The sequence below is a fragment of the Paraburkholderia sp. CNPSo 3281 genome, from assembly GCF_024206515.1.
GTDB lineage: Bacteria > Pseudomonadota > Gammaproteobacteria > Burkholderiales > Burkholderiaceae > Paraburkholderia > Paraburkholderia nodosa.
Genome location: NZ_JAMBPS010000056.1, coordinates 1 through 49,455 on the forward strand (window position 1 = coordinate 1; position 49,455 = coordinate 49,455).

General features: G+C 66.1%; 45 protein-coding genes and 1 pseudogene. 26 read left to right on the plus strand and 20 right to left on the minus strand.

What is annotated here, in order from left to right; all coding sequences use genetic code 11:
- Both M3I56_RS33535 and M3I56_RS33540 read right to left on the minus strand, forming a co-directional pair.
- Nucleotides 1-198: pseudogene (locus M3I56_RS33535) on the minus strand (IS256 family transposase); the annotation flags it as partial.
- Between the two features lie 83 nt (nucleotides 199-281).
- Nucleotides 282-1,391: a GlxA family transcriptional regulator gene (locus M3I56_RS33540; RefSeq protein ID WP_254357653.1), complete on the minus strand. Its 1,110-nt coding sequence runs from the start codon at nucleotides 1,389-1,391 to the stop codon at nucleotides 282-284.
- 236 nt (nucleotides 1,392-1,627) lie between these two features.
- Between M3I56_RS33540 and M3I56_RS33545 the strand changes: the two genes are divergently transcribed.
- Nucleotides 1,628-1,888, plus strand: a complete 261-nt coding sequence (locus tag M3I56_RS33545) for a hypothetical protein (protein WP_254357654.1) — start codon at nucleotides 1,628-1,630, stop codon at nucleotides 1,886-1,888.
- A gap of 16 nt (nucleotides 1,889-1,904) precedes the next feature.
- On the opposite strand, the gene purU is transcribed toward M3I56_RS33545, so the two are convergent.
- Nucleotides 1,905-2,786 carry a formyltetrahydrofolate deformylase gene (purU, locus tag M3I56_RS33550; RefSeq protein ID WP_028208541.1) on the minus strand — a complete coding sequence of 294 codons (882 nt, stop codon included), beginning with the start codon at nucleotides 2,784-2,786 and terminating at the stop codon, nucleotides 1,905-1,907.
- Nucleotides 2,787-3,080: 294 nt separating this feature from the next.
- On the opposite strand from purU, the gene M3I56_RS33555 reads away from it, so the two are divergent.
- Entirely contained in the window at nucleotides 3,081-3,599 is a 519-nt protein-coding gene (locus tag M3I56_RS33555; RefSeq protein WP_254357655.1) for a hypothetical protein, read from the plus strand.
- 10 nt (nucleotides 3,600-3,609) lie between these two features.
- Here M3I56_RS33555 and M3I56_RS33560 read toward each other — a convergent pair whose 3' ends face one another.
- Complete coding sequence (locus tag M3I56_RS33560; RefSeq protein ID WP_254357656.1) at nucleotides 3,610-4,209, minus strand: LysE family translocator; 600 nt, start codon at nucleotides 4,207-4,209, stop codon at nucleotides 3,610-3,612.
- A gap of 642 nt (nucleotides 4,210-4,851) precedes the next feature.
- Between M3I56_RS33560 and M3I56_RS33565 the strand changes: the two genes are divergently transcribed.
- From M3I56_RS33565 to M3I56_RS33650, 18 genes are all read left to right on the plus strand, one after another.
- Nucleotides 4,852-5,553, plus strand: coding sequence for a beta-ketoacyl synthase chain length factor (locus tag M3I56_RS33565; RefSeq protein WP_254357657.1), 702 nt, complete (start codon nucleotides 4,852-4,854; stop codon nucleotides 5,551-5,553).
- Nucleotides 5,537-6,331 carry a 1-acyl-sn-glycerol-3-phosphate acyltransferase gene (locus M3I56_RS33570; RefSeq protein ID WP_254357658.1) on the plus strand — a complete coding sequence of 265 codons (795 nt, stop codon included), beginning with the start codon at nucleotides 5,537-5,539 and terminating at the stop codon, nucleotides 6,329-6,331. The genes M3I56_RS33565 and M3I56_RS33570 overlap by 17 nt, the downstream gene beginning before the upstream one ends.
- A complete protein-coding gene (locus M3I56_RS33575; protein WP_254357659.1) occupies nucleotides 6,306-6,605 on the plus strand; it encodes a phosphopantetheine-binding protein in 300 nt (99 codons plus the stop codon). The genes M3I56_RS33570 and M3I56_RS33575 overlap by 26 nt, the downstream gene beginning before the upstream one ends.
- Before the next feature lie 3 nt (nucleotides 6,606-6,608).
- On the plus strand, nucleotides 6,609-6,860 hold the full coding sequence (locus tag M3I56_RS33580; protein ID WP_028208535.1) for an acyl carrier protein: 252 nt from the start codon (nucleotides 6,609-6,611) through the stop codon (nucleotides 6,858-6,860).
- 65 nt (nucleotides 6,861-6,925) lie between these two features.
- Nucleotides 6,926-7,525 carry a hypothetical protein gene (locus tag M3I56_RS33585; RefSeq protein WP_254357660.1) on the plus strand — a complete coding sequence of 200 codons (600 nt, stop codon included), beginning with the start codon at nucleotides 6,926-6,928 and terminating at the stop codon, nucleotides 7,523-7,525.
- Nucleotides 7,522-9,237, plus strand: a complete 1,716-nt coding sequence (locus M3I56_RS33590; RefSeq protein WP_254357661.1) for an AMP-binding protein — start codon at nucleotides 7,522-7,524, stop codon at nucleotides 9,235-9,237. Before M3I56_RS33585 ends, M3I56_RS33590 begins: the two co-directional genes overlap by 4 nt.
- The gene (locus M3I56_RS33595; protein WP_254357662.1) at nucleotides 9,234-10,943 is read left to right on the plus strand and encodes a glycosyltransferase; all 1,710 of its coding nucleotides are present in this window, start codon (nucleotides 9,234-9,236) and stop codon (nucleotides 10,941-10,943) included. Before M3I56_RS33590 ends, M3I56_RS33595 begins: the two co-directional genes overlap by 4 nt.
- Nucleotides 10,930-12,507: a histidine ammonia-lyase gene (gene hutH / locus M3I56_RS33600; RefSeq protein WP_254357663.1), complete on the plus strand. Its 1,578-nt coding sequence runs from the start codon at nucleotides 10,930-10,932 to the stop codon at nucleotides 12,505-12,507. The genes M3I56_RS33595 and hutH overlap by 14 nt, the downstream gene beginning before the upstream one ends.
- Complete coding sequence (locus tag M3I56_RS33605) at nucleotides 12,504-12,944, plus strand: thioesterase family protein (protein WP_254357664.1); 441 nt, start codon at nucleotides 12,504-12,506, stop codon at nucleotides 12,942-12,944. The genes hutH and M3I56_RS33605 overlap by 4 nt, the downstream gene beginning before the upstream one ends.
- A complete protein-coding gene (locus tag M3I56_RS33610; protein ID WP_028208529.1) occupies nucleotides 12,932-13,615 on the plus strand; it encodes an outer membrane lipoprotein carrier protein LolA in 684 nt (227 codons plus the stop codon). Before M3I56_RS33605 ends, M3I56_RS33610 begins: the two co-directional genes overlap by 13 nt.
- Entirely contained in the window at nucleotides 13,615-16,026 is a 2,412-nt protein-coding gene (locus tag M3I56_RS33615; protein ID WP_254357665.1) for an MMPL family transporter, read from the plus strand. The genes M3I56_RS33610 and M3I56_RS33615 overlap by 1 nt, the downstream gene beginning before the upstream one ends.
- On the plus strand, nucleotides 16,026-17,204 hold the full coding sequence (locus M3I56_RS33620) for a beta-ketoacyl-[acyl-carrier-protein] synthase family protein (RefSeq protein ID WP_254357666.1): 1,179 nt from the start codon (nucleotides 16,026-16,028) through the stop codon (nucleotides 17,202-17,204). The genes M3I56_RS33615 and M3I56_RS33620 overlap by 1 nt, the downstream gene beginning before the upstream one ends.
- An 8-nt stretch (nucleotides 17,205-17,212) precedes the next feature.
- Nucleotides 17,213-17,698 carry a hotdog family protein gene (locus M3I56_RS33625; protein WP_254357667.1) on the plus strand — a complete coding sequence of 162 codons (486 nt, stop codon included), beginning with the start codon at nucleotides 17,213-17,215 and terminating at the stop codon, nucleotides 17,696-17,698.
- Nucleotides 17,695-18,420 carry a 3-ketoacyl-ACP reductase FabG2 gene (locus tag M3I56_RS33630; protein WP_069267963.1) on the plus strand — a complete coding sequence of 242 codons (726 nt, stop codon included), beginning with the start codon at nucleotides 17,695-17,697 and terminating at the stop codon, nucleotides 18,418-18,420. Before M3I56_RS33625 ends, M3I56_RS33630 begins: the two co-directional genes overlap by 4 nt.
- On the plus strand, nucleotides 18,420-19,646 hold the full coding sequence (locus M3I56_RS33635; RefSeq protein WP_254357668.1) for a beta-ketoacyl-ACP synthase: 1,227 nt from the start codon (nucleotides 18,420-18,422) through the stop codon (nucleotides 19,644-19,646). The genes M3I56_RS33630 and M3I56_RS33635 overlap by 1 nt, the downstream gene beginning before the upstream one ends.
- 2 nt (nucleotides 19,647-19,648) lie before the next feature.
- Nucleotides 19,649-20,893 (plus strand): beta-ketoacyl synthase N-terminal-like domain-containing protein, encoded by a 1,245-nt coding sequence (locus M3I56_RS33640; protein ID WP_254357669.1) that lies wholly within the window; start codon nucleotides 19,649-19,651, stop codon nucleotides 20,891-20,893.
- A 35-nt stretch (nucleotides 20,894-20,928) separates the two neighbouring features.
- Nucleotides 20,929-21,384, plus strand: coding sequence for a signal peptidase (locus tag M3I56_RS33645; protein WP_254357670.1), 456 nt, complete (start codon nucleotides 20,929-20,931; stop codon nucleotides 21,382-21,384).
- A 17-nt stretch (nucleotides 21,385-21,401) separates the two neighbouring features.
- The gene (locus M3I56_RS33650) at nucleotides 21,402-21,842 is read left to right on the plus strand and encodes a YbjQ family protein (RefSeq protein ID WP_254357671.1); all 441 of its coding nucleotides are present in this window, start codon (nucleotides 21,402-21,404) and stop codon (nucleotides 21,840-21,842) included.
- Between the two features lie 41 nt (nucleotides 21,843-21,883).
- Here the strand turns inward: M3I56_RS33650 and M3I56_RS33655 are convergent, their stop codons facing one another.
- Entirely contained in the window at nucleotides 21,884-22,621 is a 738-nt protein-coding gene (locus M3I56_RS33655) for a class I SAM-dependent methyltransferase (RefSeq protein ID WP_254357672.1), read from the minus strand.
- A 191-nt stretch (nucleotides 22,622-22,812) separates the two neighbouring features.
- Between M3I56_RS33655 and M3I56_RS33660 the strand changes: the two genes are divergently transcribed.
- On the plus strand, nucleotides 22,813-24,084 hold the full coding sequence (locus M3I56_RS33660; protein WP_254357673.1) for an NAD(P)/FAD-dependent oxidoreductase: 1,272 nt from the start codon (nucleotides 22,813-22,815) through the stop codon (nucleotides 24,082-24,084).
- Nucleotides 24,085-24,154: 70 nt separating this feature from the next.
- On the opposite strand, the gene M3I56_RS33665 is transcribed toward M3I56_RS33660, so the two are convergent.
- The 15 genes from M3I56_RS33665 to tssB all read right to left on the minus strand — a co-directional run bounded on the left by M3I56_RS33665 (nucleotide 24,155) and on the right by tssB (nucleotide 40,528).
- Nucleotides 24,155-24,574: an ester cyclase gene (locus M3I56_RS33665; RefSeq protein WP_254357674.1), complete on the minus strand. Its 420-nt coding sequence runs from the start codon at nucleotides 24,572-24,574 to the stop codon at nucleotides 24,155-24,157.
- A 140-nt stretch (nucleotides 24,575-24,714) separates the two neighbouring features.
- Nucleotides 24,715-25,284: a MerR family transcriptional regulator gene (locus M3I56_RS33670; RefSeq protein ID WP_254357675.1), complete on the minus strand. Its 570-nt coding sequence runs from the start codon at nucleotides 25,282-25,284 to the stop codon at nucleotides 24,715-24,717.
- The gene (locus M3I56_RS33675) at nucleotides 25,281-25,697 is read right to left on the minus strand and encodes a hypothetical protein (protein ID WP_254357676.1); all 417 of its coding nucleotides are present in this window, start codon (nucleotides 25,695-25,697) and stop codon (nucleotides 25,281-25,283) included. Before M3I56_RS33675 ends, M3I56_RS33670 begins: the two co-directional genes overlap by 4 nt.
- 241 nt (nucleotides 25,698-25,938) lie before the next feature.
- Nucleotides 25,939-26,901, minus strand: a complete 963-nt coding sequence (locus M3I56_RS33680) for a hypothetical protein (RefSeq protein WP_254357677.1) — start codon at nucleotides 26,899-26,901, stop codon at nucleotides 25,939-25,941.
- A gap of 52 nt (nucleotides 26,902-26,953) precedes the next feature.
- Complete coding sequence (locus tag M3I56_RS33685) at nucleotides 26,954-28,537, minus strand: alpha/beta hydrolase family protein (protein WP_375541837.1); 1,584 nt, start codon at nucleotides 28,535-28,537, stop codon at nucleotides 26,954-26,956.
- A gap of 227 nt (nucleotides 28,538-28,764) precedes the next feature.
- The gene (locus M3I56_RS33690) at nucleotides 28,765-29,160 is read right to left on the minus strand and encodes a DUF4280 domain-containing protein (protein WP_028208514.1); all 396 of its coding nucleotides are present in this window, start codon (nucleotides 29,158-29,160) and stop codon (nucleotides 28,765-28,767) included.
- Nucleotides 29,161-29,193: 33 nt separating this feature from the next.
- Entirely contained in the window at nucleotides 29,194-29,739 is a 546-nt protein-coding gene (locus tag M3I56_RS33695) for a toxin-antitoxin system YwqK family antitoxin (protein ID WP_254357678.1), read from the minus strand.
- Between the two features lie 7 nt (nucleotides 29,740-29,746).
- Nucleotides 29,747-31,735 carry a type VI secretion system Vgr family protein gene (locus M3I56_RS33700; protein WP_254357679.1) on the minus strand — a complete coding sequence of 663 codons (1,989 nt, stop codon included), beginning with the start codon at nucleotides 31,733-31,735 and terminating at the stop codon, nucleotides 29,747-29,749.
- Nucleotides 31,736-31,784: 49 nt separating this feature from the next.
- Nucleotides 31,785-34,448, minus strand: coding sequence for a type VI secretion system ATPase TssH (gene tssH, locus M3I56_RS33705; RefSeq protein ID WP_254357680.1), 2,664 nt, complete (start codon nucleotides 34,446-34,448; stop codon nucleotides 31,785-31,787).
- The gene (gene tssG / locus M3I56_RS33710) at nucleotides 34,445-35,575 is read right to left on the minus strand and encodes a type VI secretion system baseplate subunit TssG (RefSeq protein WP_254357681.1); all 1,131 of its coding nucleotides are present in this window, start codon (nucleotides 35,573-35,575) and stop codon (nucleotides 34,445-34,447) included. The genes tssH and tssG overlap by 4 nt, the downstream gene beginning before the upstream one ends.
- Nucleotides 35,539-37,326: a type VI secretion system baseplate subunit TssF gene (gene tssF / locus M3I56_RS33715; RefSeq protein ID WP_254357682.1), complete on the minus strand. Its 1,788-nt coding sequence runs from the start codon at nucleotides 37,324-37,326 to the stop codon at nucleotides 35,539-35,541. The genes tssG and tssF overlap by 37 nt, the downstream gene beginning before the upstream one ends.
- Complete coding sequence (gene tssE, locus M3I56_RS33720; protein ID WP_254357683.1) at nucleotides 37,310-37,804, minus strand: type VI secretion system baseplate subunit TssE; 495 nt, start codon at nucleotides 37,802-37,804, stop codon at nucleotides 37,310-37,312. The genes tssF and tssE overlap by 17 nt, the downstream gene beginning before the upstream one ends.
- A gap of 12 nt (nucleotides 37,805-37,816) precedes the next feature.
- A complete protein-coding gene (locus tag M3I56_RS33725; RefSeq protein ID WP_028208509.1) occupies nucleotides 37,817-38,323 on the minus strand; it encodes an Hcp family type VI secretion system effector in 507 nt (168 codons plus the stop codon).
- A 132-nt stretch (nucleotides 38,324-38,455) separates the two neighbouring features.
- Nucleotides 38,456-39,931, minus strand: coding sequence for a type VI secretion system contractile sheath large subunit (gene tssC, locus M3I56_RS33730; protein ID WP_254357684.1), 1,476 nt, complete (start codon nucleotides 39,929-39,931; stop codon nucleotides 38,456-38,458).
- A 21-nt stretch (nucleotides 39,932-39,952) separates the two neighbouring features.
- Entirely contained in the window at nucleotides 39,953-40,528 is a 576-nt protein-coding gene (tssB, locus tag M3I56_RS33735) for a type VI secretion system contractile sheath small subunit (protein WP_254357685.1), read from the minus strand.
- Nucleotides 40,529-41,075: 547 nt separating this feature from the next.
- Here tssB and M3I56_RS33740 point away from each other — a divergent pair.
- From M3I56_RS33740 to tssA, 5 genes are all read left to right on the plus strand, one after another.
- Nucleotides 41,076-41,570: a hypothetical protein gene (locus M3I56_RS33740; protein ID WP_254336061.1), complete on the plus strand. Its 495-nt coding sequence runs from the start codon at nucleotides 41,076-41,078 to the stop codon at nucleotides 41,568-41,570.
- Nucleotides 41,571-41,671: 101 nt separating this feature from the next.
- A complete protein-coding gene (tssK, locus tag M3I56_RS33745) occupies nucleotides 41,672-43,039 on the plus strand; it encodes a type VI secretion system baseplate subunit TssK (RefSeq protein WP_254357686.1) in 1,368 nt (455 codons plus the stop codon).
- Nucleotides 43,032-44,093, plus strand: a complete 1,062-nt coding sequence (locus tag M3I56_RS33750) for a DotU family type IV/VI secretion system protein (RefSeq protein WP_254357687.1) — start codon at nucleotides 43,032-43,034, stop codon at nucleotides 44,091-44,093. The genes tssK and M3I56_RS33750 overlap by 8 nt, the downstream gene beginning before the upstream one ends.
- Nucleotides 44,090-48,031: a type VI secretion system protein gene (locus M3I56_RS33755; RefSeq protein WP_254357688.1), complete on the plus strand. Its 3,942-nt coding sequence runs from the start codon at nucleotides 44,090-44,092 to the stop codon at nucleotides 48,029-48,031. Before M3I56_RS33750 ends, M3I56_RS33755 begins: the two co-directional genes overlap by 4 nt.
- Nucleotides 48,028-49,143 (plus strand): type VI secretion system protein TssA, encoded by a 1,116-nt coding sequence (tssA, locus tag M3I56_RS33760; RefSeq protein WP_254357689.1) that lies wholly within the window; start codon nucleotides 48,028-48,030, stop codon nucleotides 49,141-49,143. The genes M3I56_RS33755 and tssA overlap by 4 nt, the downstream gene beginning before the upstream one ends.
- The last annotated feature ends 312 nt before the right edge of the window (nucleotides 49,144-49,455 follow it).

Sequence of the window (49,455 nt, forward strand, 5' to 3'; positions counted from 1 at the left end):
CAGATGCATGTTCATTTCGGCGCCCATCGCGCGTTCGATGATTGCCTTGTTGAACGCGAGCATCAGATCCTGAACCTCGGCGGGCGTCATCGGTCCCTTGACCAGCTCGTCAAGCAGCCCTTCAGGCAGGGCAGGCAGCGGCCCGCGGGCCGCTGCCTGCGAAGCGACGGTGCGTTTCTTCTTCATTGGCATATCCATGATTTTTACCTCTCATGATATGCCCCGCCCACAAAATGGCGGATAGGTCCAAACCGGCCAACCAGCCAACCGGCCACCAAACATCAATGCAACGAACCGCCAACAGCAACCTCCCCCTCAGCAAGCGCAGCACCACTCCGCAATAGCGCATCGAGATCCGCCAACTGCACCGCATCCTGCCCACTGCGTTGCGCACGAAACATAACAGGCGGCACCCCGAACTGCTTACGAAACTCACGCCCAAGATGCGAGGCATCCGAAAACCCGCAACTCGAAGCAATATCGGCAACGGTGCGATCCGAACTCGTGAGTAGCCAGGCGGCTGTCCGCAGACGCAACGCATTGGCGAATGCACGCGGACTCTTGCCCGTTTCCGCCTTGAAGAGGCGTTCGAGCTGCCGTGGCGAGAGGTTCAGCTTGCAGGCCAGTTCTTCCAGCGGCACGTTGCGGCCAACCTGCTGCTCCATCAACAGTACGGCACGCTTGACCTTCGGGTGCGTGGCGGGCTCGAGGCCGGGCGGGTGAGGCTGGGGTGCATTGCCCTTTTGCATTTCGCCGACCAGCAAAATGCGCAGCGCCTTTTGCACGGTCGCGTGGTCGAAGTGGCGCAGCAAGATGGCGGCGGCGACGTCGATCGACGCGCGGCCGCCGGAGCAGGTAATGCGGCGACGGTCGATCGCGAACAGGCGGTCGGCGACGATGGCGTCGGCATTGACGTTGGGGAAGCGCTCGATGAAGTCCCAATAGTGGAACCAGCTCACGCAAATACGATGACCGTCGAGCACGCCGGCGCGCATGAGCGCGAAAACGCCGGTGCAGATCCCGACGACCGTCGTCTCGCCGCTGGCCGCGCGGCGGATGTACTGCAGCGTGGCTTCGCTCGCATGCGGGCCGGAGTGCAGCAGTCCGCCCACGACCACGAGATAGTCGACCGGCTCGGCGTCGGCGAAGGTCTCCCAAGGCGCGATCTGAATGCCGCAACTCGCACGCACGGGCGCAAGCGTTTCGCCGATCACGCGCCACGAGCAGCGCACGGGCTTGCTGTAGTCGCCTTCGTCGGCGGACAGACGCAGCATGTCGACGAAACCCGAGAACGCGGTCAGCGTGAAGTTCGGCAGCAGCACGATGCCGAAACGGATGCGCTCCTTGGGAGCGGCGTCGAAGGAAACGGCGGTGGCGAGTGTGTCGGACATGGAAGCACAGGATAGCGGCGATGTGGTTTCAGCCAAGCTTCCACGATATGGCCCCGAGACGCTTGTCGTTTTCCGCCATCGATCTTCGCAAAAGCGAAAATTTCACGGAATACACGCCGCATGGCGGGGCGGTTCCGCCGCCCTGGCGCGTTCGTTCTAGCGGCGGCGCCGCCGCTTTGGTCAACTCTTTAGCGGGCACACGACCCACGCCGCACCCATCCACGAGGCCTGTTTTCATGCCGCGCACCGAAACCGTCGAACTCAACAAACGCGCCTGTCACGGCGACGCTGAAGCCGCGCTCGCCCTGCTGGAGCAGAGCATGGCGCGCGGACACGGGCGTATCGGGCTGCTGCGTTATCTGCAGGCGCGTTGCGTGGGCGCGGCGCTCGCGCGTCGGCATCACGACTATGCAGAGCGCGTGGCGAGCAGGATGAGCGAGGACACGTTCGCGGCGCTGGTGGCGCAGGCGCAGCGCCGCCACAGCATGGCGGCGTGAACGCCCATACGCTTGCTCACAGCACGACGGTGCGGCCGTCGTTGATGAAGACCCGGCGCTCGAGAAATACCCGCACGGCGCGCGCGAGCGTCACGCATTCGACGTCGCGCCCCACAGCCAGCAGACGCTCGGGGTTCAGCGAGTGGTCGACCCGCTGCACTTCCTGCTCGATGATCGGGCCTTCGTCGAGATCGTCGGTGACGAAGTGCGCCGTCGCGCCGATCAGCTTGACCCCGCGCACGTGCGCCTGATGATAGGGGCGCGCGCCCTTGAAGCCGGGCAGGAAGGAATGGTGGATGTTGATGGCGCGGCCGGCCAGCTTCCGGCTCGTTTCGTCGGAAAGAATCTGCATGTAGCGCGCGAGAATCAGCAGCTCCGAACCGGTCGAATCGAACAGGTCGAGGATGGCGGCTTCCTGTTCACGTCGCGTTTCAGGCGTGACGGGGAGGTAGTGAAACGGCAGGTCGTGCTGCCTGGCGAGCGGTTCGAAATCGCGGTGATTCGAGGCAATGCCCGCAATGTCCATCTGCAGTTCGCCCATGCGCCAGCGAAACAGCAGGTCGGCGAGGCAGTGCTCGAGCTTCGACACCATGATGAGCACTTTGGGACGCACCCGCAGGTCGTGAATGGCCCAGGTCATTTCGTGCTTGCGCGCGACGCTCGCGAACTCGTCCCGCAGACCCGCCAGATCGAAGCGCTCGCCCGCGCCGGCCTGCACGACCTCGTGAAAGACGCAGCGCAGGAAGAAGCGCGTGCTGATGTCGTCGTCGAAGACCGTGAGCTCGTCGATATAGCCGCGGTGCGCATCGAGAAAGCCGGCGACCGCGGCAACCTGCCCGGCGGCGGCAGGGCAGGACAGCGTGAGCACGTAGCGGTGCTGCGGGTCTTCGGTGGGCATGCGCGTTCTCCTCGTGTCGTGATGCGCCCGCTGCAACTTGCGGCTCGTGCCGGGGCGCTGGCTTGATGGCGCAAGTAAGCCACCAATCCACGTGCCGCACATAGAACCCACGCGCTGTATCGAGAGAATGAATACGCCAACCCGGCGCCAACCCGGCGCCAACCCGGCACCTAACCCGCACCTACCCGTCGCCAACATGAAGAAGGTCACTTTTGCCCCTATGGCTGTCGCATTCCTGCTATCCCGCGCTTTTTTCTCCGGCAAGCATGGGGCTGCGGCTAATCTGGAGCGGAGATGGAGAGTTACCTGGGTCTGCAGGCGAGGGCGTTGAGCGGGCAGCGTGCCGCGCTTTTTCGCGTGCGCACATCGGTCGCCGACGTGTATCTGTCGGTGAGTCGCTCGAACTATGGCAACGAGGAACGGGCCGTGGTCGAAGTGGACTGCGCGCGCTTCTTGAGGCTCTGGCGCGACGACCCGTGCGGCGAGCACGCCGGGCTCGCAAACGGCAATCCGCAGACGTGGCGTGCCGACCCGCGCTTCGAACTGGCGGCCGAAGGTTTCAGCTTCGGCGAGCACGACCCCGTGCCGCTTGCCGAAGTCAGTTGCCCGGCGAGCGCCGCTGTGCCGCACGTTGCATTCACGGATGGCGTGATGCGGACCCTCTGGCTAGCCGCCTATGCAGCGAAGTCCTTTCCGGTGGAATGCAGTGTGAACGACGCCGAGGCGCTGCAGCGCCTGGCCGGAGCGGCTGGCAGCCGCTGGTTCAGCGTTGCCGAACTCATTGCGCCGCAGGTCGCTCGACCCCGGGAATGATGCGCTAGCGTCAGTGCGCGAGCACCCACATGAGCGATAGGGAGAAGGCGCCCACCACGACGGACGCGCAACGCTGGAAGAACGCGGGACGAATGAACGGCGCCCGGCCGTTGCGCGGCGCGGCGCCAATGGCGATCCATGTGAGGCCAATGGGAATCAGCAAGACCGCGAAGATCGCCATGGCCTGGAGCCACGTGATGACGCTCGCGAACGCCGTAGGCGGAAAAATCGAGCCGGCGAACAAAATGGCCTTGGGATTGAGCACCGTGGCGCTGAACAGCGTGCGCGTGCTGACCACGTCCCTTGCCGAGGTTTCGATCGAATCTGCCGTGAACCAAAGGCGCAAGGCGAGCCACGCCAGATAGAGGCTGCTGGCCACACGCAGCACCTTCGGCAGCCAGCTCAGCGAATTCGACGCATGAGTGAAGCACAGCCCCCAGACGGTAATCGACACCAGGTAGCCGGCCAGTTCGGCGACGGTCAGATGCGCGGAGCGCCGCAGACCCTGCCGCAAACCGGCGGCGGCGAGCAGCGTGTTGGTCGGCCCCGGCATGAGCAGCACGATCGCACAGCCCGAGACCATCAGCCCGATGGTGGAAATGGAAAGCATGGGAGCGACTGGGGGTCGGGTTATTGGAAGCTGCGGGTAAGGCGTTTTGACAGCCAATGACTGAAACTGCCCCGCAGTGCCCCCATTCTACGGCTTAAGTGTTTCGGGCGAAATGAATTGAAAATCAGGGCCTTACGAGAACTCAATTTCGGACCCGTCCGATCGTCAACGCATGTGCCTTTCTCTATCATGCAAGTCGTCATCCAACAGTCGACGGTCGACGATCCCTCGTTTTTGACCAGTCATTTCCCGCGACCGGGTTGCGAAAGGCCGCCAAGTGACTCCGCGGCTGCCGCTGAATTTCAAAACAATAATCCGAACACACTTACCCCGGTTTATGCCTATTTCAGCCGAGTCCGGGCCGCTAAATCACTGGCCTATATTCGTCATGCCGAGAGCGGCATCTGCTTTGGCAGATGTGCGCTTACGCCACGGGCTTAAGTTATTGATTTCAATGCATCTATTGATGCGTAACAAATCATTTCGAAATATTTCATGGCTCACCCTAAATAATTCGCGAATCACGCCGTTAAAGTACGCACGAGAACTTTGCCCAGAGAATTTGCGGGCCGAGGAAGAATAAACATACGCCGTTCGGGGTCGAGAGCCCGCACGCTGCGGCTGCCGTTATCGTCAACCCCTATGCCTGATTTGTCGTGGACCATGCCCGTGGCACGTTGGTCCTTCTGGTCTTCCGCATCGGAAAGTCTGCCTGAGGTTGCGTTCGTCGATCCGATGATGCGCCGCCGCCTGAGCGCGCTTTCGCGGATGGCGCTGAAGGTCGCGGGCGACTGCGTCGATGCGCAAACCCGGACACGCGTGGTTTTCGCATCGCGGCACGGCGAGTTGCGCCGCACGACGGACATTCTGCGCGACATCGAGGCACACAAACCCGTTTCGCCGAACGCGTTCAGCCTTTCCGTGCTCAATGCGATGACGGGGCTATTCGGCATCGTGCGGGGCGACCGTTCGCCGGCTACGGCCCTCTCGGCAGGCGCGCAAACGCTGGGCTACGCGCTGCTCGAAGGCCATGCGCTGCATGCCGAAGACCCCGGCAGCCCGGTATTGGTCGTCTACGCCGACGAACCCGCCGACACGCGCTACGGCGCGGTCGAGCAGGAAGTGCAGCGCGGCGCGTTCGCGCTGCTGCTCGATGCGAGCGAGGCTGCGCAAGGCCGGCTCGCGTGCTCCATCACGGAAAACAAGCAGGCCTTGGCCGCGCCAGCACGCACATTCCCTACGCAAAGTGAAGCGCTGCATCACTGCCTGAGCGGCGGCGCAAGCGCCGCGTGGCAGGGCAGCGGCGGCACATGGCAATGGAGCTGGCATGTCGGCTCGGCTTGATTACGGCTGGCGGCTCTTCGCCACCGGTTTCAGCCTCGCGTTGTTCGGCGCGTGCGGGCTGCTGTTCTCGGTGATCGTGTTTCCACTCGCGTCGGTCTGGCCGCATCGCGCTTCGCGGCAACGCGCGGTCACCACCATCATTCACTGGTTTTTCCGCTCGCTCGTGGCCGCCTTGCAGCGCGCGGGCGTCATGAAGCTCGACGTGGCGGGCGCGAAGGCGCTGCGCTCGGGCGCCCCTGCCATCGTTGTCGCGAACCATCCCACTTACCTCGACGTGGTGGTGCTGCTCGCGCTCACGCCTTCCGCCTGTTGCGTCGTGAAGAACGCGCACTGGCGCAACCCGTGCTTCTGGGGCATCGTGCGGGCGGCCGAGTACGTGAGCAATGCCGATCCCGCAGGCTTCGTCCAGGACTGCGCGCGCCAGCTGGCGAACGGCTACAGCATGATCATTTTTCCCGAAGGCTCGCGCAGCCCCGCGCCGAATCGCCTGCACGCGTTCTCGCGCGGCTTCGCGCATACGGCGCTCGAGGCCGGCGCGCCGGTTCTGCCTGTGCTCATGCACTGCGATCCGCCCGCCTTCACCAAGCAGATGCGCTGGTATCACATTCCGCAGCGACCCTTCCGCATGACCGTGAACGTGCTGGCGCCCATCGGCGTCCAGCCGCTCGCGCCGCGCGACATGCCTTCCGCACTCGCCGCGCGCAACGTCACGCGCACCATCGAGGCGCAAATCACACAGCACCTGTTTGACTATGGATACTTTAAAACTGGAAATTAAGCGGCTCCTGATCGAGGCGCTCGATCTCGAGCATCTCACGCCCGCCGATATCGACGACGACGCGCCGTTGTTCGACACCGACGGCGTGGGGCTCGACTCGATCGACGCGCTGGAGATCGGCATCGTGTTGCGCCAGCGCTATCAACTGACCATCAACGCCGACGACGAAAACGTGCGCGGCTACTTCCGGTCGATCAACACGCTCGCGGCGCTCGTCGCGGGCCACGCAAACGAAAACGCGGCGCTGGAAGCCACTGCAGGGAAAGGGGATTGAATCATGAACGAAGCTGAAATTCTCGACCGTATCCGCGAGATCTTTCACGAGAACTTCGATATCGATCCGGCACGCGTCACGCCGGAGGCGCACCTGTTCGAGGAACTGGATCTGGACAGCATCGACGCCGTCGATCTGGCCATCAAGCTCCAGGAAATGACGGGCCGCCGCATCAAGCCGGAAGAGTTCAAGCAGGTGCGCACGGTGGGCGACGTGATCGCCGCGGTCGAGTCGCTGCTCGTGACCCAGGCTTGAGGCCATTCGTGACGGTTCTTCGCGGGCACAGCTCGGCTGAGCCTGCCGCTGCAGGTGAAAGCAACGTGGCAGGCAGCCGGGCGCGCAGCAAGTGGAAGCTGCTAGCCGGTCTCGGCTACCCGGTCGTGATCCTGTGCGCGTGGCGCTGGGATTCGCCGCGCTTCGTGGGCTTGTTGCTGCTCGTGCTGCTCTGGATGCAGCGCGTGGCAGGCACGGGCGCGCTCGCCGCAACGCTGCGCAAGCTCACGCCGGTGGACTGGGCGGTGGCCGTCACGCTCAATGTCGCCTCGGTGGCCATCGTGATCACCAATAGCGAACGACTCATGCGCCTGTATCCTTCGCTCGTGAATATCGGGCTGCTCGTCGCATTCGGCGCGACCCTCGTGAAGGGTCCGTCGATGGTCGAAAAATTCGCACGTCTGACCTATGCCGATCCGCCCGCGCACATCGTGCGCTATACGCGCCGCGTCACGCAGCTCTGGTGTGGATTTTTCGCTTTGAACAGCCTGTTTTCGGCCTGGACGGCGCTCGTCTGGTCCGCTCACGCCTGGTCGCTCTACAACGGCGCGCTCGCCTACGGGATCATCGGCGCGCTGCTGGCCGGCGAGTTCGTCTGGCGCAAATGCATCATGCTGCCGCGTGCTGCGCGACGGGAGGCGGTGTGATCGCATTGCACGAGCTTCTCGTGACGCGTTGCCGCGCGCCGCGTAGCGTGGTTTGCGTCGATGGCGCGAACGTGACGGATTTCGCTACGTTCCGTGCGCATGCGCTGGGCATGGCCGCGCGCGTGCGCACGCGGCCGGGCCTGCGCTTCGCGCTATGGAGCGACGACCCGTATCTGTTCGCCTGTGCTTTGTTCGGACTGCTTGCGGCCGGCAAGGTGCCCGTGATTCCGGCGAACGCGACGCCGGGCTATCTCGCCGAACTGAGCGACGCGTACGACGCGGTGCTGGACGAAAACGAGCTTGCCGGGTGGTGTGCCGATACGGCTGCGGTTCAGCCCGTCGACCTCGGCATGGCGATCGACGCGAATGCGATGCTCACGCTCTTCACGTCCGGCAGCAGCGGCACGCCGAAGCCCGTACACAAGACGCTCGCGCAGTTCGACGCCGAAGTGCATACGCTGGAAGCCGCGTGGGGCACGCTGCTGGGCGACGCGGCCGTGCTCGCGAGCGTACCGCATCACCACATTTACGGGCTGCTGTTCCGCGTCTTCTGGCCACTGGCCGCGGGAAGGCCGTTCGCCCGCGCGACCTGTGCCGACCCGGCTCAATTGCAGGCGCGGATTGCCGAATGTTCGGCGCAGTGCGACGCGACCGTCGTCGTCTCGACGCCTGCGCAGCTCTCGCGCTGGCCCGATCTGCCGGGTTTCGCGACGCTCGGTCCGCAGCCGCGCGCGTTCTTCTCGTCGGGCGGCCCGCTGCCGCTCGACACCGCAAAGCAATACGCCGCCACGTTCGGTGCCGCGCCGCTGGAGATCTACGGCAGCACGGAAACGGGTGGCATCGCCTGGCGCAGACAAAACGAAATGCAAGCGTGGACGCCCATGCCGGGCATCGCCGCGCGCGTGGGCGCGGCAGAAGAGGGCGGCGCGCTCGAAGTGCGCTCGCCGCATCTCGGCCACGACGGCTGGCATCGCACCGACGACAAGGCCGCGTTCGACGAGCACGGCCGCTTCGTGCTGCAAGGGCGTCTCGACCGCGTGGTCAAGCTCGACGGCAAGCGTGTGTCGCTCAGCGAGATGGAGAGCAAGCTGCTGCTGCATCCCGGCGTTGCGGAAGTGAGGACCGTGCTGCTCGAAGGCGGCTCGCGCGAGCGCATTGGCACGCTCGTGGTGCTCACCGCAGAGGGCCGCGAAACGCTGCGCCGCGATGGCCGCGTTCTGCTCCTCAAGGCGTTGCGCCGCCATCTCGCCGCCTGGTTCGACGCAGTGGTTCTGCCGCGCCACTGGCGCATTCACTGCGCGCTGCCAGTCGACTCGCGCGGCAAGATTCAGGCGCAAGCGGTCGCCCGCGCGTTCGCAGCCAGCGAAGAAGGGTTCGAGCTGCTCGCGCAATGGGACGACGCAGAAGGGCGGGCTTTCGAGTTGCGCGTGCCGCACACGCTCGTTCATTTCGCGGGCCACTTTCCGGGCTTGCCGATTCTGCCTGGCGTCGTGCAGGTGGACTGGGCGATGCGGTTCGCGCGCGACTGGGTGCCCGGCGTGCGTGCGCTCGCCTCGGTCGATCAACTGAAATTCACCATGCCGGTACCGCCGGGTGCGCTGCTCAAGCTCGTGCTCAAGCACGACGCCGCGCGCCGGCGCGTAGCGTTCGCGTGGCGCGTCGGCGAACGCGACTGCGCGTCCGGCGCCTTCGTATACAGGGAGCCCGCATGAGCCTCGCGGCCTGTATCGTCATTCCGATCTACAACCACAAGGACGCGATCGGCGGCACCGTGGCGAACCTGATCGTCCACGGCCTGCCGCTCATCGTCGTGGACGACGGCAGCGACGACGCCACCCAGCAGGTGCTGGCGGACCTCGCGCGGCGCTACGCCGGCAAGCTCACGCTGCGGCGCCTGCCCGTGAACGGCGGCAAGGGCGCGGCGGTGATGGCGGGGCTGCGCGCCGCGCGCGACGCGGGCTATACACACGCGCTGCAGATCGACGCCGACGGCCAGCACGACGCCGCGGACGTCCCGCGCTTTCTCGCCACCGCGCAGGCGAATCCGCGTGCGGTCGTGATCGGCCAGCCCGTGTACGACGAGAGCGTGCCGAAAGCGCGTCTCTACGGGCGCTATCTGACCCATGTGTGGGTCTGGATCGAGACGCTTTCGTTCACGATTCGCGATTCGATGTGCGGCTTCCGCCTCTATCCGCTCGACCTCGCGTGTGCGCTGATCGACAGCGTGAAGTTGCCCGAGCGCATGGACTTCGACATCGAGATTCTCGTGCGCCTGCACTGGCGGCGCGTGGCGTTTGTCTCGATTCCGACCGCCGTCACCTACGCGGCCGATGGCGTCTCGCATTTCGACGTGCTGTGGGACAACGTGCGCATCAGCCGCAGCCACACGCGGCTCGTCGTGGGGATGCTCGCGCGTCTGCCGCTGCTGCTCGCCCACAAGGTTGTGCCGCGGCGCGCGGCTGCGGGCGATGGCAAAGACCCGTGGTGGCGCACGGCCGAACGCGGCAGCCGGCTCGGCATGGCGTTGCTCGCCTGGAGCTGCGGCCTGTTCGGGCGGCGCTTCACCGCGCTCTGGCTGCACCCCATCGTCGCCTACTTCCTGGTGACGGGCCGTCCCGCGCGCGACGCCTCGCGGCGCTATTTCGACCGGCTGCAGCAGTGTTCGCCGGAACGCGAGACGCCGCGCCCCGGCTGGTTCACGGCCTACCGCCATATGCTCTCGTTCGCGCAATCGGGCTTCGACAAGCTGGCTGCCTGGACGGGCCGCGTCGATCAGGCCGAGGTGGAGATCGACGACCCACGCGCGTTCGACGCGTTGATCGCGAGCGGCCGCGGCGCGCTCGTGATCGGCTCGCACCACGGCAACCTCGAAATGGCGCGCGCGCTGGCCGTGCGCGGCGCGCAAACGAAGGTGACGGCCATCGTCTACACGGAGCACGCGAAACGCTTCAACAGCGTGCTGGCTTCTGCAAATCACGATTTCGCGCAGCATCTCGTGCCGGTGAGCGACTTCGGCCCGCAAACGGCGCTGATGATGCAGGAGCGCATCGAGCGCGGCGAGCTGCTCGTCATCGTCGGCGACCGCACGCCCGCGCGCGAAACCGGCCGTACCACCGAAGCGCAATTCCTCGGCGAGACAGCCGCGTTTGCTCAGGGGCCCTATGTATTGGCGCATGCGCTCGCGTGCCCCGTTTATCTGCTGTTCTGCCTGAAAGAGCACACGGGCTACCGGCTTTACTTCGAGCCGTTTGCCGAGCGCATCGATCTGCCGCGGCGGGGCCGCGCCGAGCATATAGCGGCATGGGCGCAGCGCTTTGCGTCGCGCCTCGAACACTATTGCCGCAAGGCGCCTTACCAATGGTTCAACTTCTACGATTTCTGGGCGCGCCCCAGCGGGGGTGCGAATGGCCGAAACTGACCTGAAGGATGCCGACGTCAAAGCGGATGCCGTGGTATTCGGCGGCCGCCATTTGACGATCGAGGACGTCGTGGCGGTAGCGCGCGGCAGCGCCGCCGTGCGGCTCAACGACGACCCGGCCTGGCGCGAACGCATCGCGCGCGGGGCGGCGTTTCTGCGCCGGCATCTCGAAGCCGGAGCGACCGTGTACGGCGTCAATACGGGCTACGGCGACGCCTGTGTCGTCGACGTGCCGATGGCGCTCGTCGAGGCCCTGCCGCTGCAGCTCACGCGCTATCACGGCTGCGGCATGGGCGAGTATCTCGACGACGCCTCGGCGCTCGCCGTGATCGCCGCGCGTCTGAATTCGCTGGCGTTCGGGCTTTCGGGCGTGCGCCCGGTGCTGCTCGAACGCCTTGCCGATCTCATCAATCATCGCGTGTTGCCGCGTATTCCCGCCGAAGGCTCGGTGGGCGCAAGCGGCGACCTCACGCCGCTTTCGTATGTCGCGGCGGCGCTGGTCGGCGAGCGCGCCGTGCAGTTTCGCGGCGCGCCGTGCGAGGCGCGCGACGCGTGGCTCGCGCTAGGCCGCGAACCGCTCACGCTCGCGCCCAAGGAAGGCCTCGCGCTGATGAACGGCACGGCGGTCATGACGGGCCTCGCCTGTCTCGCGTTCACGCGGGCGGCGCAGCTCGCGCGCCTGGCCGCGCGGCTCACCGCGCTCGCCACGGTGGCGCTCGACGGGCGCGCCGCGCATTTCGACGCGTTCATTTTCGAGGCCAAGCCGCACGCCGGGCAGGGCGAAGCGGCGGCATGGATCCGCGCCGATCTGGCCGGCCGTCCGGACACGCCGGGACACCGCTTGCAGGACCGCTATTCGATCCGCTGCGCGCCGCACGTGATCGGCGTGGCGAACGACGCGCTCGCGTGGATGCGCCGCGACATCGAGAACGAACTGAACAGCGCCAACGACAATCCGCTGATCGATCCCGACGGCGAGCGCGTGCTGCACGGCGGCAACTTCTATGGCGGCCATATCGCGTTCGCCATGGACGGCCTCAAGACGGCCGTGGCGAATCTTGCCGATCTGATGGACCGGCAACTCGCCTTGCTCGTCGACGACAAGTTCAACAACGGCCTGCCGCGCAATCTCACGGGCGCGACGAGTGCGCGTGCGCCGATCAATCACGGCTTCAAGGCCGTGCAGATTTCGTCGTCGGCGTGGACGGCGGAGGCGCTCAAGCACACGATGCCCGCGAGCGTGTTCTCCCGCTCGACGGAGGCGCACAACCAGGACAAGGTGAGCATGGGGACGATCGCGGCGCGCGACTGTTTGCGCGTGCTGCAACTCACCGAGCAGGTCGCGGCCGCCCACGCGCTCGCCACCGTGCAGGCCGCGCGCCTGCGGCTGCGCGGCAACGCCGCGACCGTGATTCCCGAGCCGCTTGCCGCGTTCATGGAAGACGTGGCCGCGACGTCGCCATTCGTCGACGAGGACCGCGCGCTCGAACGCGAACTGCGCGCCATGACGGAGCGAATCGCAACAGGCGACTTCCTGGCGCAGAACGCGGAGGTCAGGCCATGAGCGAATCACGCAAGCTCGTGCCGGTGTTGAGCGCGAGCGCGAACGTGGAAGTGCCGTTCCATGACGTGGACGCGATGAACGTCTGCTGGCACGGCCACTATCTGAAGTACTTCGAATTCGGCCGCGCGGCGCTGCTGCGCAAGTTCGACTACGACTATCGCGAGATGCAGGCCTCGGGCTACGTGTGGCCCGTGGTCGAAGCGCATTTGAAGTATGTGCGGCCCGCCGTTTACGGGCAGCAGCTCGAGGTCTGCGCACACCTGCTCGAGTACGAAAATCGCCTGAAAATCAGCTACGAAATCTACGATCGCGATTCGCGCACGCGGCTCACGAAGGGCTACACGATCCAGGTCGCCGTGAACGCCGCGACGCAGGAGCTGCAGTTCGTCTCGCCGCCGGTCGTGCGCGAAAGGCTGGAGCGTGCATGGGCGCGTTGAAACGATGCGCGGCGGTGGCCGCTCTGCTTGCGCTTCAGTCGATGTGGATGCCGGCGCGGGCCGCGACGGCGGCTGTGACCGTGAGCACGAACGCGAGCGCCGGCGACGCGGCACTCGTCTCGCAGATCGCGTCGCGTCTCGCGCGCGCGAACGGCGTCCGTGCGCATTTCACGCAAACGCAGACGCTTGCCGCGATGAAAGCCCCGCTCGTCAGCACGGGTTCGCTGCTGTTCTTTCGCGAGCGCGGCGTGATCTGGCAGGTCGAGACGCCGTACAGGAAAACGTGGATCATGCGCGACAGCGGTGTCACCGTGATCGATGCCAACGTTCAACCTGATCAGCGCACCCGGAACGGCGGTGCACAGGGCGCGCGCGGTGCGGCGGAGATCGCGAAGATGATGCGGGCGATGCTCGGCGGCGACCTGAGCGGGCTGTACTCGCAATTCGACGTGGCGGCGCGCGGGACGCCTTCGCAATGGCAGATGCACCTCGTGCCGCGCCAGCCGCAGATCGCGCAGGCGCTGCGCGGCATCGAGATGGAAGGCGGCGACTTCCTGCACAGCTTGCGCATCACGTTCGCCAACGGCGACGTCACGCAGTACGACTTTAGCGGCAGCGCACAGGTGTCCGAACTGGCGCCCGCCGACCAGAAGCTTTTCGGAACGCCGTAGTGAGTTCCTCTGAGCTTCGCACCGCAACCCAGCCGTGGCGGCAGTGGACGCTGCGCGCCGCGTGGCTGCTGCTGGCCCTCGCGGCGACGCTGTATTGCGCCTGGCGCTTTGCGGGACCGACGCCCCTGCAGACGAACCTGCTCGCGCTGCTGCCGGCAACCGAGGCCGACCCCGTGGCCGAAGAGGCCGTGGACCAGCTTGCGAGCGCGCTCGGCAACCGCGCCGTGCTGCTCGTGTCGAGCAGCGACGCGGCGCACGCGAAAGCCGCGGCGCAGCGACTGGGCGCGGTGCTGGGCGCGAGTCACGCGTTCGCTTCGGTGACGGCGCAAGTCCCGCCGTTCGACCTCGGCCGCATTACGCGCTTCTACCTGCCGTACCGCTTTGGCCTGCTCACGGCGCAAGACCGTGCGATTGCCTCCGGGAGCACCGAAACGCTGCGCGGAGCGCTCGCCGAGCGCATCTATGGACTGCCGGACGCGGGTCTCGCGACGTCGCTCGCCGACGATCCCTTTGGCTGGCTTCAGCACTGGCTCGCGGGGCTGCCGCTCGCGGCATCGAATCTCACCATCGAAGACAGTTTCCTCGTTGCGCACCGCGCTAACACCACGAGCGTGCTCGTTATCGGCACGCTGCCTGGATCAGCCTACGAATCCGATGTTCAGCGAGGCGTGCTGCTTGCCGTCGCACACGGCGAGGCTGCGCTCAAGGCTTCATGGCCCGATGTAACCGTCGCGCGCACGGGCGCCGTGTTCTATGCCGAGTCTGCGCGCCGCGCCTCGGAGCGCGACGTGCATCTGATTGGCATCGTTTCGGCGGTAGGCATCGCACTGCTCATGCTCTGGATCTTCCGCTCGCCGCGGCTGATCCTGCTGGGTTTCGTTTCCACGGCACTCGGCATCGTGTGCGCGCTCGCGGCCACCATGCTCGTCTTCGGCAAGCTGCATCTGTTGACGCTCGTGTTCGGCGCGAGCCTGATCGGCGAGGCGGTCGATTACTCCATTCAGTACTTCGTCGTCTACCTCGGCACGCGGCACGGCTGGGATTCGCGGCGCGGCGCACGGGAAGTGCTGCCCGCGCTCACGGTGGCGCTCAGCACGAGCCTGCTTGGCTACGCCATTCTGACGTTCGCGCCGTTTCCAGCGCTCAGGCAGATCGCGTGCTTTGCCATCGTCGGCATCTTCACCGCCTTCGCTTCCGTCATCTGGCTGCTGCCGAGCCTCATGACGCAGCCCGCGCGCCGCAGTCCCCAAACGCTCTTCGCGGTGGCCGCGGCCTCGCTCGCGAAATGGCAAGCGCTGATCGGCAGGCGGCGCGCATGGGGCGTCGCGCTTGCACTGGTGGCCATCGCCGTGCCGGGATGGCTGCAACTGCGCAGCGACGACGACATTCATCTGCTGATCCAGCGGGACCCGGCGCTCGTTGCGCAGGAGCGTGTGGTGTCGAGCGCCGTGGGGGCCGACAACAGCGCGCAGTTCTTCGTCGTGCGCGGCACGTCGCCCGAGGCCGTGCTCGAGCGCACCGAGGCGTTGTGCGCGCGGCTCGGCACGCTCACGGGCGCGTCTGCGCTGAGCGGCTGGCAGTCGGTGACGTCGTTCGTGCCCTCCGAAGCGCGGCAGCGGGCCGATCGCGCGTTGCTCGGCGCGCATGTGTTCGCCGATCCCACCGCCTTGCGCACGCTGCTGGGCGAAGCGGGCTTTCGTGACGAGGTGGCGCAAAAGTGGCTCGATGCCTGGGCGCATTCGGGCGCTTCCGTGCTGCACGTGGACGACTGGCTTGCCGAACCCTGGTCGCAGCCGTTCCGCCACCTGTGGCTCAGGCGTTCCGTGAGCACGCCCGGTGCATTCGCCGCGATCGTGATTCCGCAGGGCGTGTCCGCTGCGAACGCGCCCGCGCTTCTCGACGTCGCGCATGCGCTGCCCGGCGTGAGCTTCGTCGACAAGGCGGCGAGCGTATCGCGGCTGTTCGGCGTGTACCGGCAGGACGGTGCGATCTGGCTCGCGGGCGCGCTCACGCTCGTGCTCGCGCTGCTGATGTTCCGCTACGGCTGGCGCGGCGCCATCTCGGTTGCACTGCCGGTGTGGCTCGCCATCGGCGTCACGCTCACCGCTTTCGGCTATGCGCACGTGCGCATCAATCTCTTCAACATGCTGGCGCTGATGCTCGTGCTCGGCGTGGGCGCGAACTATGCCGTCTTTCTGCGCGAAGGCGCGATGCGCGCTGCCACCGATCGCGGCGCGGTATGGACGGGTGTGCTGCTATCGGCCGCGACCACGCTGCTCTCGTTCGGCATGCTCGGCATGAGTTCCATGCCCGCGCTCAAGAGCTTCGGCGCCACACTGTCGCTCGGCATCATGGTGTCCGTCATGCTCGCGCCGATCGGCATGCCCACGAATCAACGGAGAAAGGCCTAATGGCGCCCCCTGTCTATTTGCACGCGCTCGGCATGGTCAACGCGCTCGGCGACGACGTGGCTGCGATCGTCGCAGCGCTCGGGCGCGGCGAAGCGCCCGGCATGGGGCCGATCGCGACCCGCACCGGCACGGCGTTCGTGGGGAGCGTGAACGCGCCGCTCGACGTTGCGCCGCCCGCATCGCTCGCCTGCTACGACTGCCGCAACAACCGGCTTCTGCTTGCCGCGCTGGCGCAGATCCGGGCCGCGATCGAAGCCGCACGCGAACGCTTTGGCGCGGGCCGTATCGGCGTCGTGCTGGGTACGAGCACGTCGGGCATCAGTGCCGCGGAAATGACGTTCACCCAGCCTCTGCAGCAAGAAGCCGCTTCGACGTTCGACTACCGCCAGATGGAAATCGGCACGGCCGCGCCGTTCGCCGCCGCGGCGCTCGACCTGCGCGGCCCGGCGTACACGATCTCCACGGCATGCACGTCGAGCGCCAAGGCTTTCGTCGCCGCGCGCCGTCTGCTGCGCGCGAACCTGTGCGATGCCGTCGTCGTGGGCGGCGTCGATTCGCTTTGCGAACTCACGCTGCAAGGTTTCGCCTCGCTCGAATCGACGAGCCCCGTACGAACCAACCCGATGAGCGCGCAGCGTCGCGGCATCAACATCGGCGAAGGCGCGGCGGTGTTCCTGATGAGCCGCGAGGAGGGGTCGGTGATGCTCGCGGGTGCGGGAGAGTCGAGCGACGCCCATCATATTTCCGCACCCGACCCACAGGGCGCGGGCGGCGAACTCGCATTGCGTGCCGCGCTCGCCGACGCGGGCATCGGTGCGGCCGCGATCGGCTACGTCAACCTGCACGCAACGGCCACGATCAAGAACGACCAGATGGAAGCGCATCTCATGGCGCGCGTGTTTCCCGACGGCGTGGCCGCGAGCGGCACGAAGCCGCTCACGGGGCATACCCTCGGCGCGGCGGGCGCGAGCGAACTGGGGCTCGCGTGGCTCACGCTCGCTCGCGACGACGTTGCGCTGCCGCGCCATCTGTGGGACGGCGAAGCCGACCCGGCGCTGCCCTCGCTCGACCTGGTTGAAGACGTGCGGTATTTGCCGCGCAACGGCGTGCGCCAATACGTGATGAGTAACTCATTTGCGTTTGGCGGCAGCAACGTTTCACTCATACTCGGACGGTGATCGAGGCCATGAATTCCGTTCCTTCCTTATCGACGGACGCATTCCCGCCGATCGAGGCGATCATCCCGCACCGTGGCACGATGCTGCTGCTCGACTCGGTCGCCGCCTGCAGCGATGAATCGCTCACAGCGCTCGCCCGCGTGCGCGCCGATGCCTGGTATGCCGACGAGCAGGGCGCGATGCCCGCGTGGATCGGCATCGAACTGATGGCGCAGGCGATCGCGGCCCACGTCGGCCTGTTGTCGATGCGCGATGGCAAGCCCGCGCGCCCAGGCGTGCTGCTCGGCACGCGCCGCTATGAGGCGGCGCAAGGCGCGTTCGCAAGTGGCGCGCCGCTCAGCATTACGGTCAACGAACTGCTGCGCAGCGAAGAAGGCCACGGCGCGTACGGCTGCACCATCAGTCAGGATGGCAAACTATTCGCCGAGGCCACCGTGAAGGTGTATCAGCCACGCGATTTTCAGACTTTCATCGAGGAAAATTCCAGATCATGAGCCGTCGTGTTCTCGTCACCGGCGCGAGCCGCGGCATTGGTCGCGCGATCGCCTATCATCTCGCCGCGGACGGCTTTGCCGTCACCGTGCATTGCCGCACGGGCCGCAACGAAGCGGATGCCGTCACGGCTGGCATCGTCGCACAGGGCGGCGCGGCCAGCGTGCTGCAGTTCGACGTGCGCGACCGCACCGCATGCCGCGCGGCGCTCGAAGAAGACGTGGCGGCGCACGGCGCCTACTACGGCATCGTCTGCTGCGCGGGCGTGACGCGCGACGCAGCGTTCCCCGCACTGACCGACGAAGACTGGGACATCGTGCTCGAAACGGGCCTCGACGCGTTCTACAACGTCGTGCATCCGCTCGTCATGCCGATGGTACGTGCGCGCAAGGGCGGCCGGATCGTGACGGTGGCCTCGGTGTCGGGCGTGACGGGCAATCGCGGTCAGGTCAATTACAGCGCCGCCAAGGCCGGACTGATCGGTGCGACGAAAGCGCTCGCGGTGGAGCTGGCCACGCGCAACATCACGGTCAACAGCGTCGCGCCCGGGCTCGTCGATACGGGCATGCTCGACGACGTGCCGCTCGAGCACGCGCTCAAGGCCGTGCCGATGAATCGCGTGGGACAGCCCGCCGAAGTTGCGGCCGTGGTCGGCTTCCTGATGTCCGACGCGGCGTCTTATGTCACGCGCCAGGTCATCGGCGTCAACGGCGGGATGGTCTGATGAAACGCGTCGTCATTACCGGCATGGGCGGCGTGACCGCGCTCGGCGATCAGTGGGAGCAGGTCGAAGCCGCGCTCAAGGGCGGCGTCAACGCCGTCAAGCGCGTGCACGACTGGGACTATATCGAGTCGCTGCATACACGCCTTGCGTGCCCGCTGCCGGCGTTCAATACACCTGAACATTACCCGCGCAAGAAAACGCGTTCGATGGGCCCGGTCTCGCTCTACGCGGTGCGCGCGAGCGAACACGCGCTGGCGGACGCGGGCCTGCTCGACGACGCGTCGATCAAGGACGGCCGCATGGGCGTGGCGTACGGCTCATCGGCCGGATCGGTCGAGCCGGTGCGCGCGTTCGGCAAGATGCTCGAAACGGGCTCGATGAGCGACGTGACGTCGAACAGCTACGTGCAGATGATGCCGCACACCACGGCCGTGAACGTGAGCCTCTTCTGGGACCTCAAGGGGCGCATCGTGCCGACGTCGTGCGCGTGTGCGTCGGGCAGCCAGGCCATTGGCTACGCCTACGAGATGATCGCGAATGGCAAGCAGACGCTGATGCTCGCGGGCGGTGCCGAGGAGCTCTCGGGGCCCGGCGTGGCCGTGTTCGACATGCTCTACGCCACGAGCACGCGCAACGACGAGCCGCAACTCACGCCGCGTCCGTTCGATGCCGCACGCGACGGCCTCGTGGTGGGCGAGGGCGCGGCTACGCTCGTACTCGAGGAATACGAGCATGCCGTGGCGCGCGGCGCGCGCATTCATGCGGAAGTGGTCGGCTTCGGCTGCAATTCGGACGGCGCCCATATCACGCAGCCCACGGCGGCGACGATGGCGGTCGCGATGCGCCAGGCGCTCGCCGACGCGCGGTTGGCCCCCGAGGCGATCGCGTATGTGAATGCGCACGGCACCTCCACGGATCGCGGCGACGTGGCCGAAAGCCAGGCCACGGCGGCGACCTTCGGCGCGCGCATGCCGATCAGCTCGCTCAAGAGCTATATCGGCCATACGCTCGGTGCTTGTGGCGCGATCGAGGCCTGGTGGACGATCGAGATGATGAAACGCAACTGGTACGCGCCCACGCTCAACCTGACCGAGGTCGATCCGGCCTGCGCGCCGCTCGACTACATCCTGGGCGAGCCGCGCACGATAGACGCCGAATACGTGATGAGCAACAATTTCGCGTTTGGCGGCGTGAACACGTCGCTGATCTTCCGGCGCGCGCGTTGAGCATGCCGACATCGTTATCAGCGGGCGGCTTGCGGCGCGTCGTCGTGACAGGCATGGGCATCGTCTCGTGCCTCGGCAATACGCTCGACGGCGTTTCCTCGCGATTGCGCGACGGGCGGGGCGGCATCACGCGCGTTCAGGCGTGGCGCGAACGCGGCTTCGCGAGCCAGGTGGCGGGCGTGGCTGCGGTGGACGGCGAAGCGCCGTTCGGGCGCAAAGCCGAACGCTTCATGGGCGACACGGCGCGCTTTGCCTGCCACGCCGCGCGCAGCGCGATCGCCGATGCGCAGCTCGACGCGCACGCGCTGCGCACGCCTCGGGCCGGCGCGGTGGTGGGCTCGGGCGTCGGCACGATGTCCGCCTACGACACGGCCATGGCAAGCGCGAACGCGCGCGGCATCGACCGCGTGCCGCCCTATACGGTGCCGCAGGCGATGAGCAGCACGACATCGGCGAATCTTGCGCACGTGTTCGGAATGGAAGGCGTGACGTATTCGCCTTCGTCGGCGTGCACGACTTCGGCACTCGCAATCGGCCAGGCCATGCAGCTGATCCAGACGGGCCGCCAGGACATCGTGCTCGCGGGCGGCGCCGAAGGCTTGCACGACAACATGACGCTGATGTTCGACGCGATGGGCGCACTTTCGCGCGGCTTCAACGACACGCCGGAACGGGCGTCGAGGCCCTATGACGCGCGGCGTGACGGCTTTGTGATCGGCTCGGGCGCAGGCATCCTCGTGCTCGAATCGCTCGCGCATGCGCAAGCGCGCAACGCGCGCATCTACGCGGAGCTGACCGGCTACGGCGAAGGCACCGACGGCGCGCATATGGTCGCGCCGCAGGCGGGCGGCATTGCGCGCGCAATGCGGGAGGCGCTCGCCGAGGCCGGCTGCCGCCCGGACTACATCAACACCCATGCGCCTTCGACGCCCTCGGGCGATATCGAGGAACTGCTCGCGCTGCGCGCCGTGTTTGGCGGCGAGATCCCTGCGTTCTCCTCGACGAAGGCGCTCAGCGGCCATCCGCTCGGCGCATGCGGTGCGCACGAGGCCATCTACACCTTGCTGATGATGCGTGATCGCCGGATTGCGGGCGCCGTGGGCATCGAAGCGCTCGATGCGACTGCCGCCGGCATGCCGCTCGTGCGTCAAACGCGCGATGCGCGCATCGAAACGGCCATGTCGGTTTCATTCGGGTTCGGCGGCAGTTGCGCCAGCCTGGTGTTTCGCGCCTGGAATGCAGTCTGAGGTTTCGGGCAACCCTGAAGATAATGAGGATTCCAATGAAAAAGACTTACCTCACGCTGAGCACGGCCACGATCGTCAGCCTGACGTTGGCCGGTTGCGGATCGCAGCGCCTCACGCTGCCGATTCAGCCCGCAGCTTCCCTCTCGACGACTAAAGCCGCGTCCAGCACGGACCCCGCCGCGAAAATCGCCGTGTATTTCGGCGCGCAGCCGCATCCGGAAGTGGTGCGCCACGTGGGTGACGCCTCGCATTCCCTGCGTGTCGCCCGCGCGACCGACGGCGCCGAGGCTACCTGCAACAAGGCGCTCGCGAGCGCGCTCGACAAGCTGCGCGCGGATGCCCACAACAAGGGCGCCAACGCCGTCATCAACGTGACCACGCGCTTTCACGGCACCGAAACCGGGTCGGCTACCGAATACACCTGCGGCGTGAGTCCGAGCGCGGCGGCCATCGCCGTTACGGGTGACCTCGTGGTGCTGAAAACGAACTGAACCAACGGAGAAAAGCAATGAAGAAACTGTGGATGTTCGCCGCGCTGTGCGCGGCTTTTGCGGCGTCGCACGCCTACGCACGCAATACGGTCGACACCTATTCCGTCGATGTGGCGCTCCAGAGCGAGCCCGGCAAGGTGAGCGACGACATTGCGCTGTACTTTGCGGGCCAGCCTCATCCGGCGGTGAAGAAAACGCTGGGCCAGTTCTCCACGAACAAGAAGACGAACGCGTTTGGCAAGAGCGACGAAGCGGCGTGCCAGCACGTGTTCCTTTCGGCCGTGGCCGAGTTGCAGGAACGCGCGCGCAAGGAAGGCGGCAACGCGATCATCAACATCAAGAGCAACTACAAGAACGAACTGCGCGAGAGCGCCACGGAATTTACGTGTGGCGCGGGCGCAATGATCGCCGGCGTGGCGCTCGTCGGCGACGTGGTGACGCTCAAGGGCGGCAAGTAACCCGCAGCAGGCGGCGTCGGGCGACCCGCCTCACGCCGCCTTCATGCCGGCTTGACGGCGGCTACGTTGACCAGGGTTTCGCGCCGCTTCCCAGGCTCGGGATGATGCAGGCCGAGGCGCTCGAAGAGACCGAAATCCGCTGCACGGCTCCACCACAGATAGGGCAGCGAAACATTGCGCTCCGAAAAGCGGAAACCCGCCGTGCGGATCATTTCGAGGTAGCCATTGGCGCTCTTCTGCACGTGCATCGGATGGCGGAATAGCAGGCGGATGACCCACGAGCGGATGTAAGCCTCGGTGGATTCGGCGAACAGCAGCACGCCGCCCGGCTTGAGCACGCGGTGGAATTCCGCGAGCGCGCGTTCCTGCTCGACGAGATGATGGAACGTCTGGTGGCAGAAGACGATGTCCGCGCTGGCCGTGGGTAGCGGCAGGCTCGCACAGTCTCCGTGCAGCAGCTCGAACGCTGGTTGCGTCTGCGATCTGTCCTGGCAGGTGCGCGCGGCACGCGCCGCCAGTTCGAGCGACGCCTCGTGATAGTCGATTCCGACGACGCGGCGCGGGCGGAAAGCCTCGACCAGCAGGCTGAACGACTTGCCCTGACCGCAGCCGACATCGACGATTTCGGGCGCGTCGGGCAAAGGCACGTCCACGAGGTGCTTGAGGTCGTTGATCGCCACGCGCAGCACGTGGTGCTCCCACGTATGGGTGCGGAGAAACCAGATGCCGAAGGCCGTTTCCGGTACGAACGGGACGTAATTTGATTCGGAAACCGACATATTTTTTTATCCGTTGCGAATGCGGTCGTGGACGAGAATGGGCATTGTAAATGCAAGGGCGGGGCGAGGGGTGTCAGAATCACGGTTTCGCGCAGCGTAGTGCGCTTGCATTGGGCATACAAGACGTAACAGGACGTGACAGGACGTGACAGGACGTAACAGAGCGCGTCAGAAAGAGAAGGAATAGGACTATGGAAAAGAGCATTGGAGAAGCCGTTACGACCCCAGCCGCGCGACGCGAAGCCGTCGACGTGGCGATCATCGGCGCCGGCCCCTCGGGCGCGGTCGCTGCCGCCTTGTTGCGCAAGGCCGGCCGCTCGGTGCTCGTGCTGGAGCGCCGGCATTTCCCGCGCTTCTCGATCGGCGAGAGCCTCTTGCCGCAAAGCATGGCGTATCTCGAAGAGGCCGGCATGCTGCAGGCCGTGGTGGAGGCCGGCTTTCAATACAAGAATGGCGCGCATTTCGTGTGGCGCGACGAGGTGTCGTCGTACGACTTCCGCGACAAGCATACGGCGGGCTGGGGCACGACGTACCAGGTGGAGCGCGCGAAGTTCGACGAGCTATTGATCGGCTGCGCCGCGCAGCAGGGCGCCGAAGTGCGTTTCGGCCACACGGTGACGGGCATGCGCACGGGCGACGCGCCGGTGCTGGAGGTGATCGACGAACACCAGGCGCGCTATGAAGTGCACGCGCGATTCGTGCTCGACGCGAGCGGCTTCGGCCGCGTGCTGCCGCGCCTCCTGAAGCTGGAGGCGCCCACCGGTCTGCCGACACGTGCCGCGATCTTCAGTCATGTGCGTGACGGGCTGCCGCTGGACGCCTTCGACCGCAACAAGATTTGTATCGCGACGCACCCCGAGCACCGCGACGTGTGGTTCTGGATGATCCCGCTCGCGGGCGGCCGCTCGTCGGTGGGCTGTGTTGCCGATGCCGCTTTCCTCGACGTGCCGCAAGCGGAACGCGAGGCGCGGCTGCGCGCGCTCATTCGCGAGGAGCCGACGTTGAACCGCCTGATCGGCGACGCGCCATTTCTCATGCCCGTGAACCAGATCGGCGGTTATTCGGCCAACGTCGAACGATTGCATGGGCCCGGGTTCGCGCTGCTCGGCAACGCAGGCGAGTTTCTCGATCCGGTGTTTTCTTCGGGTGTCACCATTGCGCTGCGTTCGGCGCACCTGGCCGTGAAGGTGCTCGAGCGCGCGCTCGGCGGCGCGGCCGTGGACTGGCACGCTGAATACGACGTGCCGCTGCGCAAGGGTATCGATACGTTCCGCGCGTTCGTCGAGCGCTGGTACACCGGCGAGCTGCAGGACATCATTTACTACCCGCGCCAGACGCCCTTGATCCGTCGGATGATTAGCTCGGTTCTGGCGGGCTACGCATGGGACGAGAGCAACCCGTACGTGGCGGAGCCGGTACGCAGGCTCACTTCGCTGCATGAGGCGTGCAAGCTGTCCCTGTAGCTAGCGGTGAGGGCCGCATGTTGGGTTGGCGCCTGCGGCGGGTCGCAGGACCAACCCGGTTTTCGCGGTTTCACTGGCCCGGTGGAGGAACCGCGCCTAGCTGGATCATCAGCCCGAGCGTGTCCATGATGAGGCGGGTTTCCTTGATCCTGGCGTCCTGAAAGCGGTCGATGACCATACCCCATACCTTGACGGAGCGCCCCGTTGCGTCCACGCCGAGGAACGTTCCCCCGTGCGTGCCCGTCCACTCGAAGCGGGTCAGCACGCGGTCTCCCTCGGTGAGTTGTTCCTCGACGCGCCAGTGCATGTCAGGGAACGCGGCTCGCATCCCTCGCACGACATCCTTGAGGCCCTCGATACCGGGACCCTGGCCGGGGAACGGCACCTGCTCGACCATGTCCTCCCAGAAAAACCGCTCCGCGGCGTCGATCTGCCCTTGATTCAGGACTTCCTCGATAAACGCGCGAACAATATCGCTTGTTTCGTGCATGGAATGGACGTCTCCTGGCTGGCGAGGTTGGGAAGTGAGGCCGGTTGCTGCAGAGTAGGTGGGCAAACATAAAGACGTGCGCCAGAGTCGCGCGAGAACGTGCGGTGGCGCACATTCGGGGCTTTGACGCTCAATGACCTTCACGAGGCCACATGCCGGGAGGGTGGGTAGCCTGTGAGTTTCGCGCGTCGGCGGATTGCCTTCACCTCTTCCCGTTCGAGTCCGAGCGAAGCCAGAAACGCTGCGTGCGAGTCGGGGTTTTCAGCCTCGAACTCTGCATGCCACCTGTCCATCTCCGCTTCGTCGAAGCCGGCGCTGCGCAGCAACGCAACCCATGAGCCTTTGCCGCGCTTCTTTCCTCGCCGACGAAACGATGGTTGCGCGAGCAACGTGGCGATCGCATTCTGACGCTGCTTGAGACGCGCGATTTCCTCCGTCAACACCATCAAATGCGTTTCAAGGATCTGGGCGGCTGCGTCTGCTTCGTTCGCGAGGACGTCGCGTATTGCGGCTAGTGGCAACCCGGCGGCCCGGTACGCACAGATTGTGCGTAGACGCTCGCGTTGCGTCTCATCGTAGAGCCGGTACCCCGCGGTGCTGCGTGCGACCGGCACGAGCAAGCCTAGCGCTTCGTAGTGCAGCAGCGAGGAACGCGAAAGTCCCGCCTCGCGTGCCAGTCGCCCTAAAGTGAGACGAGTGAGACGTGTCATGACGGCAAAGGAAGTCTATCGGGTGAGAGAAAGAACACGCGCGCTTCGGGCCGGCTCAGCTTGTCGGGCGAATAGTACGCGGCGACAAGCGCGCGGCAATCGCTGGAAAAGGCCGGTGCGTGTGCGAGAAACTCATCGAACGAGTGCAATGGATCCGATGCGCCCGCATGCGCCATGAGCCGGATCAGCGCCTCCGTGATTGTACGGTGGTACCGGCCCGGCGCGCCGAGATGCGCGGCGTATTGCGCGATACCGGCACAGGTGCGCTCGATCGCCTCGTCCAGAGGGAAACGCTGCAAGTGTATCCACGCCACGCGCAGATGGTTGCGATGATTGAACGCCGCCGGTGGCAACCGGCAGGCGAGAAAGGCTTCGAGGAAAGCGTCGTCAGTGAGATCGCGGGTCGTTTCCATCTCGATCGATACCCTGTTTGTTGAACACGGTATCGATCGTGAAGGTGACTACGGTAGTCGGGTCAAGCGCCTTCGTGCCGCTTCGGGTCGCTGGTGCCGTCGAACGCTCAGGCTCAATGTGCTGCATGAGGCGTGCAAGGCCGTTTAGCCCATGGAAAGGGGCGCATGGCGGCTTGTCGGCTGCAAGCGCCCTATGTCTGGTCTGAGGGACCGATGAAGAAATATGTCAAGCAGCTCTCGACTAAAAGTTGGTATAGGTCTCGCCAAGAATGTCGGCCTCAACGGCACCACTATATTTAACGCCGGAGACTGAAACGGTTTCGTGCTTTTTCGAGTCATGCCAATTCGTACCCGCAAAGCAATGGACCTTGGCGTTTTGACTATGGTTCGACAGGATGCGCTTGAAAGCGTTTCTAGCTTCACGGTAACTCGGATAGGTAAGGCTAACAGCACGGTAGTAGCCGTCTACCTGTTCGGTGGGCTGCTCACCCCAGCCGCTTTTCTTGAAATTGAAAATTCGATAGTAAAATTTTTCCTCGATCTCCGGGCTTCCCACGTCTTTCTTGACTGCTGCATAGACGGGATCGATGTGTTTGGCTGCCTGATCTGCTGGCCCCCGGTACGGTCCAATCCAAAGCGTGATTACCCGGTCGAGGCGCGCATCCTTTTGGCTTTCGTATTCTTCGCGTTCCCTTTTATAGGCTTCGTAAGAGAATCTCTCGGCGGAAAACAAAGTCAGATTGTCACTATCGAATCTTGAGAAGTCGATATGCAACGCATGTGAAACAGCCGGTGGCAAGACGAGAAACCGGCCTGGATTGGCTGAAAGCTTACATTTAGGCACCTTCAAATTGGTGGCCTTGGTGCGCGCGGAACAGATTCTTCCAATTGCATTCCATACGGCAAGATCGAATTCCTTTGGACGCGAATTTACCATGCCTTCATTGTTACGATTGATCTCGGCGATTTGATCTTGAACCAGCGTCTCATCTTTCTGGACAAACGCCTCATCGATTTCCGCATGGATGACAACGTCTTTACCCTGATTTGCTACACCGGTATGCGGGTTGCCCTCAATCAGAAACCAGGATGCCTGGCCATGCTCGCCCTTATAAGGCTTGAACGCCGGATTGCCCTTGATCGCGTTCTCGATCAATTTGCGCGCTACAATTAACGTGGCTTTCGTGGTGACGTGTAATGGCATTTGAAAATCTCCGCTGCGATTGCTGACTTGCGGGCTCGATCGCGGCCGCCAATCAAAAATTGCCGAAGAACCCGCGCGCCGCGACCATGCAGAACGGCGCGACGATGTCGGCGTGGTAGGCCTGCAGGACGGCAGACATGCCACCATCCGTTGCACCCGCCTGAACCGCCTGCGCGGCGACCGCCGCCTTGGTCTGGGCGAAACCCGTCTTCACCGCGGCAAACGGATCGTTCGCGCCCCGCGCGGAATCGACGTCGAGCACGCTCGTCAGGCCCGGCGCGACGTTAGCGTTCTTCCAGTAGGCCTGCTCGATCGCCGCATTGAAAAAGAACACGGTCGGGTCGAGGTGGCCGCCGCATAGCAGCACGGGCGAGCGCGGCACCCAGTTACGCAGATCGTTGCGCCTGAACGCCTGCCGTAGCGGCTGGGCCGGACTGGCAGCGGTGGCCATCGCGGCGGTCGGCGTGGGAAAGGCGCCATCCGGATTGGCCATGGCGTCTTCGAGCATGCTCAAACGATAAGTGTTGCGCACGAGATTCGCGGTGCCGAATCCCAACGCAAATAGCGGCGTCAATTCAGCGGGCGCCAGCGGTGGCGCAAGAGGCGGCGTCAATGAGGCGAACTGTGGCGCAGGCGGCGTGCTGCTGAAGAGCTGCGTTGCGGGCAGTTTGCCTTTAGCGAACAACGTGTCCATGGACGTGACGCTCGGCAGCAGGTTCTCTATGCCAGGGGCGTAGGCCGCTTCGAAAAAGTCGCCTGGTTTGCGATAGATGTTGCCATACGCATGCTGGTAGCTCGTGGTCACCAGCACGGTAAAGATCGTCGAGCCGAGGTCGACCTCGCCCTGGACCAGTGCGTCGGCCATGGCGCCGAGCGCGTAGGGACCCGAGCCGGGCGCGGAGGCGGTGACGTTGATGCCGGCTGCCTGCAGCGCGCGGTGTGTGGCGAGCGCCACGTAACCGCCCTGCGAGTAACCAGTGACGAACAGCTTGCCGTTCTCACGCGTCTTGTTTGCCGGGTCGGGAAGCGCCATGGCGAAGCGAGCCGCGCGCAACGAATCGATCACATCGGCCGATTGCTGGTCGCCGTTCAGATAAGGGTGGTACGGCAAGGGGGAGCCCGAGTAGCCGGCATAGTTGCTCGCCACGACGAGATACCCTTGAGCCGCGTAGATCGCCGCCACGGCAATGCCTTCGCCTGCGCCGTCACCGTTGGCCGGGTCCGTTTGCGTGATGTCGGCGATGTTGTAGTTGCGGTAGGTCGTGGTTCCGTGCGCGTACAGCATGAGGGGGTGCGGACCGTTGCAAGAGGCGCCGCCGCCGGGAATCATCAGCGCGGCGCTGGACATCGTGGGTTCGCCAGCGCCGCCTATCGTGAGGTAGCGGAAGTACTTGATTTCGATGTCGCATCGCGGCGTGCCGGCAATCTGCAGCAATTGCTGACCGGTTGCGTTCGTGCCTAGCAGCCTGGTGAAGTCGCCTGCGCTCAGGCGCAAGCTCGTTCTCTGCTCGACTAGTTGGCCGCGGAAAAAGCAACTCAACCCGTTGCATATTGAGGCGGCCTGCACGACAACACTGGCACTCGACAAAAGGAAAGTCAGCAGTACCAAACCCGTCTTAAGCATCGCTCCTCGCATTTCACGCTCCGTTTTTGTTGGTGTTCGGAAAATGGGGCTGCCTTGCAGAGTCAAACGAGTATAGGTAAACGAATTCGGCGTTTGCTATTGATGTGGGAACAATTTTCCAATGAAGCGCTTTATGAAGAATTCGCACTGGCGTTTGCCAGAGCGTTGTGAGCTTATGTAATTAAACATCTGCAAGCTCCACGCTATTCGCTTCAGCATTTCAAAAAAAGTAGCAATGGCTACGGCACAAGCGTAGTTACCTGCCCCGGCTGAACCACCTTGATCACGCCGCCCCAAATGCAAACGAGCGTTGCCTGAGCATCCAGCGCGGGCATGGCGCCCAGCGTCACGGTGGGTGCACCGCCCGGAATCCAGGGCGACGGTGTAGCCGGAACGCAGGGCATGGGCGTGAACACGCCCAGTGCCGCAGCAGTCGCGGCGATCACCGTAGGGTTCGCCGGGCTTTGGCACAGCGCGAACGGCGTGACATTGGCGATCGGAATCGAGTCCGCAATCGTCGCGGCGGGCACACCGCTCACGAGCACGCGATTGACGGGGAGAACGTTGAGCGTGCCCGGCGCGCCGCCAAACGAGCATTGCAGTGTGGCGCCGGCGCAGACTTGCGGACTGGTCATCGTGTGTCTCCTTATGTGTTGCGTGCGCCCGAATCAAGCGGAAGACGGATTCGCGAGCGATTGCCACCATTGCTTCCAGCGCGGCAGCGGTTTGCCGTCCGCCGCTAGCGGGCGGCGGTCATCGGTATAGCGTTTCGCAGCTTCGAGCGGCTTTCCAGCGTTGAACGGTTGCCGCAGCGCCAGGCAGCCATTTGGATGGAAGCGCTGCAGGACACCATGGAGCTTGCCGTTGCGGTAATGCGCTTCTTCGAGCAGCGTGCCGTCGGCCAACCAGGTGCGCGAAACGCCGTGCAGCACGCCGTGGGCGTAGTGCGCCTCGCGCTGGATCTTCCCATCGGGGTAGTAAAAAAGCGCCTTGCCGTCGAGCTTGCCGCTCGCATACTGCACCTGCGCCGAGGGGTTACCCTCTGGATAGAAATAGGTGGCCGGGCCGCTGAGCACGCCATTCGTATAACGAATCATCGCAACGGGACGTCCTTCCGTCTCGATGCGCACGGGTCCGTGTAGCGCGCCGCCCAGCGTCGCCCCTTCAATGCGCGTGTCGTCGCGTTCTATCGTGACCGGCTGAATCGTCTCCATGCTCGCCTCAATTGATCTTCACTATGCCGCCCTTGACCACCAGCATGCCGCCGCCGTCCACCGTCTGCTGCACGGCGCCCTTGTTCGTCACGCTCTGCGCCTCGTTCGAAAGCGTGCCATCCGACTTGTTGGTCAGCGACGTCCCGGCCTGATTCGTGAGCGACACGCCGGCCTGATTGGTAAGCGACGCGTCGCTCTTCGCCGTGAGATTTCCCGTGCTTTGCAGCGTTAGCGTACCGCTCACCTTGATGGTGAGGTTGCCGTCCACGGTGAGCGTCATGTTGCCGGTCACTGTTTGATCGAGATTGCCGCCCACCGTGCGCGTCTCGTTGCCGCCGGCTTTCACGGTGCGTGCGCCTTTGATGTCAACGGTTTCGTCGCCGGTCTTGACCGTCGTGGTGCGGTTGCCCTGTTCGACCGTGAGGGTATCGTTGCCTTCCTTGATCGTATGCGCGCGGTCGTTCTTGATTGTGCTCGTTTCGTTGTGGTCTATGGTCCACGTAGCGTCGTTGAGCACCTTGGCGTTGAGGTCCTTTTGCGCCTGCAGGAAGATTTCCTCGCTGTCCTGCTTGTCTTCGAAGCGCAGTTCGTTGAAGCCGTTGCCGCCTTTGGAGGTATTCGTCTTGATGCCGGATTGCGTCTGGTTGTCGGGCAGCGTATAGGGCGGCAGATTCGCGCCGTTATAGACGCTGCCCGTGATGAGCGGCCGGTCCGGATCGCCGTCGATGAAGGTCACCACGACTTCGTCACCCGCGCGCGGCATGAACTGCATGCCAAAGCGCTTGCTCGCCCAGGGCTGCGCCACGCGAATCCAGCACGAACTCTGTTCGTCGTTCTGGCCATCGCGGTCCCAGTGAAACTGAACCTTCACGCGGCCGTACTGATCCGTCCACAATTCCTCGCCGCTCTTGCCCACCACCGTCGCGGTCTGCGTCGGCATGAAAGGGCGCGGCGTCGTCCGCGCGGGCCGCCAGGTCGTCGCGAACGGAAACGCTTCGAAGCGGTTGCGATAGCGGTTGTGATCGGCTTCGTGGATCACGCTGCGCACGACCCATTCGATATTGGCGTCGCTCGATTCGTGATCTGCCAGCGTAAAGCGGCAGCCCGGCGCGAGCGCGCGGCAATCGCTTTCGCCAATGAGGATCCATGTAGGCGTACGCAGCGCGTCCACACGGTGCTTGGAGAGCGTGGAGCCATCGCCGCTGGTGGCGTAGCGCCCCGGATATTCGTACACGCTGTGGCCGTTCGATGTCGCCTGTGCCTGCGAATAAAGTTGGGCGGTCGGCGTCTCCCACGCGTAGTCGGTATGCGAGAAGAGACCGGTGGCCGTCTCTTCGACGACCTCGCAGTGGACGATCTGCGTCGATTCGCGCGCGCCGCTCGTGCCGCCCGTGTAGTGCAGTGTCGCGTCGCCGGGCAAGGGCGTGAAGGCGTCGTTACTGTCGGCAATGACGAGCGTGTGGCTGCCCGTATCGTGGCGAAAGAAATAGAACCAGCCTTCCTCTTCGCAAAGGCGGCTCACGAACGCGAAGTCGGACTCCGCGTACTGCACGCACCATTCGCGCGTAGCCGGCGTGCCCGTGATGGAGAAGGAGTAGTCCGTCAAGCTGTGCCCCCCGAATACGGCCTGGATGATCTCCTGGGCGTTTTTGCCCTGAAAGATGCGGTTGTTTCGCGAGAGCGCGAGCAGCCACAACCACGAACGCAGCTCCAGGGTGAAGTGGCTGGCGTCTATCGTCGAGGGCAACTGCGCGGCGCGCGTGCATACGGCGTCGATGAGCCGAGGCGACTCGCCCCACGCGAGCGAGAGCGTTGCATGGTTGCCCGTCATGCCCGAGGGTGCGGGCGGCGGCAATCCGCCGTGGGCGTGCAGCGTCAGCGTGGTGGGTGCATCCAGCGCCTCCCGCGCATCGAAGCGGGCGGGAAAGAGCGTGCTGAACGCGTCGCCGGTGAGGCTGATGCGCGCATCGGTGTCGGCGGAAATGGGGCGGTTCATTGCGGGGAGTATGTTGAGTGGAATGCGGTGTGGCGAGTCCCGTGCGTCGTCATTCGAGCGCCCACTGCGCGAGCGTGCCGACCAGTTCGTTCATGAGCACGTTGTCGATCTCGCGCGCGCCGCCCGCGGCGCGGCAGCGCGCGAGCACGGCGTCGATGATTCTGCTGTCGAAGGCGAACTGTTTGCCCGTCGCGTCGCGGTAGCGCATGCGCAGTTGTTCGAGCTTCTTTTCGATGATGGCGCGCAGCACCGTGTCGTCGAGCGCGGCATAAGGCACGGCGGTCATGCGCGCGAGGAACGCCGGACGAAACGCGTGCAGCAGTTCATCGTGCAGCCGCCGCGCAAAGGCGTCGGTGGCAAGCGTTGCGGCGGGCGTATTGAGCAGCAGCTCGGCGCCCACGTTGCTGGTGGCGAGGATCACCGTGTTGCGAAAATCCACCACAAGCCCGGTGCCGTCTTCCATTACACCCTTGTCGAAGACGTTGTAGAACGCTTCGAGCACGTCGACATGCGCTTTTTCGATTTCGTCGAGCAGGACCACGCTATAAGGACGCCTGCGCACCGCTTCTGTGAGCTGGCCGCCACTCGCATAGCCCACGTAGCCCGGAGGCGCGCCGCGCAGCTGCGAGACGGCGTGTGCTTCCTGATACGCGGCGAGGTCGATCACGATGAGATTGCGCTCGCCGCCGTAGAGCGCATCCGCAAGGGCATAGGCCGTCTCGGTCTTGCCCACGCCCGTCGGCCCCACGAGCAGGAAGACGCCTACCGGGCGCAACGGGTCGGCGAGTCCCGCGCGCCACGCCTGGATGCGCATGGCGATGCGGTCGAGCGCAGCGTCTTGCCCGACGATGCGCTGCGCGAGACGGCCCTTGAGCGTGCGCACGGCGTGGGCTTCGTCGGCGAGCATCTTGCCCACGGGAATGCCGGTCCAGCTCGCGATCACGGCGGCGATGGTTTTCGAGTCCACACAAACCGGCACCATGGGATCGTCGTCGCGAATCGCTTCGAGGCCGCTTTCGAGGCGCGCCAGCTCGGCGGCGAGGTCTTCGCGCGGATCGGCGGCCTCGCTGTTCTCGTTTTCGTTCTCGTTCGCGTCCGCGCTATCTGGCGGCTCTTGCGCGCCGTGGTTGACGGCATCGAGAGGCGCTGCGTCGAGGGCGGCCAGGCGCGCGCGTACCGCTAGAATCTCGCGCACGGTAGCTGCCTCGTCATGCCAGCGCGTTTCCAGCGTCTCGACGAGCGTGGCGTTGTGCGCATGTTCGGCTTCGAGCGTGGCAAGGCGCTGCGTGTGGTTCGCCCCGAGCACCGTTTCCGTGCGCAGGCGCAGCAGTTCGTCGTCGAGCGCGCGCTGCCGGTGCCTGGCGGCTTCCAGTTGCGGCGGCGTGTCGTGCTGCGCGAGCGCCACGCGTGCGCACGCGGTGTCGAGCACGGCGATCGCCTTGTCGGGCAACTGGCGCGCGGAGATGTACCGATGCGAGAGTTTCACCGCGTCGACGATGGCGGCGTCGAGGATCGTCACGTTGTGATGCGCCTCGAACTTTTGCGCCAGCGCGCGCAGCATGGCGACGGCCGCGGGCTCGTCGGGCGCTTCGATCTGCACGAGCTGGAAGCGCCGCGCGAGCGCGGGGTCGCGCTCGAAGTACTTCTTGTATTCGAGCCACGTCGTGGCCGCGATCGTGCGCAGCTCGCCGCGCGCAAGCGCGGGCTTGAGCAGGTTTGCGGCGTCGCTGCCGCCTTCCGCGCCGCCCGCGCCGATCATCGTATGGGCCTCGTCGATGAAGAGCACCACGGGCCGTGGCGAATGCCGCGCCTCGTCGATCACCGCGCGCAGGCGCCGCTCGAACTCGCCTTTCAGGCCCGCGCCCGCCTGCAGCAGCGCGAGGTCGAGCATGCGCAGCGAGACTTCGGCAAGCGGCGGCGGCACGTCGCCCGCCGCGATGCGCAGCGCGAGTCCTTCGACCACGGCCGTTTTGCCCACGCCCGGCGCGCCCACGAGCAAGGGGTTGTTCTGCCGCCGCCGCAACAGGATGTCGAGCGTCTGGCGGATCTCCGCATTGCGTCCGATGATCGGGTCGATGCGGCCGGCCCGTGCTTCGGCGGTGAGATCGAGCGTGTATTGGTCGAGCAGGGCGGGTGATGGCGTAGCGGACTCAAGCGCACTCGCGAACGCGGGAAGGGTCGCGTCGTCTATGGCCGGTTCGAGGGGGGCGACCGGAGTCAGCGGCGCAAGCGATGCGCCCGCTTCGATCGGTGCGAGCCAATCGGAGAAATTGGCGCGCAGCGCAGCGCTCGCCACGCGAAGCAGCGTGGGTGCCCCATGCACGGCGCGTGCGCGCAGCGCGTCGTTTTCGAGCAGCGCGATGAGCAACGTCGCCGCGCGCACGCGCGGCTGCTGGAGCACGACAGTGGATTGCACGAGCGCATCCTGGAGCCACACGAGCAGGTCAGGCGAGAACGACGGCATGCCCGTGTTGCCGCGCTTGAAGCGCGCGATCGCCATGCGGATCTCGGCGCTGAGCGCAGCGCGGTCCACGCCGAAGTGCGGCAGCACGCACGCGAAATCGCCGCCCTCGGGTTCGGCGAGCGCGAGCAGCCAGTGCTCGAGTTCGACCACGAAATGCGTTTCGCGCAGGCATTGCTGCGCGGCGCGTTCGAGGGCTTCGCGCGGCTCGCGCTCGAGGCGCGCAACGAGCGTCTTGAGATCGAGCGTCACGGCCCGGTACGCCCCTGTATGTCGTCGGGCGCAAGGCGCGTGAGGCGCGCGGGCGCCGATTCCGCCGCGCCGGCCCAGGCGGTCCAGCCGAGCCTCAGCGGCGCGCGCCGCGAGAGGCGCGCGCGCGGCAATTCGCCTGCGGCGAGCTGCAGTTCGAGATGCACCTTCAGTTCGGCGCCGAACCACTCGGCGGCCAGCGAATGCAGCGCTTCGTGGGCAGGCGCGCCCGGCAGGAATGCTTCGTACTGCTCACGCCTGAGCGGACCGAGCCGCACGCGTATGCCCTGGTGTTCGTCCCAGATCCTCGTGCCCGCAACGGCATCCTGGCCGAGCCGCCGGTTGCGCCCGCCGGAGCCGATCGCCGTGCGGCTCGCCGGGGGCAGCGTGCGCCAGCCGCCCGCGAATGGCGTGGAGCGCACGTGCACGCGGAAATGATGGAGCACCATGACGTCGAAGCCCGCAAGCGAACGCCGGCGGTTCGCGAAGAGCCCCGCGCGCGCCAGCACGGCGCGCAGGTCGAGCGGCTCGGGCGGCGCTGGCGCTTCTTGCGCCACGCGGTTGTACGAGGCGCGCGAATTCAGCGAGGCGTTGCCCGTCAGCGCGCGCAGCACGACGTCGGCTGAACGCTGCGCCGTGGCGGGCAGCGGCTCGGCGCTGCGGTACTTGCGCTGCGCACGATACAGCAACGCCAGCAACCGGTGCTGGAAGATGTCGAGAAACGCCGCTGCCGAGCGGTCCTTGCGGCGCAGACGGTCCTGCAGCCATTCCTGCCATGCACCGGGCAGCGGGCCGTTCGGGCCGCCCAGCGCGAATGCGTTGACCTGCAACTGGGGCGGTCCCGCATGGACGGATGCTGCGGATGGTTCTTCGCCCGGCTGAGGCGCAAAGGCGAGCGAGCGCGGCAAGCCGCGCCGCAATGGCCCGAGCGCGCTCGCCGGAAACGCGGGAGAAAGATTGCCGCTCAACGCGAGCGCTTCCTGGCCGGGGTCGAGCCCGGTGCCGAGCGGCTGCGCGTGCGGCTGCAACAACTCGAGCAGACGCACCGCCTGCGTGAATTCGAACGCGTGCGGTTCGTCGAACAGCCGCTGCGTCAGAGAACGAGCGGGCTGCCCATCGTCGGCCGCCATGTGCGGACCTCCCGACCGTCGCGCACGAGCGAGGTCTGTACGAAACGGTTGACGCTCGCATAGAGCGAGAAGAATTGCGCAAGCACGCCGGAAAAGAGCACGGTGCTCGCGCCCACAAAGCTCGCTTCGTCGAGTTCGATACGCACGCCGAGTCCGTTGCGCCAGCCGCGCCAGCGGTCCGTCCCGACATGCGCGACGATGGGTTCGCTCGACACGGCCAGAAGTCCCGCGATCTGGCGCTGCGAGGGGGCATGTGCGCCGAGATTGTGGAGCATGAGCATTTCGCGCAGCGACTGTAGCGCCTGCGGGCCTTCCACGATCGACGTGTGATTGAGGACGAGCTGCGACACGAGGCGCCAGCGCGACGTGCCGTCGAGTGCGGCCACGATCTGCGGCGTGGGCCGATGTGCAATGCGCACGCTCGCCACCGGGCCCGGCACTTCGAACGACAGCGCGGCGCCCGGCGCGAGCCGGTGCGCCAGATGGCGATTGGTGCACAGCAGGTCCGCGGTGAGCGTGCGCGCCGCGGGCGCGGCGGGATTGAAGCGCGTATCGACGAACGTGAGCATGACGTCGCTGCCGGGGCGCGACGGATGCAGGCCGCTCACGCGCCGCGCGTACCAGTAGACAGCCGAATCCGCGCCGTGCATCGAGCCGTACCAGGGCGGCACGTCCGTCACCGTGCGGCCCGCCACGGCGCGCACGTTGCGCACGGCGTAGATCTCGGTGCTCGATTCGCGGTGCGCGTCGGGACTCACGCGCATTTCGCGCGCCGTGCCGTCGGGCCGCAAGGGTTCGGAAGTGCGCGCGAACAAATTGAGCGCGGGTGCGCAGCCGAGCTGGATATCGTGCGTATGCAACGTGAAGCGCCCGCGCGGGGCCGCCGTGAAGCCGATCACGAGATCGACGCTGTCGAGCGCATCGGCGGGCGGCTTGAACGGCAGATCGAAGAACGCGAACTTCTCGGGAAACGCGAAGTACTCGACCAGCAGACGGCAGGCCGGATGCGCGCCGTCTTCGAGCGGCAGGAGCGCGTTTTCTTCATCGAAGCCGACCGGGGAGGGCAGCCCGCGTTGCGCGTGCAAGGTACCCTCTGGCGTCTGCAGCCAGGTGGCGGCGCTGTGCGCGCCGAGCAGGTCGTAGAGCGCGGCGGAGGTGACGGGCGACCCCGTGAGGCGCACGCGCAAGCGCTCGATCGGCAACGTGCCCAGCTTGTGCGGCCCGATGCCCCGCAACGTGAGCCGCAGCGCCGATTGCAGCGACGCATTGCCGGTGAGCGCCTGGGCTTCCTCGGCGTCGAGCAACTGGGCCGCGGCGAGGGTGATCGGCCAGAGCGTGACGTCGCTGCTCGTGCGCCAGTAGACCGTCGCGCCGCTCGCATCCACGTGCATGAGAGGCGTGTCGCGCGGCACGCGATACCCTGCGGCGATGCTACCTTGCGTAGGGTCCGGCTCGAACTGCACGATCGTCATGGAAGGCACGGGTCGCGACGCGTAGGGATAGAACTGTTCGAGCAGTCCGTCCGTGAGCGTGGTGTATTCGTCGTCGAGCGTGCGCTGGATGCGAGCGGTCAGCACCGCGAAGCTTTCGATCAGACGTTCGACGTTTGGGTCGGCGCTCTCGCCGGGGCCGAGTTCGAGCCGCCGGGCGATCTTCGGATACCGCTGCGCAAAGCCTTCGCTCGCGCGGCGCAGATAAGTCAGCTCGCGCTGGTAGTAGTCGAGCAGTTGCGCATCAAGCGAGTCGTTCATCGATGATCCCGATGGACTGCGTTTCGCCGTCCTGCCCGGCGACGTAGGTGACGACGTGCTCCACGCCGTCGCTGCCGCGCAGCGTTCCCTGAATGCGCAGGCACAGCCGCCATGGCGCGGCAGCGTCCGCTTCGATTTTCACGCGCGGGTCGCGAAGGCGCGGCTCGAACGCGCGGATGGCTTCGGCCACCTCACGCTCAATCACCGCCCGGTCTTCCGCGCGAGCCGCGCTTTGACCGCTCCAGTCGGGCAGGCCGTAGAGCAGGACGTCCGGCGCGCGCGGCATGCGCGGCGCGCCGCGGCGCGTGTTGAGAAGGCGCAGTAACTCCGCGCGGACCGACGCGCGCAAGCCGGCCGCGTCCAGCGTGCGCGCGGCGAGCTCGTCAACGGACTCATGCGCGTCGAAAGGCGCGTCGTCGGCCAGCCGCTCGAAGAGCGGCATGGGCGCGATGGCGATGAAAGCGCGGACGTTCGCCATAGGCGGTGCGCGCTAGCTTGCCGCCTTCACGACCTTGTTCGCGGCCAGGTCCCATGTGGTGGCCGCGGTGCCTTCCTTGGTGGCGTCGTCTTTCTGCGCGGTCAGTTCCCACTTGATCTTCGTGAAGTTCAGCGAGAGCGTTTCCACGGGCTTGCCACCCGCGCCGCCCGACACGCTCACGTTGCTCAGCACGACGTTGTTCAGCGTATAGGTGATGAACGGCATGATCTTGCCGTCGCTCTCGGCTGCGTTGCGGCCCACCACGACAGTCGCGCTCGCAATGGCCTTGCCGGAGCAGCAATATTCGTTGAGCGTGGGCGTGGCGACGTCAACGAACTTCGTCACGGTGAATTCGCCGAGATGGGGCTTGCCCGACGTGCGCTCCGAGTTGCTGACGTCGTTGGTGACCTGCATCGCCACGTTGTGGCTGTACGACATCAACTCGATCTTGTCGGTATAGCCTTCCAGCGTGCACTCGCCTTTGATGTCGCCACCCAGGTCGAGAATGATCGAATCCATGGTTTGCTGCTCCCGAAGCAGTAAAGAACTACGCGGGCCGCGTGCGCGGCGCCGGGCGCGTTCAGGGACCAGGGGCGCTCATGCGCCGCCTGGCCGTCGTCTCTTCATCGAATCGCTTTCTTTGCCGGTGGATCAGGCGGCCGCCGGCGGCGGCAGCGTCGCCACGAGCCGGATCGAGGCAGTGAGTTCCTCGAGCTGGAAGTGCGGCCGCAGGAACACCGTCGCGCGGTACGCGCCGGGTTTGCCCGGCACATCGGTCACGTCCACGCGCGCCTCGCGCAGCGGATACTGGGCCTTAATTTCCTGCGGCGCGTTGTCGTTCACGAGCACATAGTCGGCAATCCACGTGTTGAGATAGCTGCGCACGTTTTCGCGCGTCATGAAGCTGCCGACCTTGTCGCGCATGATCGCCTTGATGTAGTGCGCAAAGCGCGACGCCGCGAGGATATACGGCAGCATGGCCGAAATGCGCGCGTTCGCCGTGGCCTCGGGCGTGTTGTAGAGCGCTGGCTTGCAGGCGGTCTGGCCGCCGAAGAACACCGCGAGCCCTTCGTTCTTCTTGTGCACGAGCGCAATGAAGCCGAGCGAGTCGAGCTCCTTTTCGCGGCGGTCGGTGATCGCCACTTCCGTGGGGCACTTCATGGCCTTGTCGCCCGAAGCCGTCTGGAAAATGTGATCCGGCAAGCGCTCGACCGCGCCACCGCCTTCCACGCCGCGAATCGCGGCGCACCAGCTGTACTGCGCGAACGCGTTTGTGATGCGTTGCGCCAGGGCGAAGGCGGAGTTGCCCCAGAGATACTTCGAGTGGTCGGTGCCGTCGACGTCCTCGAAGAAGTTCATGCCCTCCACCGGATTGCTGTCCGGATGATAAGGATGCCGCATCAGGATGTGCGGGAGTGTGAGCGCGACATAGCGCGAGTCTTCGCTCTTGCGGAATTCGCGCCAGCGGGCCATGTCGATCGTCTCGAAGACCTTGGAGAGATCGCGCGGCACGCCTAGCTCCGTGAAGCTCGACATGTCGAACAGCTGCGGGTGCGCGGCCGAAATGAACGGCGCGTGTGCGGCGGCGGCCACCGAGGCGAGCTTTTCGAGCAGGCTCACGTCGGGCGTCTGGCGCGTGAAGTAATAGTCGCCCACCAGCACGCTGAACGGAAAACCGCCGAACGTGCCGTATTCCTCTTCGTAGATCTTCTTGAAGAGCGCGCTCGTGTCGACGTCGATGGCCTTCTCGAGATCGTTCTGCAGGTCTTTCTTCGAAGCGTTCAGGAGGCGCAGTTTCAGGCGCGTACCCGTTTCAGAGCCTTTCACCAGAAAGTGCAGCCCGCGCCACGACGACTCCAGCGCCTGCATGTCGGGATGGTGCAGTACCTCGTTGAGCTGCTCGCTGATCAGCTCGTCGATCTTGCGGATGTGATCGTTGATCATCGCCACCGTGTCGCGGCCGATGGTCATGTTCTTGTCGAGCACCTGCAGCGCGAACTCGGCGAGCAGCTCGCGCGCATGCTGCTGCTGCTCCTCGTATTGCGCCATGCGTCCTTCGTGCACGATGCGGTCGAGCAGCGTGACCGTACCCGCCTGCGCGGTCGCGGCGGCCTGAATGTCGGACATGATTGTCTCCTCGTGTTGAGCTTAGCTGGCCGGCGTGTCACTGGAAGGGCTGGCAGGGGCAGGGGCGTCGCCCGCGGGCGGCGGCAACTGCGCAGTCGGCGTGTCCTGCGGGTGCGCCGAACGGATTTCGCTCAACCCCTTCGGGTCGTGCACCACTTCCTGGAGGAGCTTGTCCAGCTCGTCGTTGCCGTCGAGCTTGGTGAGGAGGTCGCGCAGGCGCAGCCGCGCGTCGTAGAGCTGCTTGAGCGGACCGATCTGCTGAACGATGCTCACGGGATCGAAGTCGTCGATATGCTCGAACTTCAGCTCGACGTTGACCTTGCTGCCGTCGGCGGCGAGCGTGTTGTCGACCTGCAGCGTCACGCGCGGCCCGATCGACTTCATCACGTCGTTGAAATTGTCGCGGTCGATGTCGACGAAGCGGCGTTCCGTCATTTTCGGCAACGGCTCGACAGGCTTGCCGGACAGGTCGGCAAGAATGCCCACGACGAGCGGCAGCTCGCGCTTTTCGATGGCATTGCCTGTTTCGACGTCGTACGTGATCTGAACACGCGGCGGTCGGTTCCGTTCGAACCAGTGCTGGGTACTGTCGGCCATGGTCACCTCGGTGGCGGTCGTTCTTCTATTGCATTGTGTAACGGGAGAGATGCGCGTTTTTCGTCAATCCGCCCTTTTCACGATGCGTTTTCTTTAAGACGACAATGCCCCGCAAAACGTAATTAAACGATTGCCAGGCGCATTCCCGGTCCTTCAGAAAAACACAGCTAAAGCATGCCCCGGATTCGTCAAACGAGAGCATTCACGGCGTCAAGCGTTCGCGCTGCGTGCGGCTTCACCTTGTCCTTCGTCGCGCACGTCGTGAAGATAGACGGTCACGACTTTAGGACAGTAAACGCGGAATTTCAAAGTATATTTACGGCGCATAGACTCATCTCCTTTCAAGTTTATTTACGCATTGCTTTTGAATTGATCGATTAAAAAATCGTTATTGCAATGACGCGTGAGGCGCTTGTAGACTACGCGCGAAACAGCTTGCGCAGCGGAACATGCGTCTTGATTAGAAATACGAACTAGCATGAATTCTCCTGCGCGCGGGCACGAGGCATCGCGGACAAGAGGCGGCGCACACAATGGGGATTGCGCAGTGATCACCACGTTATTCGCCGGCGCGTCGCGCGCCGCGAAGCCGTACGGCTGGCGTGCAGCCACGCTAGCGTTCGCGCTCGCGCAGGTGCTCGCGGGGTGTTCGTCGCTGCCCAAGGTACAGGTAGATACCCTGGCCATCGCCGTTTCCACTCAAGCGAATCAGGACACGCCCATTGCCGTGGACGCCGTGCTCGTGCGCAATCCGCAACTGCTCGATGCATTGCTCGGCCTGCCTTCGGCGAAGTGGTTCGCGCAGCGCGATCAATGGCGCCGCGATCATCCCGAGGACATCACGGTCGTGTCGTTCGAAGTCGTGCCGGGCCAGCAGATCGCGGCGGCGCCGTTTCCGTTTGGCGGCAAGCGGGGCGCAGGCGTAGTGGTGTTTGCTGACTACCAGACACCGGGCGCGCACCGCGTGAGGCTCGACACGGGGCCCGCTCACGCGCTGCTGCTGCTCGGAGACCAGGATCTGAGCGTGCAGGCCGCGCATTGAGCAACGAGACTATGTGACGCAACTGTGTCACGCGACGGTGTCACACAGCGGCGCAGCAACACTAAACGACGAAACGTTTAGCAATAGAAAGCAAACACATCATGCGAACTTCGTTTCCCGATCCGGTCTGCTGGTTTGACGGCATGCCCTTGCTGCCGCAGCATTTCCAGACCCAGGCGCTGCACGCGGCGGGGCACGCCGCGTTGCTCGCCGGCGCCGCGCGCGCGCATTACTGGGGCGTGCTCTCGCTGGAGCACGACGCTGCAGGGCTCGCCCAGGGGCTCGTGCGCATCAGCGCACTGGAGGCGATTCTGGCAGACGGCCTCGCCATTCGCCACACGCCGTACGATCCCGTGCTGGAGATCGACGTGAGCCACGCATTCAGCGCACCGGACGAGGAGGTCACGATCTATCTCGCGGTGCCGCCCCTGTATCGCGGCGGGCAACTCGATCCGCAGGCCGGGCGCTACACCCAGCGCGAGAGTCCGGACGTTCCCGATCTCGTCTCGGGCGGCGAGCCGGCTTCGATCACGACGTGGTCGCCGCGCCTGCACCTCATGACGGATCTCGGCCGTCACGAATTCGACCGCTTGCCGCTCATGCGCGTGAGGCAGCAGGGCGGCGGCGTCGCGATTGCGGACTACGCGCCGCCGTGTCCGTTCGTGCGCGCCGACTCGGTGCTCGGTCAACGCGTGATGCAACTGCTGCTGCGCGTGCGCGAGAAATGCGTGTTTTTGGCCGGGCGTCTGCAGGCGGCGCAGCGCGCGGAAGAGCGCGACGACGCGGGCCAGATCGAGCGCCAGCTTTGCGCGCTCTGGAGCCGCCTGCCCGAAGTGGAGGCGACGCTCGTCACCGGCATCGCGCATCCCGCGGAACTGTACCGCGCCGTTGCCGGCATGACGGGCGCGCTCGCGGCGCTGCGTCCCGCGCGCGGCGTGCCCGCGTTCGCGACGTTCGATTACATGGCGCTGCTCGCGTCGTTCGATCCGCTGCTGGAATGGGCGGACGAAGCGCTCGCGACGATCCGCCAGGGGTATCGCGTGCGCGCGTTCACCGAGGAGGGCGGCAGCTTCTGGATCGCGCCGCCGTTCGAAAGCGGCGGCAACGTGGCGCGCGAACTCGTGATTGGTTTGCGCATGCCGCCCGACGCGGGCGAGCACGACGCGAGCATGTGGCTCGATCATGCCGTCGTCGCATCACGGCCCTATGTGCCCACGCTCGCGCGGCAACGCATGCGCGGCCTCGCGCGCCGGCGGCTCGCGCGCGAGGAGCGCGCGGCCTACGCCACGGGCGACGACACCACGCTCTTCGCGGTGGCCGTGGAGGACGCGTGGTTCGACCGCGCGCAGCCGTTGTGCATCGAGGTCCGCACGACCGTGCCGGGGCGCGCCCCCTGGGCTGTGCAACTCTTCACGCCCACTGGCGACGCCGCCGACGACGCACGCCAGGCGGGAGCCGATCATGTTTGATGCCAGCGACCCGAGCGACGAGCGCCTGCCGCTCATGCGCGCGTTCGTCGTGGCGTTCGCGTTCGCGGAGAATGCGCGCCTGCGCGCGGTCGCGCAGGCGGCGAATGCAGCCAGCGCGGCGAACGCCGCGAGCGCAGAGACGCCCGCCGATCCGCAGCGCGAAGCCGACGCGCTCGCCACGCAGTTGCAGTCCGCCACACGCAAGCTTGCGCGCGACGCGATGGCCTGGACCGGCGCGGCGGGCGAAGCGGACATCGCCGCCGCGCAGTACGCCTATGTCGCGCTGCTCGACGAATTACTGCTGTTTTCGGCGTGGAATGGCGCGAGCGCGTGGGAAACGTATCCGCTCGAAGCACGCATTTTCGGCACGCGCGCGGCGGGCGAGCGCATTCCGGCCGCCATCGAAACCTTGCTCGCGCAACGCGATCCGGCGCAGCGCGATCTTGCCAACGTCTATCTCGCCTGCCTCACGTTAGGCTTTCGCGGCCGCCTGCGCGGCGAGGCGGGCGCCTTGCGTCACGACCAGTTGCGCCACGCGCTGTTCGCGTTCGCCATGCAGCGCGACCCCGAGCCGGACCGGCTTGGCGCGCCGCTCGAACACGCCGCGCTGGCGCCGCGCGAAACTCGTCCGCTCACGCAGATGTTTCCAGACCGCGCACGCCTCGCCCTGTTCGTGGGTGGCGGATTCGCGGCGCTGCTCGGCATGTCGCAGCTGCTGTGGCTCTATGCGACGGCGCCCGTGCGGCCATCGCTCGAACAGTTCGAAACGGTGTCGTTGGCGCAAGGGCGTCCGGCGCAGGTGAACCATACGAGCACCACGGGCATGGTGCTGCCGCGCGCACGGGCGGTGCGCAGACTGCGGCCACTGGCTCCGCCCACCGACGTTCAGGCCATGGCGCAAACTCAGGACACACCCGCGGCGCCGACGGTCTCGACGACGCCTCGTGCCACGCTCGCGCTCGCGGCACGGCGCATCGTCACGGTGAGCGCACAGAACGCCGACGAAGCCAGCGAAGACAGCCCGGACGCCACGCCACGCGGAGCACGGCCATGACGACCACACTCATAGTCGTCCTGATCGTCCTCATCGCGCTGTTGATCGTGGGGCTCGCGGCCGGGCTCGTCGTGCGCTGGGTGCGCGGGCGCGACGAACGCAGACCGCTGCGCAACTTCTCCGCGATGATGCGCACGGCGCACAACGCGATGGGCGTGCGCGATCCGTACTCGGTGCCGCGCGTGCTGGCAACCGGAGCACCCGCTGCGCTCGACGCGCTGGCGCTCAGCTGGCGCCTCACGCCCGTTGGCGAGCCGGCGTGGTTCGGCAGGCTCTGGCACGATGCCGAAGGCATTCTGATCGCAGAGCCAGGCGAGTCGCTCGGCGCGCGTGCGGCCGCCGAGCGCCGGCGCGGCTCGACCGGCGGGCGGTTGCTGCGCGGTCTGCTGCGCAACCGGCCGGGCCGCCCGCTCGACACGCTCGTGTGGGTGATCGCGCTCGATACGCTCATCGACGAAAACGGAACCGTGCGCGCGGACACCGACGCGGCGCTCGAAGCCTCACGCACGGTGCTCGCACTGCAGCGTCAACTGGGTCAGATGCTGCCGCTCTACGTGGTGGTGACGGGCTGCGACGCGCTGCCGGGCTTCGATGCGCTCGCGGCCCGTCTGCGCCGCGAGCGCATCGAAACGCCGCTGGGCTGGGCCTCGCCGTATGCGCCGCGGCGCGCCTTCGAACCCGCGTGGGTGGACGAAGCCTTCGCCGACATGAGCCGCGCGCTCGCGGCGACGGTCACCGAAATGGGCACCCTGGACGGCGCGCTGGACGGCGACGTATTCCTGCTGCCGCAGCGCATCGACACCCTGCGCGAACCGTTGCGCGAGCACATCGAGCCCACCTTGCGCGGCGCTGCCGACGGCACCGCGCCGCTCCTGCGCGGCATCTGGTGCGTAGGTGCGATGCCGCAGGCGCAGGAGCGCGAGGAGCCCGCCATCACGACCGCGGCGCGCAGGGAGGCGCGCGCGGCGGCGGCGCCGGCGTTCGCGTCGCGTCTCTGGCACGACCTGCTGATGCCGGGGCAGGGACTCGCGCTCGCCATTCCGCGCGTGCTCGCGCTGCGCATGCGGCGCTACCGTATCGCCACGTTCGGCGCGATCGCGCTGGGCGTGTGCTGGTGCGTGGGCCTGGGCATCACCACCTGGCACGTGCGCAGCGACGCACGCTCGCTCGCGAGCAGCTACGACGCGCTCGCGCTCGCCAGCGTCGCGTGGCACGAAGCGGGCGCGAGCACCAGCGAAACGGCGGCGGCGAACGCGCTGGGCAGCGCCGCGAACGCCTTCGTCAAGGTGCCGCGCTGGCAGCTCGCCACGCCGTTCATGCCGCTTTCGTATTTCGGCCTGCGCCGCCGGCTCGACGACGCGCAATACCACGTGCTGAGCGGGCTCGTGTTCACGCCGCTGCGCGCGCGGCTCGTCAGCCGTCTCGCCGATCTGAACTGCGACGGCGCCATCGAGTCGAGCGACAACGCGAGCCTCGCCGCAGCCGCACGGCGTCCCCAGGACCTGCCCGAGTACACGCAGGGCACCCGGCTCGTCACGAACGCGGCGCAGACTGAGCGGCTGATCACGAACTACAACGATCTGGTGGAACGCGATTCGGGCAACACCGTCATGCTCGCTCAACTCATGCGCGGTGCGGTGGGCGTAAGCTTTTCGCCCGATCATGTGGCCGACCGCGCGGGGCTGGACGACGCCGTGCGCGCGACCGCGGTGGAAGGCGGTCAGCTGTCGTTCGACGGCACCGAGGCGCGCACCGCGCAAGCGCGCGCGAGCGTGTGCTTCGAGGAGACCTTCGACCGCTGGTTCGACGACATTTATCAGGACTCCTCGCTCACGACGAACGCGGCGCAGATCCAGGCCATGCTCGCCGATCTCAAGGTGCCAGGCGCTGTGCCCACGACCGCGTCGCTCTCCGAACTGGCCACGCGCATCGACACGCTCGCAACCCAGGTCGACACTGCGGACCACGGCTGGGCGGGCACGCACGGCCAGGAACTCGTGCCGGGACTCACGGCGACCTTCGACACCGCAAAGGGACTGCGCCTGATCGGCGCGACGCCCGTGGCGAGCGTGCTGGAGCACGAACAGAGCGAACAAAGCGCGTTCGCGGCGCGCTGGCTCGCGAGCGGCAACCTGCCTGGCGTGCTGGCCTCCAATCCCACCACAGGGCTGCAACTGGCGCCGGACCTGCTGCCGCTGCGCGACGCGTTGCGCACGCTGCTCGGCCAGTCGTTCGTCGCGGGCGAGGGCAATGCGGCGGCCGAAATTCGCGGCGTGGATGCCGACTCGGCGCAGCGCGCACTGGCGATCCTGCCGGCCTACAAGCAATACTCCGCTGGTCTTCTCGCGCAAGCGCCCGAAGCGTGGCGCGGGGCGCTGCTCGCCGCGGCGGGCAATGCGACCGTGCACAGCATGGTGGCCGCGCTTTCGGCCCCCATTGCCACGGCGGCAACGACGGCGGCCGGCGCGCGCAACGTCGCCTACGCGCCGCCAACGCAGGGCGCGTCCTTCGACACGCTGCGCAAGAACGCGACCGATCTCGTGGAAGTGTTCGACTCGCTCGGCCGCGCCGATCTCGCGCAAGCGGTCGCCCTGCGCGTGAGCGACGCGGCGCTAGACGTGCTGCGCTCGACCGATGTCCAGCTGCAATCGCTCGAACCGTTTCGACCGCTGCGAGGCGACTTCTCGGCGTGGAACGGCAACGCGGGCGGGTCGATGCGCGCATTCGGCGCCGCCACGCCCGAAGCGCTGCAAACCTACCTTGCCGCGCAGTCGAGTGCAGTGGCGGACACGGCCACGCTCGCGTCGAGCGCGCTCGACTGGCTGAGCACGCAGAACCCGCCGCTCTCTACCGCGGACGCGCGACTCGTGGCGCGCTGGAAGGCGCTCTTCGCGGACCTCGCGCAATACCGCGCCCGCAGCCCGGCGAGCGCGCTGGTGGCGGTGCCGTCGATCATCTCCAACCAGCTCGACAAGATGGACCTCGACACTTGCAGCGCCTCGCTTGCGCAGGTGGACGTGCCGGGCTCGGGCGACATCGTCGCGAGCGCGGGCATGCGGCTCGTCTCGTCCGCGCGCGAGCGCTGCTACCGGCTGCAGATTGGCACTGGTGGGGAGGCCTACGAACAGCTGCGCAACTATTTTGCTCGCTACCTGGCGGGCCGCTTCCCGTTTTCCGCGGATGCGAACGCGCAGGCCGCCGACCTGCGGCAGACGGCGGCCTTCGTGGCGCTGCTCGACGCGAAGCTTGCGGATGCGCAACGCGGCATGAGTGCTGCGGCGGCGAGCGGCGGCCCGCAAGCGGGCGCGCAGCAGTTTCTGGCGAAGCTCGCGCGCGCGAAGCCGTGGCTCGACGCGTTGGTGGCGCGCGGCGCGGACGGCGCGCTCGTGGGCGTGGACGTGGCGGTGGATTGGCGCATCGATCGCGCCGACGAAGCCGGTGCGGACCAGGTCATCCAGTGGTCGCTCGCGAGCGGCAGCCAGACGCTCGCGTGGCCCGCCGCGGCTGGCACGCCGCTGCGCTGGGCGCCGGGCCAGCCCGCCGCGCTGAGCCTGCGCTGGGCGAAGGACGGTCCGTGGCGGCCCATGCAGGACGCCTCGCAGCCGACGCTCTCGGTCGACGGCGAAGCGGCCACATGGGCGGCAAACGACACGTGGTCGCTATTGCGCCTCGTGCGCCTGCACGCGGTGCCGGACGACGGCGCGGATACCGGCACGGGCGCGGGCAACGCACGCATGGTGCTGAGCGTGCCGGTGCGCGATCGTAACGGCGGCACCCAAACCGCGCGCATGTTCATGCGTGTGGGCATGACGGGTGCATCGAAAACGGCGCTCGCGTTGCCCGACCTGCCGTACGCGGCGCCGGGCTACAGCGCATACGGCACCCCTGCGGTCACCTATGGACCGTATCCGTCGAGCACACAGGCGGGGCGCGGATGAACCCGGCATTCGACATCGAAGCACTCGTTCAACCGATACCGGGCGGCGCGCCAGCCGGCGTCTCGCTGCTGCATGACGCCGCCTTCGACGCGATCAAGGCGGCGCGACGCGAGGACGACCCGGCATTGCCAGCGGGCATCTGGCAAACCACGCTCAAGGTCGCCGACTGGGCCACCGTCGAAGCGGGCTGCGAGGACCTCCTGGCCCGCCGTAGCAAGGATTTGACGCTTGCCGCATGGCTGGGCGAGAGCTGGCTGTATCGATATGGATGTGTTGCGTTGCCGGATTGCTTCGTCTTGCTGAGCGAATTGTGTGCGCGCTATTGGGACGACATTCATCCGTTGCCGCGCGACGGCGACCTGGGCTTTCGTGCTGCGCCGCTCGCGTGGGTGGCCCAGCAGTATCCGACCTTGCTCGGCGGCCGGATTGCGTTGTGCGCGGGGCCTGACGGATCAGCGCTGACGCTTGCGCGCTGGCAGGGCGCGCAGCGCGAGGCTGTTGCGGTGAAAGACCGCAAAGATGTGCCGGCCGCGAAGCGGGAGGAGGTCGCCCGCGTGGCGCAGGCATTGGCTCAGGCAGCGCATGCGGCGGCGCCTGCCGCGTTGCGCGACCAGTTACAGGCGCTGCGCGCGGCTCGGGCGCCCATAGCGAAACTCGATTCGTGGTGCACGCAGCGGCTCGGCGCGGAGGCGCCGTCGTTCGGAGCGCTACTGGAGACGCTGGAGCGCATGGAGAGCGTGCTGCGTGACTGGCTCACGACGCATCCCCAGTGGGAGGACGTACCGATGGTTGAGGCCGCAACGATTCAGGAACAGACGGTGGTCGAACCGGCAGCGGGTCAGGTTGCTGCGGCTGGCGCGGTGCTGGAGTCCGCTGGGCCGAGGAGACTGGATGCGCCGCAGTCGCGCGATGAGGCGTATCGGTTGCTCGCTATCGTTGCGGACTACCTCATGCGCTATGAGCCGCATAGTCCTGTGCCTTATATGCTCAAGCGGGCGCTTGACTGGGGTGGGAAGCCGTTGCCCGAACTGCTCGCCGAGCTGATGGCCGGTGAACGGGGCAGGGCGTTGGGGGCGGCGCTTGGGTTGCTGCCTGAGAGCGGGGATGTATAGTGGTTCTTTTGGGCTCCTGTTAACACCGACTGGGCATGCTTGTTTTCGTGTCGGTCTGCCTGGGTTGCCCCTGTGCGGGGCAATGCTCTCAACTTAAGCCCCGGAAGTGCTTGTAAACGAACCGTGGGACCTGTAAACTTCACACCATAACTTCCTGATAAATCAACGATATGAACTCAAATACCGGCGTCTTCCCGCCTTCTGGCTGAGTTCTCCGATTTCCTGTTCGATCCGGCGCTCGCCGAGCGCGTGCGCCGCACCCCCACCGCCTTTACCCGCAATCGCACACTGACGTTGCCGCGCATGGCCGCG

What these genes read in the sequence shown, in the direction of transcription:
- M3I56_RS33630 (WP_069267963.1), top strand. Translation starts at nt 17,695, where the DNA reads ATGAGCCGTCGTGTTCTCGTCACCGGCGCGAGCCGCGGCATTGGTCGC.
- M3I56_RS33605 (WP_254357664.1), top strand. Translation starts at nt 12,504, where the DNA reads ATGAGCGAATCACGCAAGCTCGTGCCGGTGTTGAGCGCGAGCGCGAAC.
- M3I56_RS33660 (WP_254357673.1), top strand. Translation starts at nt 22,813, where the DNA reads ATGGAAAAGAGCATTGGAGAAGCCGTTACGACCCCAGCCGCGCGACGC.
- tssE (WP_254357683.1), bottom strand. Translation starts at nt 37,804, where the DNA reads ATGGCGAACGTCCGCGCTTTCATCGCCATCGCGCCCATGCCGCTCTTC.
- M3I56_RS33565 (WP_254357657.1), top strand. Translation starts at nt 4,852, where the DNA reads ATGCCTGATTTGTCGTGGACCATGCCCGTGGCACGTTGGTCCTTCTGG.
- M3I56_RS33625 (WP_254357667.1), top strand. Translation starts at nt 17,213, where the DNA reads ATGAATTCCGTTCCTTCCTTATCGACGGACGCATTCCCGCCGATCGAG.
- M3I56_RS33610 (WP_028208529.1), top strand. Translation starts at nt 12,932, where the DNA reads ATGGGCGCGTTGAAACGATGCGCGGCGGTGGCCGCTCTGCTTGCGCTT.
- tssF (WP_254357682.1), bottom strand. Translation starts at nt 37,326, where the DNA reads ATGAACGACTCGCTTGATGCGCAACTGCTCGACTACTACCAGCGCGAG.
- purU (WP_028208541.1), bottom strand. Translation starts at nt 2,786, where the DNA reads ATGCCCACCGAAGACCCGCAGCACCGCTACGTGCTCACGCTGTCCTGC.
- M3I56_RS33655 (WP_254357672.1), bottom strand. Translation starts at nt 22,621, where the DNA reads ATGTCGGTTTCCGAATCAAATTACGTCCCGTTCGTACCGGAAACGGCC.
- M3I56_RS33665 (WP_254357674.1), bottom strand. Translation starts at nt 24,574, where the DNA reads ATGCACGAAACAAGCGATATTGTTCGCGCGTTTATCGAGGAAGTCCTG.
- M3I56_RS33635 (WP_254357668.1), top strand. Translation starts at nt 18,420, where the DNA reads ATGAAACGCGTCGTCATTACCGGCATGGGCGGCGTGACCGCGCTCGGC.
- M3I56_RS33700 (WP_254357679.1), bottom strand. Translation starts at nt 31,735, where the DNA reads ATGAACCGCCCCATTTCCGCCGACACCGATGCGCGCATCAGCCTCACC.
- M3I56_RS33685 (WP_375541837.1), bottom strand. Translation starts at nt 28,537, where the DNA reads ATGCGAGGAGCGATGCTTAAGACGGGTTTGGTACTGCTGACTTTCCTT.
- M3I56_RS33690 (WP_028208514.1), bottom strand. Translation starts at nt 29,160, where the DNA reads ATGACCAGTCCGCAAGTCTGCGCCGGCGCCACACTGCAATGCTCGTTT.
- tssB (WP_254357685.1), bottom strand. Translation starts at nt 40,528, where the DNA reads ATGGCCGACAGTACCCAGCACTGGTTCGAACGGAACCGACCGCCGCGT.
- M3I56_RS33580 (WP_028208535.1), top strand. Translation starts at nt 6,609, where the DNA reads ATGAACGAAGCTGAAATTCTCGACCGTATCCGCGAGATCTTTCACGAG.
- M3I56_RS33750 (WP_254357687.1), top strand. Translation starts at nt 43,032, where the DNA reads ATGTTTGATGCCAGCGACCCGAGCGACGAGCGCCTGCCGCTCATGCGC.
- M3I56_RS33680 (WP_254357677.1), bottom strand. Translation starts at nt 26,901, where the DNA reads ATGCCATTACACGTCACCACGAAAGCCACGTTAATTGTAGCGCGCAAA.
- M3I56_RS33555 (WP_254357655.1), top strand. Translation starts at nt 3,081, where the DNA reads ATGGAGAGTTACCTGGGTCTGCAGGCGAGGGCGTTGAGCGGGCAGCGT.
- M3I56_RS33645 (WP_254357670.1), top strand. Translation starts at nt 20,929, where the DNA reads ATGAAAAAGACTTACCTCACGCTGAGCACGGCCACGATCGTCAGCCTG.
- tssC (WP_254357684.1), bottom strand. Translation starts at nt 39,931, where the DNA reads ATGTCCGACATTCAGGCCGCCGCGACCGCGCAGGCGGGTACGGTCACG.
- M3I56_RS33675 (WP_254357676.1), bottom strand. Translation starts at nt 25,697, where the DNA reads ATGGAAACGACCCGCGATCTCACTGACGACGCTTTCCTCGAAGCCTTT.
- M3I56_RS33650 (WP_254357671.1), top strand. Translation starts at nt 21,402, where the DNA reads ATGAAGAAACTGTGGATGTTCGCCGCGCTGTGCGCGGCTTTTGCGGCG.
- M3I56_RS33670 (WP_254357675.1), bottom strand. Translation starts at nt 25,284, where the DNA reads ATGACACGTCTCACTCGTCTCACTTTAGGGCGACTGGCACGCGAGGCG.
- M3I56_RS33725 (WP_028208509.1), bottom strand. Translation starts at nt 38,323, where the DNA reads ATGGATTCGATCATTCTCGACCTGGGTGGCGACATCAAAGGCGAGTGC.
- M3I56_RS33545 (WP_254357654.1), top strand. Translation starts at nt 1,628, where the DNA reads ATGCCGCGCACCGAAACCGTCGAACTCAACAAACGCGCCTGTCACGGC.
- M3I56_RS33755 (WP_254357688.1), top strand. Translation starts at nt 44,090, where the DNA reads ATGACGACCACACTCATAGTCGTCCTGATCGTCCTCATCGCGCTGTTG.
- M3I56_RS33620 (WP_254357666.1), top strand. Translation starts at nt 16,026, where the DNA reads ATGGCGCCCCCTGTCTATTTGCACGCGCTCGGCATGGTCAACGCGCTC.
- tssG (WP_254357681.1), bottom strand. Translation starts at nt 35,575, where the DNA reads ATGGCGGCCGACGATGGGCAGCCCGCTCGTTCTCTGACGCAGCGGCTG.
- M3I56_RS33540 (WP_254357653.1), bottom strand. Translation starts at nt 1,391, where the DNA reads ATGTCCGACACACTCGCCACCGCCGTTTCCTTCGACGCCGCTCCCAAG.
- tssA (WP_254357689.1), top strand. Translation starts at nt 48,028, where the DNA reads ATGAACCCGGCATTCGACATCGAAGCACTCGTTCAACCGATACCGGGC.
- hutH (WP_254357663.1), top strand. Translation starts at nt 10,930, where the DNA reads ATGGCCGAAACTGACCTGAAGGATGCCGACGTCAAAGCGGATGCCGTG.
- M3I56_RS33640 (WP_254357669.1), top strand. Translation starts at nt 19,649, where the DNA reads ATGCCGACATCGTTATCAGCGGGCGGCTTGCGGCGCGTCGTCGTGACA.
- tssK (WP_254357686.1), top strand. Translation starts at nt 41,672, where the DNA reads ATGCGAACTTCGTTTCCCGATCCGGTCTGCTGGTTTGACGGCATGCCC.
- M3I56_RS33560 (WP_254357656.1), bottom strand. Translation starts at nt 4,209, where the DNA reads ATGCTTTCCATTTCCACCATCGGGCTGATGGTCTCGGGCTGTGCGATC.
- M3I56_RS33575 (WP_254357659.1), top strand. Translation starts at nt 6,306, where the DNA reads ATGGATACTTTAAAACTGGAAATTAAGCGGCTCCTGATCGAGGCGCTC.
- M3I56_RS33570 (WP_254357658.1), top strand. Translation starts at nt 5,537, where the DNA reads ATGTCGGCTCGGCTTGATTACGGCTGGCGGCTCTTCGCCACCGGTTTC.
- M3I56_RS33695 (WP_254357678.1), bottom strand. Translation starts at nt 29,739, where the DNA reads ATGGAGACGATTCAGCCGGTCACGATAGAACGCGACGACACGCGCATT.
- M3I56_RS33595 (WP_254357662.1), top strand. Translation starts at nt 9,234, where the DNA reads ATGAGCCTCGCGGCCTGTATCGTCATTCCGATCTACAACCACAAGGAC.